The sequence below is a fragment of the Paracoccus marinaquae genome (assembly GCF_018860165.1).
In the GTDB taxonomy this organism is placed as follows: Bacteria; Pseudomonadota; Alphaproteobacteria; order Rhodobacterales; family Rhodobacteraceae; genus Paracoccus; species Paracoccus marinaquae.
On the sequence record NZ_JAHKNG010000031.1, the window covers coordinates 1 to 43,558 of the forward strand.

Annotated in this window: 45 protein-coding genes and 1 tRNA gene; 29 read left to right on the plus strand and 17 right to left on the minus strand. The window is 67.2% G+C overall.

Annotated elements, in window-relative coordinates; translation table 11 throughout:
* Positions 1-173: 173 nt before the first annotated feature.
* From KNW02_RS21170 to KNW02_RS14950, 11 genes are all read left to right on the plus strand, one after another.
* Complete coding sequence (locus KNW02_RS21170) at positions 174-380, plus strand: hypothetical protein (RefSeq protein WP_284438403.1); 207 nt, start codon at positions 174-176, stop codon at positions 378-380.
* A 9-nt stretch (positions 381-389) separates the two neighbouring features.
* Positions 390-1,133 (plus strand): ABC transporter substrate-binding protein, encoded by a 744-nt coding sequence (locus tag KNW02_RS14910; RefSeq protein ID WP_348524737.1) that lies wholly within the window; start codon positions 390-392, stop codon positions 1,131-1,133.
* 54 nt (positions 1,134-1,187) lie between these two features.
* Entirely contained in the window at positions 1,188-2,687 is a 1,500-nt protein-coding gene (locus tag KNW02_RS14915) for a sugar ABC transporter ATP-binding protein (protein WP_216034079.1), read from the plus strand.
* Complete coding sequence (locus KNW02_RS14920) at positions 2,684-3,499, plus strand: ABC transporter permease (protein ID WP_252733927.1); 816 nt, start codon at positions 2,684-2,686, stop codon at positions 3,497-3,499. The genes KNW02_RS14915 and KNW02_RS14920 overlap by 4 nt, the downstream gene beginning before the upstream one ends.
* Positions 3,500-3,507: 8 nt before the next feature.
* Positions 3,508-3,702, plus strand: a complete 195-nt coding sequence (locus KNW02_RS20895) for a hypothetical protein (RefSeq protein WP_252733929.1) — start codon at positions 3,508-3,510, stop codon at positions 3,700-3,702.
* A complete protein-coding gene (gene yjfF / locus KNW02_RS14925; RefSeq protein WP_216034080.1) occupies positions 3,699-4,673 on the plus strand; it encodes a galactofuranose ABC transporter, permease protein YjfF in 975 nt (324 codons plus the stop codon). Before KNW02_RS20895 ends, yjfF begins: the two co-directional genes overlap by 4 nt.
* Complete coding sequence (locus KNW02_RS14930; RefSeq protein ID WP_216034081.1) at positions 4,670-5,512, plus strand: SMP-30/gluconolactonase/LRE family protein; 843 nt, start codon at positions 4,670-4,672, stop codon at positions 5,510-5,512. The genes yjfF and KNW02_RS14930 overlap by 4 nt, the downstream gene beginning before the upstream one ends.
* Entirely contained in the window at positions 5,509-6,489 is a 981-nt protein-coding gene (locus KNW02_RS14935; protein WP_216034082.1) for an aldose epimerase family protein, read from the plus strand. The genes KNW02_RS14930 and KNW02_RS14935 overlap by 4 nt, the downstream gene beginning before the upstream one ends.
* A gap of 262 nt (positions 6,490-6,751) precedes the next feature.
* Positions 6,752-8,281 carry a M28 family peptidase gene (locus KNW02_RS14940; RefSeq protein WP_216034083.1) on the plus strand — a complete coding sequence of 510 codons (1,530 nt, stop codon included), beginning with the start codon at positions 6,752-6,754 and terminating at the stop codon, positions 8,279-8,281.
* A gap of 312 nt (positions 8,282-8,593) precedes the next feature.
* The gene (locus KNW02_RS14945; protein ID WP_216034084.1) at positions 8,594-9,874 is read left to right on the plus strand and encodes an ATP citrate lyase citrate-binding domain-containing protein; all 1,281 of its coding nucleotides are present in this window, start codon (positions 8,594-8,596) and stop codon (positions 9,872-9,874) included.
* Between the two features lie 14 nt (positions 9,875-9,888).
* Positions 9,889-12,603, plus strand: a complete 2,715-nt coding sequence (locus KNW02_RS14950; RefSeq protein WP_216034085.1) for a hypothetical protein — start codon at positions 9,889-9,891, stop codon at positions 12,601-12,603.
* A 98-nt stretch (positions 12,604-12,701) separates the two neighbouring features.
* Here KNW02_RS14950 and KNW02_RS14955 read toward each other — a convergent pair whose 3' ends face one another.
* From KNW02_RS14955 to KNW02_RS14985, 7 genes are read right to left on the minus strand one after another with little or no spacing between them, the layout of a single operon-like run.
* On the minus strand, positions 12,702-13,628 hold the full coding sequence (locus KNW02_RS14955; protein ID WP_216034086.1) for an AEC family transporter: 927 nt from the start codon (positions 13,626-13,628) through the stop codon (positions 12,702-12,704).
* Positions 13,628-14,296 carry a nitroreductase family protein gene (locus tag KNW02_RS14960; RefSeq protein ID WP_216034087.1) on the minus strand — a complete coding sequence of 223 codons (669 nt, stop codon included), beginning with the start codon at positions 14,294-14,296 and terminating at the stop codon, positions 13,628-13,630. The genes KNW02_RS14955 and KNW02_RS14960 overlap by 1 nt, the downstream gene beginning before the upstream one ends.
* A gap of 22 nt (positions 14,297-14,318) precedes the next feature.
* Positions 14,319-15,293, minus strand: coding sequence for an iron exporter MbfA (mbfA, locus tag KNW02_RS14965; protein ID WP_252733931.1), 975 nt, complete (start codon positions 15,291-15,293; stop codon positions 14,319-14,321).
* An 18-nt stretch (positions 15,294-15,311) separates the two neighbouring features.
* Positions 15,312-15,587 (minus strand): sulfurtransferase TusA family protein, encoded by a 276-nt coding sequence (locus KNW02_RS14970; RefSeq protein WP_348524736.1) that lies wholly within the window; start codon positions 15,585-15,587, stop codon positions 15,312-15,314.
* Positions 15,584-16,096, minus strand: a complete 513-nt coding sequence (locus KNW02_RS14975) for a DUF2478 domain-containing protein (RefSeq protein ID WP_216034090.1) — start codon at positions 16,094-16,096, stop codon at positions 15,584-15,586. Before KNW02_RS14975 ends, KNW02_RS14970 begins: the two co-directional genes overlap by 4 nt.
* Positions 16,097-16,112: 16 nt before the next feature.
* Complete coding sequence (locus KNW02_RS14980) at positions 16,113-16,736, minus strand: response regulator transcription factor (protein WP_216034091.1); 624 nt, start codon at positions 16,734-16,736, stop codon at positions 16,113-16,115.
* 11 nt (positions 16,737-16,747) lie between these two features.
* Positions 16,748-18,172, minus strand: coding sequence for a histidine kinase (locus KNW02_RS14985; RefSeq protein ID WP_216034092.1), 1,425 nt, complete (start codon positions 18,170-18,172; stop codon positions 16,748-16,750).
* Positions 18,173-18,234: 62 nt separating this feature from the next.
* Between KNW02_RS14985 and KNW02_RS14990 the strand changes: the two genes are divergently transcribed.
* The 4 genes from KNW02_RS14990 to KNW02_RS15005 are packed head-to-tail and all read left to right on the plus strand — an operon-like array spanning position 18,235 to position 20,262.
* Positions 18,235-18,630, plus strand: coding sequence for a GFA family protein (locus KNW02_RS14990; RefSeq protein WP_216034093.1), 396 nt, complete (start codon positions 18,235-18,237; stop codon positions 18,628-18,630).
* A complete protein-coding gene (locus tag KNW02_RS14995; RefSeq protein WP_216034094.1) occupies positions 18,627-18,995 on the plus strand; it encodes a GFA family protein in 369 nt (122 codons plus the stop codon). The genes KNW02_RS14990 and KNW02_RS14995 overlap by 4 nt, the downstream gene beginning before the upstream one ends.
* Positions 18,992-19,618 (plus strand): LysE family translocator, encoded by a 627-nt coding sequence (locus KNW02_RS15000; RefSeq protein ID WP_216034095.1) that lies wholly within the window; start codon positions 18,992-18,994, stop codon positions 19,616-19,618. The genes KNW02_RS14995 and KNW02_RS15000 overlap by 4 nt, the downstream gene beginning before the upstream one ends.
* Positions 19,615-20,262, plus strand: coding sequence for a pseudouridine synthase (locus tag KNW02_RS15005; RefSeq protein WP_216034096.1), 648 nt, complete (start codon positions 19,615-19,617; stop codon positions 20,260-20,262). Before KNW02_RS15000 ends, KNW02_RS15005 begins: the two co-directional genes overlap by 4 nt.
* 58 nt (positions 20,263-20,320) lie before the next feature.
* Here KNW02_RS15005 and KNW02_RS15010 read toward each other — a convergent pair whose 3' ends face one another.
* On the minus strand, positions 20,321-21,160 hold the full coding sequence (locus KNW02_RS15010) for an arginyltransferase (protein WP_216034097.1): 840 nt from the start codon (positions 21,158-21,160) through the stop codon (positions 20,321-20,323).
* Between the two features lie 201 nt (positions 21,161-21,361).
* Between KNW02_RS15010 and KNW02_RS15015 the strand changes: the two genes are divergently transcribed.
* Entirely contained in the window at positions 21,362-24,172 is a 2,811-nt protein-coding gene (locus KNW02_RS15015; protein ID WP_216034098.1) for a [protein-PII] uridylyltransferase family protein, read from the plus strand.
* 17 nt (positions 24,173-24,189) lie between these two features.
* On the opposite strand, the gene KNW02_RS15020 is transcribed toward KNW02_RS15015, so the two are convergent.
* Positions 24,190-25,452 carry an RsmB/NOP family class I SAM-dependent RNA methyltransferase gene (locus tag KNW02_RS15020; RefSeq protein WP_216034099.1) on the minus strand — a complete coding sequence of 421 codons (1,263 nt, stop codon included), beginning with the start codon at positions 25,450-25,452 and terminating at the stop codon, positions 24,190-24,192.
* Between the two features lie 70 nt (positions 25,453-25,522).
* Between KNW02_RS15020 and KNW02_RS15025 the strand changes: the two genes are divergently transcribed.
* The 6 genes from KNW02_RS15025 (at position 25,523) to KNW02_RS15050 (ending at position 33,327) form a co-directional block, all read left to right on the plus strand.
* Positions 25,523-25,714, plus strand: a complete 192-nt coding sequence (locus KNW02_RS15025) for a DUF1674 domain-containing protein (RefSeq protein WP_216034100.1) — start codon at positions 25,523-25,525, stop codon at positions 25,712-25,714.
* 5 nt (positions 25,715-25,719) lie between these two features.
* The gene (locus tag KNW02_RS15030; protein ID WP_431356762.1) at positions 25,720-27,054 is read left to right on the plus strand and encodes an amidase; all 1,335 of its coding nucleotides are present in this window, start codon (positions 25,720-25,722) and stop codon (positions 27,052-27,054) included.
* Positions 27,055-27,279: 225 nt separating this feature from the next.
* Positions 27,280-28,560 carry a hypothetical protein gene (locus KNW02_RS15035; protein ID WP_216034102.1) on the plus strand — a complete coding sequence of 427 codons (1,281 nt, stop codon included), beginning with the start codon at positions 27,280-27,282 and terminating at the stop codon, positions 28,558-28,560.
* A gap of 156 nt (positions 28,561-28,716) precedes the next feature.
* Positions 28,717-29,910 carry an aminotransferase class I/II-fold pyridoxal phosphate-dependent enzyme gene (locus KNW02_RS15040; protein WP_216034103.1) on the plus strand — a complete coding sequence of 398 codons (1,194 nt, stop codon included), beginning with the start codon at positions 28,717-28,719 and terminating at the stop codon, positions 29,908-29,910.
* A 20-nt stretch (positions 29,911-29,930) separates the two neighbouring features.
* Positions 29,931-32,606 carry a DNA translocase FtsK gene (locus tag KNW02_RS15045; protein ID WP_216034104.1) on the plus strand — a complete coding sequence of 892 codons (2,676 nt, stop codon included), beginning with the start codon at positions 29,931-29,933 and terminating at the stop codon, positions 32,604-32,606.
* A gap of 64 nt (positions 32,607-32,670) precedes the next feature.
* Positions 32,671-33,327 carry a DUF2268 domain-containing putative Zn-dependent protease gene (locus KNW02_RS15050; RefSeq protein WP_216034105.1) on the plus strand — a complete coding sequence of 219 codons (657 nt, stop codon included), beginning with the start codon at positions 32,671-32,673 and terminating at the stop codon, positions 33,325-33,327.
* Here KNW02_RS15050 and KNW02_RS15055 read toward each other — a convergent pair whose 3' ends face one another.
* The 6 genes from KNW02_RS15055 to KNW02_RS15080 all read right to left on the minus strand — a co-directional run bounded on the left by KNW02_RS15055 (position 33,328) and on the right by KNW02_RS15080 (position 36,446).
* The gene (locus tag KNW02_RS15055; protein ID WP_216034106.1) at positions 33,328-33,969 is read right to left on the minus strand and encodes a rhomboid family intramembrane serine protease; all 642 of its coding nucleotides are present in this window, start codon (positions 33,967-33,969) and stop codon (positions 33,328-33,330) included.
* Positions 33,962-34,162 carry a Trm112 family protein gene (locus KNW02_RS15060; RefSeq protein WP_216034107.1) on the minus strand — a complete coding sequence of 67 codons (201 nt, stop codon included), beginning with the start codon at positions 34,160-34,162 and terminating at the stop codon, positions 33,962-33,964. Before KNW02_RS15060 ends, KNW02_RS15055 begins: the two co-directional genes overlap by 8 nt.
* Positions 34,159-34,788 carry an LON peptidase substrate-binding domain-containing protein gene (locus tag KNW02_RS15065; protein ID WP_216034108.1) on the minus strand — a complete coding sequence of 210 codons (630 nt, stop codon included), beginning with the start codon at positions 34,786-34,788 and terminating at the stop codon, positions 34,159-34,161. The genes KNW02_RS15060 and KNW02_RS15065 overlap by 4 nt, the downstream gene beginning before the upstream one ends.
* Entirely contained in the window at positions 34,788-35,696 is a 909-nt protein-coding gene (gene trxA / locus KNW02_RS15070; protein WP_431356763.1) for a thioredoxin, read from the minus strand. The genes KNW02_RS15065 and trxA overlap by 1 nt, the downstream gene beginning before the upstream one ends.
* Before the next feature lie 137 nt (positions 35,697-35,833).
* Positions 35,834-36,040, minus strand: coding sequence for a hypothetical protein (locus KNW02_RS15075; protein ID WP_216034110.1), 207 nt, complete (start codon positions 36,038-36,040; stop codon positions 35,834-35,836).
* 322 nt (positions 36,041-36,362) lie between these two features.
* Positions 36,363-36,446: transfer RNA gene (locus KNW02_RS15080), tRNA-Tyr, on the minus strand.
* A gap of 121 nt (positions 36,447-36,567) precedes the next feature.
* Between KNW02_RS15080 and rlmB the strand changes: the two genes are divergently transcribed.
* From rlmB to KNW02_RS15115, 7 genes are all read left to right on the plus strand, one after another.
* Positions 36,568-37,371: a 23S rRNA (guanosine(2251)-2'-O)-methyltransferase RlmB gene (gene rlmB, locus KNW02_RS15085; RefSeq protein WP_216034111.1), complete on the plus strand. Its 804-nt coding sequence runs from the start codon at positions 36,568-36,570 to the stop codon at positions 37,369-37,371.
* 87 nt (positions 37,372-37,458) lie between these two features.
* Complete coding sequence (locus KNW02_RS15090) at positions 37,459-37,896, plus strand: YHS domain-containing (seleno)protein (protein ID WP_216034112.1); 438 nt, start codon at positions 37,459-37,461, stop codon at positions 37,894-37,896.
* A gap of 197 nt (positions 37,897-38,093) precedes the next feature.
* A complete protein-coding gene (locus tag KNW02_RS15095) occupies positions 38,094-38,534 on the plus strand; it encodes a CoA-binding protein (protein ID WP_216034113.1) in 441 nt (146 codons plus the stop codon).
* A gap of 418 nt (positions 38,535-38,952) precedes the next feature.
* Positions 38,953-39,936: a TRAP transporter substrate-binding protein DctP gene (gene dctP / locus KNW02_RS15100; protein WP_216034114.1), complete on the plus strand. Its 984-nt coding sequence runs from the start codon at positions 38,953-38,955 to the stop codon at positions 39,934-39,936.
* Positions 39,937-39,997: 61 nt separating this feature from the next.
* Positions 39,998-40,507, plus strand: coding sequence for a TRAP transporter small permease (locus tag KNW02_RS15105; protein WP_216034115.1), 510 nt, complete (start codon positions 39,998-40,000; stop codon positions 40,505-40,507).
* Positions 40,504-41,805 carry a TRAP transporter large permease gene (locus KNW02_RS15110; protein WP_216034116.1) on the plus strand — a complete coding sequence of 434 codons (1,302 nt, stop codon included), beginning with the start codon at positions 40,504-40,506 and terminating at the stop codon, positions 41,803-41,805. Before KNW02_RS15105 ends, KNW02_RS15110 begins: the two co-directional genes overlap by 4 nt.
* Before the next feature lie 10 nt (positions 41,806-41,815).
* Positions 41,816-42,259 carry a type II 3-dehydroquinate dehydratase gene (locus KNW02_RS15115; RefSeq protein ID WP_216034117.1) on the plus strand — a complete coding sequence of 148 codons (444 nt, stop codon included), beginning with the start codon at positions 41,816-41,818 and terminating at the stop codon, positions 42,257-42,259.
* 2 nt (positions 42,260-42,261) lie between these two features.
* Here KNW02_RS15115 and KNW02_RS15120 read toward each other — a convergent pair whose 3' ends face one another.
* Together KNW02_RS15120 and KNW02_RS15125 are read right to left on the minus strand one after the other, a co-directional pair.
* Positions 42,262-42,948 carry a GntR family transcriptional regulator gene (locus KNW02_RS15120; protein WP_216034118.1) on the minus strand — a complete coding sequence of 229 codons (687 nt, stop codon included), beginning with the start codon at positions 42,946-42,948 and terminating at the stop codon, positions 42,262-42,264.
* A 287-nt stretch (positions 42,949-43,235) separates the two neighbouring features.
* Positions 43,236-43,558 (minus strand): electron transfer flavoprotein subunit alpha/FixB family protein (locus KNW02_RS15125; protein WP_216034119.1); only part of this gene is annotated, 323 nt, incomplete at its 5' end.

Genomic DNA, 43,558 nt, shown 5'->3' on the forward strand with positions numbered 1-43,558 from the left:
TGGCGGCCCCTACCCCGCCAGCACCAATTTCGGCGCCACATCCGTCGGAACCCTCTCCATCCGACGCTTCCTGCGACCGGTCTGCTTCCAGAACATCCCAAATAACATCATGCCAGACGATCTGGCGGGATGAGCACGCAACGACGATCCAACATAACCAAGGGAGGATAACCATGAAGACCAAGTTCCTGACGACCAGTGCCGCCGCGCTGGCGATCACCGCGACCGCGGCGCTGGCCGAGGGCGAGACCGTGGGCTTTGCCCAGATCGGCTCGGAATCCGGCTGGCGGGCGGCCGAGACCTCGCTGACCAAGAGCCAGGCCGAAGAGCGCGGCATCCAGCTGCAATTCTCGGACGCGCAGCAGAAGCAGGAGAACTAGATCGCCGCGATCCGGTCCTTCGTGGCGCAGGGCGTCGATGCGATCCTGCTGGCCCCGGTCGTCGCCACCGGCTGGGACGCGGTTCTGGAAGAGGCCAAGGAGGCCGAGATCCCGGTGGTGCTGCTGGACCGTCAGGTGGACAGCTCGGACGAGCTCTATCTGACCGCCGTCGGCTCGAACCTCGTGCATGAGGGTGAGGTTGCGGGCCAGTGGCTGGCCGATGCCGTGGGCGGCGAGCCCTGCCGCATCGTCGAGTTGCAGGGCACCACCGGCTCGACCCCGGCCATCGACCGCAAGACCGGCTTCGAGAATGCCATCGCCAGCCATGACAACATGGAGATCGTGCGCAGCCAGACCGGCGATTTCACCCGCGCTCAGGGCAAGGAGGTGATGGAAAGCTTTCTTCAGGCCGAGAATGGCGGCGCCGATATCTGCGCGCTTTACGCCCATAACGACGACATGGCGGTGGGCGCGATCCAGGCGATCAAGGAGGCCGGGCTGAAGCCGGGCGAGGACATCCTCGTCGTCTCGATCGACGCGGTGCCCGACATCTTCCAGGCGATGGCGAATGGCGAGGCCAATGCCACGGTCGAACTGACGCCGAACATGGCCGGCCCGGCCTTCGACGCGCTGGCGGCCTATTGGGCGGACGGCACCATGCCCGCGAAGTTCATCCAGACGGAATCGAAGCTCTTTACGCAGGCCGACGACCCGGCCGGCGAATACGAGCGCCGCAAGGGTCTGGGCTACTGAAGCCCCGGCGCCGGGCCGCGCCCCCCGCGGCCCGGCAGTATCAAGGGAGGCAACATGCTTTTGTCCATCCGGTCCCTGACCAAGACCTTCCCCGGCACCCGCGCGCTGGACGCGGTGGATTTCGATCTGGCCGCGGGCGAGGTCCATGCGCTGCTGGGCGAGAACGGCGCCGGCAAGTCGACGCTGATCAAATGCCTGACCGGCGCCTATGCCCGCGACGGCGGCACGATCACGCTGGACGGGGCCGAGATCGACCCGCGCTCGACCGTCGAGGCGCAGGATCTGGGTATCGGCACCGTCTATCAGGAGGTGAACCTGCTGCCCAACCTGACCGTGGCGCAGAACCTGATGTTCGGCCGTGAGCCGCGCCGCTTCGGCCTGATCGACAGCCGCGCCATGCGGGCCGAGGCGCGCGCGATGCTGGGCCATTACGGGCTGGATCTGGATGTGGACCGCGATCTGGGCACCTATTCGGTGGCCATCCAGCAGATCATCGCCATCGCCCGCGCCGTGGCCCTGTCGGGCAAGGTGCTGATCCTTGACGAACCCACCGCCAGTCTGGATGCGGCCGAGGTGCGGATGGTTTTCGACGTGGTGCGCGGCCTGCGCGAACGCGGCCTTGGCATCGTCTTCGTCTCGCATTTCCTCGATCAGGTGTTCGACCTGACCGACCGGGTGACGGTCTTGCGCAACGGCCAGAAGATCGTGACCGAACGCACCGCCGACCTGAACCGGGTCAGGCTGATCGAGCATATGCTGGGCCGCGCGCTGGAGGACGAGGTCGAACACCAGAGTGCCGAGGCGGCCCAGAGCGACCGCCCGGAACTGCTGCATTTCAACGGGTTCGGGCGCCGGGGCGTGATCGAGCCTTTCGATCTGACCGTGGGCCAGGGCGAGGTTGTGGGCCTGGCCGGGCTGCTGGGCTCGGGTCGCACCGAAAGCGCGGAACTGATGTTCGGCGTCCGCCCGGCCCAGAGCGGTGGGGCGCGGGATGCGAATGGCCCGCTGGACCTCAAGACCCCGCGCGCCGCCATTGCCGCAGGCTTTGGCTTCGCGCCCGAGGACCGCAAGACCGACGGCATCGTCGCCGACCTGTCGATCCGCGAGAATATCGTGCTTGGCCTGCAGGCGCGCCGCGGCTGGGCGCGGCCGATCCCGCGGGCCGAGCAGAACCGGCTGGCCGACGACTATATCAGGCGGCTGGATATCCGCACCTCGGGGCGCGAGAAGGCCATCGGCGAGCTGTCGGGCGGCAACCAGCAGAAGGTGGTGCTGGCCCGCTGGCTGGCGATGAACCCGCGATTCCTGATCCTTGATGAGCCGACACGCGGCATCGACGTGGGCGCCCATGCCGAGATCCTGCGGCTGATCCACGAACTGACCGATGCCGGCATGTCGGTGCTGGTCATCAGTTCCGAGATCGACGAACTGGTCGCCGTGGCCGACCGGGTGATCGTCGTCCGTGACCGCCGCCATGTCGCCGAACTGACCGGCGCCCGCGTCTCGGGCGACGAGATCATGCGCGCCATCGCCAGCGACGGAGCCGCCGCATGAGCCTGTTGAAACGTCTCGCCCCGCAGCTGATCGCGCTGGCCGCCCTGATCGCGCTGGTCATGCTGTTCTTTCCGGGCTTCCTGAATGTCTCTCTGAACGATGGCCGTCTGGTCGGGCCGGTGATCGACGTGCTGAAACGCGGCGCGCCGGTGGCGCTGTTGGCCGTGGGGATGACGCTGGTCATCGCCACGCGCGGGATCGACCTGTCGGTGGGCGCGACCATGGCGATCTGCGGCGCGGTTGCCGCCTCGGCCGTGGCCGGCGGGCTGGGGCTGGTGCCGGCGCTGCTGCTGGCGCTGGCCGCCGGGGCCGTGGCGGGGCTGTGGAACGGGGTCCTGGTCGCCATCGTCGGCATCCAGCCCTTTGTCGCCACGCTGATCCTGATGACCATGGGGCGCGGCATCGCCCAGCTGATTACCGAGGGGCGCATCCTGACCTTTTCCGATCCCGGCTTTGCCTTCTTCGGCTCGGGCTCGGTTCTGGGTCTGCCGGCGCCGGCCTGGCTGTGGCTGCTGACCGGGATCGGCGTGGCCGTCCTGATGCGCCGCACCGCGCTTGGCCTGCTGGTCGAGGCCATCGGCATCAACCGCCGCGCCAGCGCGCTGGCGGGGGTCAATGCCACGGTGCTGCTGATCGCGGTCTATATCGGCGCCGGGATTTGCGCGGCGCTGGCGGGCATCATCGTGACCGCCGATATTCGCGGGGCCGACGCCAACAATGCCGGGCTGTGGCTGGAACTGGACGCGATCCTTGCCGTGGTGATCGGCGGCAATTCCCTGCTGGGGGGCGGTTCTCGATCCTTGCCTCGCTGATCGGGGCGATGATCATCCAGACCATCGACACCGGCATCCTGCTGGCCGGGTTCCCGTCCGAATACAACCTCGTCATCAAGGCGGTTCTGGTCTTGGTGATCCTTGTGCTGCAATCGCCGCGCATCGCCGGCGAATGGCGGCTGTGGCGCGACAGCCAGCGTGCCGGCCGCGAGGCCCGCGCCGCGACCGGAGGCCAGACATGAACACCCGCGCCCTGCCGCTTTACGCGACCATCGCCATCTTCCTGCTGGCCTATCTGCTGTGCTGGCTGCAATTCCCGAACATCCTGTCCACGCGGGTGATCGGCAACCTGCTGACCGACAACGCCTATCTGGGTATCGTCGCGGTCGGCATGACGCTGGTGATCCTGTCGGGGGGGATCGACCTCTCGGTCGGCTCGGTCATCGCCTTTTCGGGCGTGTTCATCGCCGTGGTGCTGCGCGACACCTCGCTGCATCCGCTGGTGGTCTTTGCGATGCTCCTGGCGCTGACCACCGCCTTTGGTGCCGCCATGGGGTTCCTGATCGACCGCCTCGCCATGCCGGCCTTCATCGTCACCCTGGCCGGCATGTTCCTGGCGCGCGGCGCGGCCTATATGCTGTCGATCGATTCCGTGCCGATCCAGCACGAATTCTACACCACGCTGCAAAGGGCCTATTGGCTGATGCCCGGCAAGGGCCGGCTGACGCTGATCGGGGTGCTGATGGTGCTGACCGTGCTGGCGGGCATGGTCATCGCCCACAAGACCCGCTTCGGCGCATCCGTCTATGCGCTTGGCGGTGGCGAGGCGACGGCGCGGCTGATGGGCGTGCGGCAGGGACGCACGACGATGCTGGTCTATGCCTTTTCGGGGCTGATGGCGGGGCTGTCGGGGATCGTCTTCTCGATCTATACCGGCTCGGGCTATTCGCTGGCGACCGTGGGGACCGAGCTGACCGCCATCGCCGCCGTGGTGATCGGCGGCACGCTGCTGACCGGGGGGGCGGGCTATATGTTCGGCACGCTGGTCGGCGTTCTCACCATGGGGCTCATTCAGACCTATATCGTCTTCGACGGCACGCTTTCCAGCTGGTGGACCAAGATCGTCATCGGCATCCTGCTGCTGGTCTTCATCCTGTTGCAGAAGGGTCTGCTGCATCTGTCGCAATCGAGGCTGGCCCGAGGTGCCGCATGAAACCCTTTGACGACCGCCATTGCGACCTGGGCGAGGGGCCGCTGTGGCATCCCGAACGCGGCCAGTTCTTCTGGTTTGACATCCTGAACCGGCGCCTGCTGTCCCGCGACGACACCGGCCCGCTGGAATGGCGCTTCGACCGCATGGCCTCGGCCGCCGGCTGGGTGGATCGCGATCTGCTGCTGATCGCGACCGAGACGGGGCTGGCGCTGCTGGACCTGCGCGATGGCCGGCTGGAGGATCTGGTGCCGGTCGAGGCAGATGACCACGGCACCCGCTCGAATGACGGCCGCGCCGACCGGCAGGGCGGCTTCTGGTTCGGCACCATGGGCAAGGCGGCCGAGTTCGGGCGGGGCGCGATCTATCGCTATTTCCGGGGTGAGCTGCGACGGCTGGTCGAAGCGGTCACCATCCCGAACGCGATCTGCTTTTCCGCCGACGGCCGCTTGGCGCATTACGCCGATACGCAGGCGGGCATGGTCTGGCGACAGCCGCTGGATGCCGAGGGCTGGCCGCTGGGCGATCGGCAGGTGTTTCTGGATTGCCGCCCGATGGGGCTTGAGCCCGACGGGGCGGTGATCGACGCGGGTGGCGCGATCTGCATCGCCTGCTGGGGCGCGGGGCGGGTGATCCGCTTTGCCCCGGAGGGGCAACGCCTTGACGAGATTGCGGTGGGCGGGCTGCACAGTTCCTGCCCGGCCCATGGCGGGGGCGATATGCGCGACCTGCTGGTGACGACCGCGCGGCAGGGTATCGAGAACGCCGATGCGGCACAGGGCCTGCCCTATCTGGCCCGCGCCTCGGTGGCCGGCCTGTCCGAGCCGCGGGTGATCCTGTGAGCCCGACCATCTTCGGTATCCTGGCCGATGGCCGGCAGGTGCGGCGGATCACCTTGCGGAGCGGTGGGTTGCGGGCGCAGATCCTGACCATGGGCGCCATCGTGCAGGATCTGCGGCTGGAGGGCGTGGCCCATCCGCTGGTCCTGGGCTGCGACCGGCTTGAGGGTTATCTGGGTCCGGCCCGCTATTTCGGTGCCGTCGTTGGCCGCTTTGCCAACCGGATCGGCGGGGCGCGTTTCACCCTGGATGGGCGGGAATACCGAACCGACCCGAATTTCCGCACCCGCCATACCCTGCATGGCGGGACCCAGGGCACCGACCTGATGCTGTGGACGGTCGAGTCGCGGGCCGAGGACAGGGTCAGCCTGACCCTGCAACTGGCTGACGGTCATATGGGCTTTCCCGGCAGGATGGACATGACCGCGCAGATCTGGCTGGCCGAGGATGCGCTGAACCTGACGCTGGCAGCCACATGCGACGCGCCGACCCCTTGCAGCCTGACCCATCACGGCTATTTCGATCTGGACGGGGCGGGCGACATCCGCAACTATGCGCTGATGATCGCCGCCGATCACTACCTGCCGGTCGATGACGATCTGATCCCGACCGGGCAGATCGCCCCGGTGGAGGGCAGCGCGTTCGATTTCCGCGCGCCGAGGGTGATCGGGCAGGCGGGATACGATCACAATTTCTGCCTGTCGGACGGGCCGCGCAGCCTGCGCCCGGTCGCCCGGCTGACCGGAGAAAGCGGGCTTGCCCTGCAGGTCGAAACCACTGCCTGCGGCCTGCAATTCTATGATGGCGCCTATATGGACGGGGTGCCGGGGCTGGATGGCCGTCGCTATGGCCCCCATGCCGGCGCGGCGCTGGAAACCCAGCACTGGCCCGATGCGCCGAACCGGCCGGCTTTCCCCGACGCGATCCTGCGCCCCGGCCAGATTTGGTCCGAGACGACCCGCTATCGCTTTCTGCAATGACGGCGCGCCCGGCTGATGGGCGGAGAGGACGAGGTCCCGCCGGCTTCACGCGGCAAATCCCGGGTGGATTTTTTAGGATATTCTTCTGCAGAATCCACGTTTTGTTTCTGGTGAGTGGATATATTCAAAAAAACATTTACGGTTTGTGATTTTATCGCGCCATTATTTATAAACACAATAGATTTCACGGGCCAATTAATTTAATATATGCTGGCAACGTAACCGGGGTTTGGGGGCCAGCATGTGCCGGGTGAAGATTTCGATGTCCATGCGTCTCGCCGTGGCTGCGGGCGTGATGCTGCTTGCGGCGCCCGCCTCGGCGCAGACCGACAGTTCCGCCATTCGCAATGCGGTGACGATCAAGGCGATCCGCGCGCATCAGCAGGCGCTGGCCGATATTGCAACGGATAATGGCGGCAGCCGGGTGTCCGGCAGTGCCGGCTATGATGCCTCGGCCGAATATGTGGCCGAGCAGCTGCGCCAGGCGGGCTATCAGGTGACTGTGCAGCCCTTCCATTTCCTGAATTTCGAGGAAACCGCCGCGCCGCAGCTGGAACTGGTCTCGCCGGACGCAAAGACCTTTGCCGCCGGCGCCGATTTCGTGACCATGCGCAATTCCGGCGCCGGCACGGTCGAGGGGATCGTGATTCCCACGGTGGATCTGGTGATTCCGCCGTCCACGGATCCAAGTTCGACCAGCGGCTGCGAGCCCGAGGACTTTCCGGCGCCGCCCGACAGCCCGGCCATCGCACTGGTGCAACGCGGCACCTGCACCTTCCAGACCAAGGTCGACAACGCGGCTGCTGCAGGTTACGCGGCGGTGCTTGTGTTCAACGAGGGTCAACCCGGCCGCCAGGACGCCACGACGGGGTCGCTGGCGACTCCTGTCAGCATTCCAAGCGTCACCACCAGTTTCGCGGTTGGCGACGAATTGCAGGCGCTGGCCCAGGCGGGCGAGGTTCGCGCGCGGGTCGCCGTGACGGCGACCACCCAGTCCGTGACGACCGCGAACGTGATCGGCGAATCGCCGCAGGGCGACCCGGAACGAGTGGTGGTCGCTGGCGCCCATCTCGATTCGGTTGGCGAGGGGCCGGGGAACAATGACAATGGCAGCGGCACCGCCGTCCTGCTTGAAATCGCTTTGCGCCTGGCCGAACAGGGCGGGCCGCCGGTCAACAAGCTGCGCTTTGGCTTCTGGGGTGCCGAGGAATGGGGCCTGCTGGGATCGCAGCATTACGTCGAGCAGCTTACCCCCGAGGATCTTGCGCGGATCGTGCTCAACCTCAACTTCGACATGCTCGGCTCGCCCAACGCGGTCAATTTCGTCTACGATGGCGACGGTTCGGACAGTCAGCCCGCTGGCCCCGACGGGTCGGCCGAGATCGAGGCGGTCTTTCTTGACTATTTTGCCGGGGCCAGCCTGCCGACCCGCCCAAGCGCCTTCGACGGGCGATCGGATTACGGGCCGTTCATCGCCCGCGGCATCCCGGCGGGCGGGCTGTTTTCAGGGGCAGAGGACCTGAAAAGCGAAAGCGAGGCTGCCGATTTCGGGGGCACGGCCGGGATGGCCTATGATCCCTGCTACCACAAGGCCTGCGACGACATTGCCAATGCCGATGAGGCAACCCTCGAAGCGCTTGCGGGGGCGGCGGCGCATGCCGTCTGGCACTATGCCAATGAGGTGCCGGCACCGGCAATGCTGGCCGCCTCCACACGCAGTGTCGGTCGATCAGCCGGTGCGGTGCCGCTTGAGGCCATGCTTCTGCGTGGCGGAGGCCATTATCAGCGCTGAGAGAACTGCGCGGATACATCCGCGCGGGTATCTCAGACGAAGCGTCTCTGTTTGACTTCAGTTCCTCGTGGCCCCCCTGTTGCGTCCTTGAAGCGGCGCAACTGACCTTTGCCCGTTGCCGGCCTCCTGATGACCGCCGATGCCACTGGTTTCTGCAGGCTGATCGCTTGAACCGTGCCTCCGCGTCTGCCCGCACCAGCGCCTCGGACAATGTTCGACGGAATTCCTCCGCGTCAGCCTGCTGTCAGCTTTGCAGGGCATTGGGCTGCTGCGACCAGGGGCAGCACGACGCCCGCAGGAGGAGAAAGCAACATGCAACTGACCGGAATGCTGCATGGCAGCAAGCTTCTGGACCATGTCGGGTTTCCAACATCCGAGATTCTGGGACCCGATGCCAGCGAGGATGACATTCAGGCCCTGATCGACCGTCACGGTCTGATCTTCATCAAGCCGCTGTTTCGCGGCGGCGTCGGCAAGAAGGGCAAGGCCGGGCTGATCGGCAAGGCCAGGGACCTGAAGACCGCGCTGGCCGAGAAGGAACGGCTCTACTTCGCCGAACATCGTCATGGCAATGCCTATGCCAAGGCCAATGGCGTGACCTTCGAGGCCGGCATCCCGGCCGAGCATGAGGTCTATTTCTCGATCACCGACGACACCCGATACCGCGCCCCGACCATGACCCTGACCCATCGCGGCGGCGTCGATATCGAGGAACTGGATAAATCCGAGATCGCGAACGTTCCGTTCGAGGCACTGACCGGGCTGAAGGCCTTTGTCGTCGCCAATGCGCTGACCGATATCGGCGCCCCGCGCGAGATCATCTCGCCCCTGGTCCAGCACCTGCCGAAGCTGTGGGAGTTGATGCACCATTACGGCATGACCACGCTGGAGCTGAACCCGATCCGGATGCGCGTCGACAAGGGCGGGCGGCTGACCCCGGTTGCCTGCGATTTCAAATGCGGCTTCGACCGTGACGATCCGCGCGTCAGCCGCCTTGGCCTGCCGAATCATCTGTTCGCCTCGGATATCTCGGCCTTCGAGCAGGAGGTGAATCAGCTGCGCACCCATCAGGGCCAGTCGGATGTTTTCGTCATCAACGAGAATGGCACCATCCTTGCCCCCACCTTCGGCGGCGGCGCCAACAGCCTCGTGACCGAGGTTCTGGGCGATGCGGCGATCATCAGTTCCGATTTCGGCGGCAACCCGCCCTATGAGAAGATGAAATCCGTCGCGTCGATCTGCTATCGCCACTTCCTGAAACAGACCAATGTGCTGTTCATCATCGGCGGCAAGTCGAACAACACCGACATTCACGAGACCTTCCGCGGCATGGGCGACGCGCTGCGCGAGCATTTCGCCGCGTATGGGCCGACACCGCTTTACGTCGTGGTGGGCCGGGGCGGCCCCAATCTGGTGCGCGGCATGGGCAACCTGGCCGAGACGCTGGACAGCCTTGGCGTTCCCTATCGCTTCTTCGGCTTCGACAGCGCGATTTCCGAGGTCGTGAACTATGCCCGCAAGGTGGATGGCTGGATGCGCGAAGGCGGACGCCAGCAGATCGCGGAGGCCATGGGCATCCGCAGCGCAGCTTGAGAGGAGAGCAAGACATGTATCGTCAGGGCATCAAGGAATTTCCCTATTACCTGGGCATCCGCTCGCTGGCCGATATCGCCACGCCGGCGGACCGGGTCTGCGTGCTGAACATCATGGGCGGCGAAAGCCGGCAGGTAACGCCGACCAGCCATGCCTTTTCCGGCGGCAACGTGGTCTTCGGCACCTCGCCCGGCCGCGCCGGTCAGGTGCTGAAAACCGCGGGCGGTGACATCCCGGTCTTCAACAACGTCCGCGAGGGGCTGGATGCGGGCCATGCCTTCAATACCGGCGTGATCTACTTGCCGCCCTCGGGCGTGCGCGACGGCGTGGCAGAGCTGATCCGGGTCAACCCGGGCCTCGAAAAGATCGTCATCATCACCGAAAAGATCGCCATCCATGACGCCCGCGAGGTCCGGGCCATGGCGCAGGCCAATGGCATCGACATCATCGGCGGGAACTGCCTTGGCGTCGCCGACAGCTGGAACCGGGTCAGGATCGGCGGTGCGCTTGGCGGCGATCACCCCGAGGAATCGCTGATCAAGGGGTCGGTGGCGATCTTCTCGAACTCGGGTGGGTTCACCACCACCATCGCGCAATATCTGGCGACCGAGGGCTGGGGCACGACCACGCTGATTTCCAGCGGCAAGGATGTCTATATCAACTACGGCGCCCGCGATTTCGCCCATGGTTTCCACAACGACGACCGTTCGGCCGCGGCGGTGCTTTATGCCGAACCGGGCGGCTATTACGAACATGCGATCGACTGGCAGAAGCCGGTGGTGGCCTGCGTCGTCGGGCGCTGGAAATCGCGGCTGACCCGCGCGGTCGGCCATGCCGGCGCCATGGCCGGATCGGGCGACCGGGCCGAGGACAAGGAAGGCTGGTTCGTCGAGGCTTTCGGCTCGGGCGGCATCTTCACCCCCGAAACCCCGCAGCACGTGTCGAAGAAAGGCGCGGTGGTCACCAATATCGCCGATATCCCGGCCGCGCTGACGGCGGTGATGGCCCTGAACGGGCAGGCACCCGACTTTGCCCCGCGCGGCGATCTGACGCTGAAGACCTGGATCGCGAACGATCAGGGCGTGGCTCTGCCGGCCAATCTGGCCCTGGCTCCGGTGTCAGCGCCCGCACCCTATGCCGGACAGATAGCGGCCCTTGGCAGCCAGATCGGCGCGGTCGTTGCACGTCAGACGATGAAGGACAAGTCCGGCGCCTCGGTGATGGACCCGAAGACGCAGGTCACATCCGTGCATGGCCATACCGTGCTGGATCTGGCGCTGCAGCCGCTAGAGGCGAATTTCGCGCTGCCGCTGGTGCATGAGATCGCCGGTCCGAACGACCGGGCGATGCTGGATGTGGCGGTCGCGGCCGAGGTGAATCTGGTCGGTGATCCGATCCTGATCGCGGCCGATGCGGCGCGCGAGGCCGGCAATTCGCCCAACAGCGTGATGGCGGCGGCGGCCTCGATCGTCGGGCCGCGCCGGGTCGAACGCGCGCTGGCCTGCACCGATATCCTGATCGAACTGTTCGCCCATTCCGGCCTGAAGGACGGCCGCGACGAGGGCTTCGACACCAGCGGGATCGTCATGGACGAGGACAGCCGCGCGCTGTTTCTGGCCAGCGCGGACGAGGCCGATGATCCCCGCCCCGAGGCGATGCTGGCGGCGGTGAAGGCGCGGGGCGGCAAGTCGGTCTTTCTGAAATACCTCTCGGGCCTTGGCGGGCGGCTGAACCGGGACGCCATTCTTGCTGCCATCGCGCTGACGATCTCGTGGGGGCCCCTGATGCGCAAGCGGATCACCCGGCTGACGGCCCGCACCCTGCCCTGGCATCTGCGCCTCTATGGGGTGATGGTCGGCGCGACCATCCCCGGCCCGCAGCACCGGCACGGCCAGCTTTACGGCATCGCCCGGGATGAGCGCTTCGGCCAATGGACCATGGCCGATCTGTGCTATCTCGCCATGACCGGCAAGCGCCCGGCGAAGGCCGAGGCGGAACTGCTGCAGCTGCTGGTCGGGCTCCTGATCTCGAACGGGCCGGGCTCGATCTCGGCGCAGGGCGCCAAGGGGGCGGTCGCCGCCGACGGGCCGCAAACGCCCGAGCGGGTGCAGATCAACAAGGCCATGGTCGGCTTTCTGACCCATACCGGCTACAGCCATGGCGGCAACGGCTTCGAAGGCATGGCCTTCCTGCTGGACCAGTTCAGGGACAGCGGCCTCAGCGATCCGACCGACCCGAATCACGGGCTGGACCTGACCGCGATCGCGCGTGACTTCGCGCTGCAATACAGGCGCGACAAGCGATTGGCCAAGGAAACCGGCGCCGGGACCCGCGCCCTGCCGGGGGTTCACCACCCGGTCTTCAAGGGTAAGCCGGTCAACCACGACCCGCGCGAGGTCTTCATCGCCGAATTCATGGCAGAGCGTGGTCATTACAACGTGTTCCACGCCTTCTACCGCGAACTGGTGCAGCAACTGCGCGAGGTCGGCGCCACGCCCTATGTCTTCTGCGTCAATGTCGATGCGGTCATCGCCGCGCTGATGCTGGCGCTGCTGTGGGAGGATTACCAGTCGGGCCGGCTGTCCCGGCGCGATCTGGAAACCGCCGCCTTCACCGTCTTCCTCTTCGGCCGGATGATCGGATCGGCCGCCGAGATCGACGACCACCTGAACCGTGGCCGCAACATGGACACCCGGGCACCGGCATCCGCCTGCGGGTTTGTCGTCTGAGATGGGCGGCGCAACCTCGATATGCGAAGAGGTTGCGCCGCCGCCCGTCATGAAATTCAACGATCCTGAGGGAGGGTTCAAATTTCAAGCGTATCGCTTTACGCCTGCCCGATCAGCAGCATGACCAGCGGGATGGTGACGATGCTGGCCGCGGTCGAGATCAGGATCGCGGCCGAGACCCGTTGCTGCGCCACCCCGAAATACTGGGCGAGGATATAGACGTTGCCCGCGACCGGCAGCGCAGCGGCGGCGATCATGACGCCAGCGGCGAAAGGCTCGACCTGCAGCAGCATCGCCGCCGCGCCCACCGCCGCCGGGTGCAGCACCAGCTTGGCGAAGCTGAGCCAGCCCGAGGCCGCCAGCCGTCGCGCCTGCCGCGCAGCAAGGCTGGCGCCGATGGCGAACAACGCCCCCGGCGTCGCGGCAGAGCCCAGAATCAGAAGGAATTCGTCGAGGGGCTGCGGCATCGGCAGCCGCAAATGCGCCCAGAGCAGCCCCGCCACCATCGACAGGATCATCGGGTTGGCGACGATGCCGCGCAGCACCGGCATCAGGCTGCCCAGCCGGATTCCGCCGCTGCGGGCGGCATGGATGATCAGCGTGATCAGCGTGGAAAAGACCAGAAGGTCGGCTGCCAGCGTCATCAGCACCGGCCCGACCGCGCGTTCGCCCAGCAGCGCGACCAGCAGCGGCACCCCCAGAAAGCCGGTATTGCCGACCATGCAGCATTGTGCCTCCATCGCCGCTTCGGGCAGGTCCAGTCCGCGCGCGCGACCGACCATCAGGCCGATGACCCAGACCAGACCCGAACCGGCCAGATAGGCGATCAGGAAGCGCAGATCGAGCAAAGCACCCAGATCGAGGCCCGCGGCAAAGCGGAACAGCATCGCCGACAGGGCGAAGAAGAACACGAATTTGGTCAGCCAGACGGCGCCTTCCTCGGGGAAGAAGCGGGTCCGCGCCGCCAGCCAGCCGAGGCCGATCAGGCCGAAGAACGGCAGCGTCTTCAGAAAGACCGCCAGCATCAGAAAACCGACATGATATCGACGAGCGGCTTCTTGACCTTGGCCGCCGCCGGCACCGTCGCACCCTCGGCCGGCAGGCCAACCGGCAGGATCATCACCGGCTTTTCGTTCTCCGGCCGGCGGCAGAGGTCGTTGAGGAACTTCATCGGGTTTGGCGTATGTTCCAGCGTGACCAGCCCGGCATGGTGGATCGCCGCGATCAGCATGCCGCAGGCGATGCCGACGCTTTCGGGAACGTAATAATGCTTGTGCCGCCGGTCGTCGCGCAGCCCATAGCGCTGTGCAAAGGCCACGATCAGCCAGGGTGCGATGGTCAGATGCGGCTTGTCGGGGCCGGTGCCCACCGGCTCCAGCGCCGCCAGCCATTCGTCGCCGCCGCCCCCGGCATAGAAGGCGCGTTCCTCCTCCTCGGCCGCCGCGCGGATGCGGGCCTTCATCGCCGGATCGGCAATCGCCACGAAATGCCACGGCTGATGGTTGGCGCCCGATGGCGCGCTGCCGGCCGCCTCGATACAGGCCTCGATCACCGCAGGATCGACCGGCGCATCGCTGAAATCGCGCACCGAATGCCGCCGCCGCATATAGTCGCGAAACGCCCGTGCCGCCTCCAGCGATCGTTCGGGCGACAGCTGCACCCGGTCGGGCAGGGCCAAGGGCCGGTAGCTCACATCATCCCCCTTTTTCGGGGGATCAGCCTGACCCGATCAGCACCCCCGTGGCGAAGACCAAACCACCGCCCACCACCACTTGCAAGGCCGCCCGCCAGAAGGGGGTCTGCATCCAGCGGTTCTGAATCCAGGCGATCGCCCACAACTCGACGAAGACGACGACACAGGCGATGATCGTGGCGGTCCAGAAATGCGGGATCAGATAGGGCAGGGCATGGCCAAGGCCGCCCACCGCCGTCATCACCCCCGAGGCGATGCCGCGCTTGATCGGAGAGCCGCGCCCCGACACCACCCCGTCATCGGACGCGGCCTCGGTAAAGCCCATGCTGATGCCCGCGCCAAGGCTGGCGGCCAGTCCGACCAGAAAGGTCGTCCATGTGTCCTGCGTGGCGAAGGCGGTGGCAAAGATCGGCGCCAGCGTCGAGACGCTGCCATCCATCAGCCCGGCCAGCCCCGGCTGTACCCAGGTCAGCACGAAATCGCGATGCGCAACGGCCCCCTCTTCCGCGCGGGCGGCGGTCGTCAGATGCTCTTCGGACAGTTCCTCGGCGCGCTCGCCATGATTGCGCTCGGCCGCGGCAAGATCGCCCAGCAGCTTGCGGGTCGCGGCGTCGGTGCTGGCCTGGGCGGCACGGGCATAGAACTGCGCCGCATCATGTTCCATCAACGCCGATTCGTTGCGGATCGCCTCCAGCGACAGGGTCTGCATCATCCAGGCCGGGCGGCGGCCATAATAGCCGGCGACATGCTCGCGCCGGATCACCGGGATGGCCGTGCCGAAGCGCGCGCGATAGGTGTCGATCAGGCGCCGCCGATGCCCGTTCTCCTCCTCGGCCATGCCCTCGAACACCGCCGCCGTCGCCGGATAGTCGTCGCGCAGCAACTCGGCCCAGTGGCGATAGATCAGCGCGTCATCCTCTTCCGACGAGATCGCCAGCGCCAGCATCTCGTGTTCGCTCAGATCGGAGAAACGCTTCCGATGGTTCGACATCCGCATGTTCATCTTCTTCTTCGCTCAAATATCCTCGGGGGTGAGGCCGCTTGCGGCCGAGGGGGCAGACAGCCCCCTTTCGACGGTGAATTCGCAGGTTCCGTCGTGCAGGTCGCGCATGGCCAGCATGACATGACCGGCCGCCCCGCAGAAATGCGGCACATCGACCACCGCCATCGGATCACTGGCGATCAGCACGACATGCGCGCCCGGTTCAACCGCCAGCAGCGCCTTGCGCAACCGCAGCACCGGCAGGGGACAGAGCAGGCCCCGCGCGTCGATCACCTCGGCTGCGCTCACAGGGCGCCCGCGGTCTGCTCCAGGCACCATTCGGACAGCCGGTCGGCGGCCAGATGCTCTCCCATGTCGCCGCAGAACGCTGTGAATGCCGCGCGACGCTTTGCCGAGACATGCAGAAGAACCGGGATCCCGATCGAGATGGCCTGGGCAATAAGCGGGCAATAGCCCCGCCCCTGGGCCTCCTGGCGGCCGAATTTCGGCAGGATCAGCAGTTCGGCCCCCGCCAGCCGCGCATCGATCCGCGCCACGGCCATCTCGAACGCGCCCGCATCGAGCCGGCAACCGGTCGAACCGGAACCCAGCGATTGCGAGATGCGGATCGGGCGATCCTCTTCGCCCAGCACGATCAGGTCCATGTCGCAGGCGCAGTTTCCGCCCCGCTCGGTATCGCGCTGCACCGCCCCCGCGACGCGCAGGCCGGCCGCCGACAGATCGGCCGCCAGCCTCGCCAGCAGGCGGTCGGCTTCTCCCGCTGCGGCGTTCTCGGCAATTCCGAACCAGCCCAACATGATGCTTCCTCCCCTTTCAGACGCCGCTGTCGAGGGCGACCTTCATCAGCCCGTTGATGCCGTCCACCCCCAGCTTTCGCTTCAGCGCCGACGAGGTGTTGGCGGCGGTCTTGTAACTTACGCCCAGTTCGTCGGCGATGGCCTGCAGGCTGAGGCCGCGGCCGATCCGCCCCAGTACCTGACGCTCGCGCTCGGAAAGGGCGGCAATGGGATCGGCGCTGGCTCCGGCGCGCAGCGTGGCCAGCGCCACGGCCTGCCTCGCCGACAGGTAGAACTCGCCTGCCTCCAGCCGCTGCACCGCCTCGCGGAAATCGGCCGGGGGTGCGTTCTTCGACAGGAATCCCTGCGCCCCGGCCTGCAGCGCGCGGGCGGCGAATCCGGTCTGGTCGTTCATCGAGAAGACCAGGATCTTCGCGGCAGGCGCGGCATCGCGCAGCGGCCCGACCAGTTCCAGCCCGCCGGTTCCGGGCAGGCTGATGTCCAGCACGATCAGCTCCGGCGCCGGCCCGGTGTCCAGTTGCCGCAGCGCCTCGTCCCCGGACATGGCCTGGCCGACCGAATCATACCCCAGCTCGCGCAGCAGCCGGCTGGCGCCCAGATGGGTGATCGGGTGGTCGTCGATGACCAGTGCGCTTTTCATGCCTTTTGGCCTCATCCCGCCTGCATGCGCGGCAGGCTTGCCTCGATGGTGGTTCCGTTTGCATCCGATGACAGGCGCAGCATGCCGCCCAGCAGAGTGATCCGTTCGCGCATGCCGGTCAGGCCGGTGCCCTCGCGACGGCCGGGGGCGAAGCCGGCACCGTCATCGGACAGGATCATGCGCCAATGCGCGGGATCGGTCCAGAGCCGGATCTCGATTTCGCGGGCATTCGCGTGGCGCAGGGCGTTGGTGGTGCCCTCCTGCAGGATCCGGAACAATGTCAGTGCGGTCGCCTCGTCCGGCTCGGGCAGGGCCGGATCAATGTCCGAGGTGATGGCGGTGTCGGGGAATCGGCGGGAAAGATCGGCCAGGTAATCCGACAGCACCGTCGCCAGCGGCAACTGCCCGATGGCGGCCGGGCGCAGGTCGTCAAGCAGGCTGCGGTTCACCCGCGCGATTTCCTCGGCGATGGTGGCGATCGTGGCGGCATGTTCGGCGATGGCGGGCGAGGGGGCCGCCTTGCGCAGCGCATCGGCCTCGACCCGCAGGCCGAAGAGACAGGGGCCCATCTCGTCATGCAGGTCGCGGGCGATGGCCTTGCGCTCGTCATCGCCGCGGCTGATGACCTGCCGCTGCAGCCGGGCGCGATCGGCCTGGGCCTGCTCCAGCGTGTCGGCCAGCCGGTCCACGCCCGCGGCCAGCGGTGCCAGATCGGGCTGTGGCAGCGACCCCACCCGGGCCGAAAGATCGCCCCGGCTCAGTTCGGACAGGCGCGCGGCGATGCCCTCGACCGGTCGCAGCGCGTGCCGGGTGGCGAACAGGATCAGCAGCGCCTGCAGCAATGCCGCCGCCCCGGTCAGCGCCATGGTCGAGCGCAGGCCGCGCCAGGCGGCGGCGATCTCGGCACCGGGGTCGGCGGCGATATAGACGAAACCGCGGGGCCGCCCGCCAAGAACCACTGGCAGCCGGGTTTCCTGCGGTTCGGGTTTGACCAGCGCCGCGAACCAGGCCGGGGCGGTGCCATGCGCCTCGGGCGGGGCGGCAGCCTGGCGGATAGATGCCTCGCGCGCATCCAGAACGCCGATCCGGGTATGACGCGGCGGCACCAGCCGTTCGGGCAGCATCGCCATCAGCCGGTCATCCGGAACCGCGTCCTGCATCGTGCCGATGGTCGCCAACACCAGCGACCGGGCGGTCTGCGCCGCCAGCCGGGTTTCGGCGGCGATTTCGCGGCGCAGATGGCCGATATTCGCCACCGCCAGCGTCGCCAGCAGCAGCGCCTGCACGACGAGGATCACAAGCAGGACGCGGGTGGTCAGCGACAGCCTTATCATGCCGCGCAGATTGGCCGATCCCGCCCGCGCCGTCCATGGCCGCGCACTGCGAGGTTTCGCGGTGAACGTCGGGTGGGCCTTTGCGACTGCCGCGCTGGACATTCCCGGCGATCTGCCCGACCTTTCCGGCCCTGAGGATGCCCTGCGGCTGGAGGAGAGGTGCGATGACCGAAGCGGATGGCGTCGAGATCGCCGGGCAGTGCCTGTGCGGGGCGGTGCGATTCTCCGGGCGGCGGCCCGACCCCGAGGTCGTGGCCTGCCATTGCGGCCAGTGCCGCCGCTGGTCGGGCCATGTCTGGGCCTCCTTCTATCTGGAAAGCCCGGTGATCGCGGGCGAGGCGCTGCGCTGGTACCGCTCGTCGGCCGAGGCCGAGCGGGGGTTCTGTTCGACCTGCGGGACATCGCTGTTCTGGCGGCCGGTCGGGCGCGAGACACTCTCGGTCTCGCCCGGCGCGGTCGACAATCCGACGGGGCTGGAACTTCGCAGCCACATCTATGTGGCCGACAAGGGCGATTACTACCGGATCGCCGACGACCTGCCGCAGCAGGCACAGGGATGAAGTGGCACGGCGCCTGCCTTTGCGGTGCGGTGGCGTTTTCGGGCGAGGGCCGCGCGGTGGCAGCGCATGAATGCCATTGCGGCCAGTGCCGTCGCTGGTCGGGCCATGTCTGGGCCTATGTCACCATGCGCTGGCCGGCGCTGCACTTCAGCCGTGACGAGGCCTTGTGCTGGTATCGCCACAGCCCGCGCGCCACGCGCGGCTTCTGCGGCACATGCGGCTCAGGCCTGTTCTGGCGGCCCGAGGGCACGAACCGGGTCGATGTCTCGGCCGGCGCCCTGGACCTGCCCACCGGCCTGCGGCTTGGCTCGGTCAGCTATCCGCAGTATCGGGGCGACTATTGTGTGCCGGGATGGCTGAAATGATCTGGGACAGCTTGTCGAATATTCCTCTGGCGGAACTGCTGGCTTTCGTCGCCGGCGGGCTGCTGTTGAACTTCGTTCCCGGCCAGGATGTGTTCTTCGCCAGTGCCTGCGGCATTCAGGGCGGGCCGCGGGCGGGCGCGCTGGCCGGGTTCGGCGTCGGGCTGGGGGTGCTGTTTCACCTGATGCTGGCCACGCTGGGGCTTGGCGCGGTCGTCGCCGCCCATCCCGGGGCATTGATGGCGGTGAAATATGCCGGCGCCGCCTATCTCATGTGGCTGGCCTTCAAAAGCTGGAATACCGGGCCGGTCGAGCCGCAGGCCCGTGCCGCGCGCGCGCCCTGGGCGATCATCCGGCGCGGCGCCCTGTCCAATATCCTCAATCCCAAGCCGGTGCTGTTCCTGCTGGCCTTCCTGCCGCAATTCACCAGCCCGGCTTACGGCCCGATCTGGCAGCAGATCCTTGGGCTGGGGCTGATCTTCGCCGTCACCGGGACGCTGGTGACGATGGGCTACGGCATCGTCGCGGGCCATGCCGGGCAGATGCTGGGCCGTCGCCTGCGTCTCGTGAACCGGGTCGCCGCCGTGATATTTGCCGGCCTCGCGCTGCGCCTTGTGGCGAAATGAGCTTTGCCTACGCCCCGCCACCCGGCATGCCCGAGGTCATACATGCCGATCACGAAATCCTCGTGGTCGACAAGCCCGCGGGCCTCTTGTCGGTGCCGGGCCGGGGGCCGGACAAGGCCGATTGCCTGATCGAGCGGTTGCGTGGCGCCTTTCCGACCGTCCTGCTGGTGCATCGGCTGGATCTGGACACCTCGGGGGTGATCGTCTTCGGGCTGACGCCGCATGCGCAGCGGCATCTGTCAAAGCAGTTCGAGGAGCGGCGCACGAAAAAGGCCTATGTCGCCCGCGTCGCCGGCCTCCTCCAGCCGAAGACCGGCCGGGTCGATCTGCCGCTGATCGTGGACTGGCCGAACCGGCCCCGGCAGAAGGTCGACCACGTTGAAGGCCGGCCGGCGCAGACCGACTGGCGGGTGATCCGCGCGGGCGAGGACGAGACGCGGGTGCGGCTGTTCCCGCTGACCGGGCGCAGCCATCAACTGCGGGTGCATATGGCCGCGACCGGGCATCCGATCCTTGGGGATCCGCTCTATGCGACGGGTGCCGCCGCCGATCATCCGCGGCTGATGCTGCATGCCGAGAGCCTGCGGCTGAAACATCCCGACAGCGGCGTGCAGGTGACCTTCTCCGCGCCTGTGCCGTTCTGACGCCGGCCTCGACGACCACGGCACGGCTGAGGGCGCCGGGCCGCCACGTCGCAGGCTCTCAGCGGTCGAACTGGGGCAGGGCGATGCGGGCGACCTGCTCGACGATGGGATCGACCGACAGGGGATGCGCCTCGTTGGAATGGTCCTCGGGGTTGCCGATATTCTGCCAGACCCCGCCCTTGTAGATCTCGAGGGCGGCAAAGCGGGCCTTGTAATCCATCTTGCGGCTGCCCGGAACCCAGTAGCCAAGATAGACATAGGGCAAGCCGGCAGCACGGGCGATCTCGATGTGATCGAGGATCAGATAGGTGCCAAGGCTGGCCGCGCGCAGCGCCGGGTCGTAGAAGCTGTAGACAAGGCTCAGCCCGTCATCCAGCACATCGGTCAGGCAGACGGCGGCCAGATGATCCTCGCCCTGAACAGCCTTTCCGGCTGCGGTGGCGCGTTGGCGGTATTCGATCACGCGGGTCTTGACCGGGGTTTCCTCGATCATCGCGGCAAATTCGAAGATGTCCATGTCGGCCATGCCGCCATCGGCATGACGACGGTCGAGATAGCGGCGGAACAGGTCGAACTGCTCTTCGGTCGCCCAGGCGCTGGTCGCCAGCCGGCGCAGGTTCACGTTGCGCCGCTGCAGCCGCCGCTGGGTCCGTGAGGCGACAAAATCCGCGACCCGGATACGCGCCGACATGCAGGCCACGCAGCTTTCGCAACTGGGGCGGTAGAGGACGTTCTGCGAGCGGCGAAAGCCTTGCCGGGACAGTGCGTTGTTCAGCTCGGCCGCGTTGTCGCCATGCAGGGCCGTGAACAGCTTGCGTTCGGCCCGGCCGTGCAGATAGGGGCAGGGCTGCGGAGCCGTCACATAGAACTGCGGCGCATGCGGAAGCGTGTGGCGCATCAGGCGTACCTCGCGCCCAGTCTGAAGCTGTCACATCTGATCATGCGCGTGCTTGAGAGTCCCGTTTCACCCGGCAGTGGATCCGATGCGAAGCCTAGCAATGAATTCCTGATGCGCCAAGCCGGGAATGGGTCGGAACCGTCCGTCTCACGCAATGTCACATGCGTTGACGGCGCAGGGGCTTGCTCTACTGTGGCGGGCATGAGCTTCGATGCCGCCATCACCCGCCTGCCGCTGCCGGCCGATCCGGACCGTGCCGGTCATATCCGCGACCTGTTCGGCGGTCAGCCGGCGCAGTTGACCGGGCTTCTGGCGGCCACTGCCGGTTGCAGCCCCTTTCTGGCCGGGCTGATCGAGATCGAGGCCGACTGGCTGCGCTCGGGCTGGCTGGATCATGACGACGTGGTGGGCCGCGAGACGGAGGGTTTCGCGGATCTCGATGCGGCCGATCTGGGCGTCGGGCTGCGCCGGGCCAAACGGCGGGTGGCGCTGCGCTGTGCGCTGGCCGATCTGGGCGGGGTCTGGCCGCTGGAGCGGGTGACCGGCGCGCTGTCCGATCTGGCTGACCGGGCGGTCGATCTGGCCCTCAGGGTGCATGTCGCGCATGAGGCGCGGCGCGGCAAGCTGCCGGAATCGGATGCCGAGGTGGGCGGTGTCTTCGCGCTGGCCATGGGCAAGGGCGGTGCGCGCGAGCTGAACTACAGCTCGGATATCGACCTGATCGTGTTCTATGACGACAGCGCCTATGCCGAGGCCGATCAGCACGAGGCCCGCGCGGCGCTGATCCGCGCTACCCGCAAGATGGCCGCGACGCTGTCGGATCTGACCGAACATGGCTATGTCTTTCGCACCGACCTGCGCCTGCGCCCCGACGCGGCGGTGACGCCGGTCTGCATCTCGGCCGCCGCCGCGCTGGCCTATTACGAGGCCGAGGGCCGGACATGGGAGCGCGCGGCCTTCATCAAGGCGCGCGCGGTCGCGGGCGACATCGCGGCGGGCGAGCGTTTCCTGCACGAGCTGCGACCCTTCGTCTGGCGCAAGCACCTGGATTTCGCTGCCATTCAGGACGCCCATGACATGCGGCTGCGGATCCGCGACCACAAGGGGCTGGGCGGCCGGCTCGAGGTGCCGGGCCACAACATGAAGCTGGGCCGCGGCGGGATCCGCGAGATCGAGTTCTTCACCCAGACACGGCAGTTGATCGCCGGCGGCCGCGATCCGGATCTGCGCAGCCGCGACACCGTGGGCGGGCTGGCCGCGCTGGCCGCGAAGGGCTGGACCTCGGATGAGATCGCGCGCGAACTGACCGATCACTATCGGCAGCACCGCGATATCGAACACCGCATCCAGATGGTGAACGACGCCCAGACCCACAGCCTGCCGAAGGACCGCGAGGGTCTGGCCGTGATCGCCGCGATGATGGGCGAGGCCGATGTCGACGCCTGGTCGGCGCGGCTGAAGGCGCGGCTGGAACGGGTGCATGACCTGACCGAATCCTTCTTCGCGCCGGGCGAGACGGGCGCGCGCCCCGAGATGTCGCCCGAGGCGCGCGAAATCATCGACCGCTGGCAGGGCTATGCCGCGCTGCGCTCGGCCCGCGCGCAGCAGATCTTCAAGCGGGTCGAGCCGGAACTGCTGACCCGGATGGCACGGACCGGTCATCCGGACGAGGCGCTGGCGCGTTTCGACAGCTTCCTTGCCGGTCTGCCGGCCGGGGTGCAGCTGTTCTCGCTGTTCGAGGCCAATCCGCAGCTGATCGAACTGATCGTCGATATCTGCGGAACCGCGCCGGGGCTGGCCGCCTATCTGGCGCGGCATCCGGCGGTGCTGGACGCGGTTCTGGGCGGCAGCTTCTTCGCGCCCTGGCCGGGGATGACGGGGCTGCGCGAGGGGCTGGCGGAGGTCTTGGATTCGGCCCTGATGGCTGCCGGCGGTGGCTATGAGGCGGCGCTGGATGCGGCGCGGCGTTGGGCGCATGAATGGCATTTTCGCATCGGCGTGCATCATCTGCGCGGGCTGATCGATGCCGATGAGGCGGGGCTGCAATATGCCGATCTGGCCGACGCCTGCGTGGCGGCGCTGTTTCCGGTGACGGCGGCGGATTTCGCCCGCCGCCACGGCCCGGCGCCGGGATTCGGGGCGGTGGTCCTTGGCATGGGTTCGCTTGGGGCGCGGATGCTGAATGCGGGCTCGGATCTCGACCTGATCGTGATCTATGACGCGGGCGGGATCGACAGTTCCGACGGCCCGCGCCCGCTGGCCACGCGGCCCTATTATGCCAGGCTGACCCAGGCGATGATCACGGCGGTTTCGGCCCTGACTGCCGCCGGCCGGCTTTACGAGGTCGATATGCGGCTGCGACCATCGGGGCGGCAGGGGCCGGTGGCGACCTCGGTGCAGAGCTTCGAGAACTACCAGATGGCCGAGGCCTGGACATGGGAGCATCTGGCGCTGACGCGGGCGCGGATCGTCGCGGGCGCCGGGGCCGCGGCCGGGGAACTGGCCGACCGGGTCGAGGCGCTGCGGCTGCAGGTGTTGCGCCATCACAGCGGCGACCGGCGGATCATGCCCGACCTGGCCGGGATGCGCGCCCGGATTTTCGCCGCCAAGGCCCCGGATGGCGACTGGGATGGCAAGATCGGCCCCGGCCGGCTGCAGGATATCGAGTTGCTGGCCCAGTCCTGTGCCCTGCGTGCGGGCGATCCGGCGCGGGCGACGCTGGCGCAACTGCGGGCCGGGGCGCGGGCCGGGCTGCTGCCGCGCGAGGCGGCCGAGCGGCTTGCCTCCGTCTGGCGGTTCCTGTGGCGACTGCGTGCCTCGGGGCGGTTGCTGACCGAACAGCCGCTGGACATGGATGAGATCGGTCTCGGCGGTCAGGAGTTTCTGCTGCGCGAGACCGGCTGCGAGGATCTGGCCGCACTCGAGCGCGGGTTGCTGAGCCGGGTCGAGGACGCCGCCGGCCTCATCGGGGCGGAACTGCCGCCGCCCTCCCCCGAGGGCGAGGCGGCGTAGCCGCCGCCGGCGGGCGTTCAGCCGTCGGCGGGCCGGCGCAGCCGGGCCATGAAGAATCCGTCCATCCCGCCGCGGTCCGGCCAGTAATCGGGGCGCAGGCGCAGCCCGCCCTCGGGGGTGATCCATCCGGGTTCGATCCCCGGCAGGCCGGGCGCCTCGACCGTCAGCCTGGGATGGCGGGCCAGTGCCGCAGCGATCTGCGCCTCGCCTTCATCGGGCAGCAGCGAACAGACCGCATAGACCAGCCGCCCGCCCGGGGGGAGCAGCGTCAGCGCATGATCGATCAGCCGCGCCTGTAATCCGGTCAGATCCGCCAGGCCCGAGCCGTCGCGCAGGAACGGCAGGTCGGGATGGCGACGGATCGTGCCGGTGGCCGAACAGGGCGCGTCCAGCAGAATCGCGTCCAGCGGCGTGTCGGGCCGCCAGTCCAGGACATCGGCGGCCACGAGATCGGCGGCAAGCCGGCAGCGGCGCAGGTTCTCGGCCACCCGCTTCAGCCGGGTGGGGCTGACATCCACCGCAGTGACCCGTGCCCCGACGGCAGCGAGTTGCAGGGTCTTGCCGCCCGGCGCGGCGCAGAGATCGGCGATCCGTTCGCCCGGTTGCGGATCCAGCAACCGCACGGGCAGCGCGGCGGCGGCGTCCTGCACCCACCAGTCGCCTTCGGCAAAGCCCGGCAGGGCCGAGACCTGAACCGGCCCGCGCAGACGCAGCGAGCCGGTGGGCAAGGGCTCGGCGCCCTCGACCTGTGCTGCGCCGGGCTTGGGCGTCAGGTCCAGCGGCGCACCGGCCTGATGGGCAGCCTCGATGGCCAGGGCGGCATCCTCGCCCCAGGTGGCCACGACCGGCCCGCGCAGCCAGTCCGGCAGGCGCTGTGGCGGCAGTTCGGCCCAACCCTGATGCTGCGCCACCTTGCGCAGCACGGCGTTCACCATCCCGGTCGCGGCCTGCCCGCGCCGGCCCAGCCCGCGGGTCAGCGAGACCGCCGCATCGACGACGCCGTAGGCGGCCCCGCCCAGTTCCAGCATCTCGACCGTGGCCAGCCGCAGCACGTCGGCGATCTGCGGCGCCGGCTTGCGGTTGACATGGGTCGACAGCACCGCATCGGCGCGATCCCGGTGGCGCAGGACCTCGGCCGCCAGCCGCGCGGCGCGGGCCTGGTCCACGGCCGGCAGCGCTTTCAGCGCTCCCGCCTGATCGGACAGCGACAACCCGTCGCGCACCCCCTGCAGCAGGCGCAGCGCGCCTTTCCGCGCCTGATCGGTTCCCGGCTTTGCCAAAACGCTTTCCTTCGCCTAAGTCTTGTTCGAGACTGCGACAGAGCCATAAGCCCTATCAGGGGATGTTTCCATGAGTGATCCAGCAGAAAACGACCGCCCCGACCTGCCGCCCGCCGCGCGCCGCGCCCTGGCCGAGGCCGCCGAACGCCGCCGGGCCGCCGAGGCCCGCGCGCCGCTGCCCACCGAATATGGCGGCCGTGACGGTCCGGAACCGGTGCGTTTCGGTGACTACGAGAAGAACGGCCTCGCGGTGGATTTCTGAGCATGGTGGACTGGCTGCGCGCGCCGGCGGTTCGGCAGGGCAGGGCGATCATGGCCGGGCTTCTGGACCCGATCGACCAGACCGAGGCCTATCTCGAGGCGGCGCGCAAGCATCCCTATGGCCGCCGCATCTATGCCCGCATCACCGAGGCGCGGGCCCGCTCGGAGTCGGTCGCCGCCCATGATCGCGCCAAGGGTGAGACGCGGCACGGTATCCTCGACGGCGTGGCGATCAGCTGGAAGGACAATATCGACAGCGGTGGCACCCGGACCGAAGCCGGCTCGCGGCTGCTGGAGGGGCGGGTGCCGCGCAAGGATGCCATCGTGCTGTCGCGCGCGGCCCGCGAAGGGCTGGTCTGCCTCGGCAAGACGCATATGACCGAACTGGCCTTTTCCGGCCTTGGCCTGAACCCGAACACGGCCACGCCGCCCAACGCGCTGGACCCGGCGCTGGCGCCGGGGGGGTCGTCCTCGGGGGCGGCGGTGTCGGTGGCACTGGGGCTGGCGGCGGCGGCGATCGGCTCGGATACCGGCGGCTCGCTCCGGGTGCCGGCGGCCTGGAACGGGCTGGTCGGCTTCAAGCCCAGCCATGACTCGGTGCCGGAAAAGGGTGTGGTGCCGCTGTGCCGCAAGTTCGATGTCGTCGGCCCCATCGCGCATTGTGTCGAGGATTGCGCCGAACTGCTGGCGGTGATCGCCGGCGGCAAGGCGGCCGATCTCCACGACGCGACGGCCAGAGGACTGCGGCTGATGGTGCTGGACGGCCTGCCCCTTGATGAGGCCGAGCCGGCCCCGCTGGCGGCCTTTCAGAGCGCGCTCGAGCGGCTGGCCCGTGCCGGCGCCAGCCTGACCCATGTCACCACCGACTGGCTGGATCAGGCGATGGCGTTGTCGCCGCAGCTTTTCGCGCCCGAGGCCTATGGCATCTGGCGCGCGCAGATCGAGGATGCGCCGGAACTGATGTGGCAGCCGATCCTCGACCGGTTCCGCGGCGGCGCCGAGGTCAGCGGCCCCGAATATGTCGCCGCATGGGAGCAGCTGGTCCGCATTCGCCGCAAATGGATCAAGGAGGTGGCTTCGAGTTATGACGCGGTGCTGCTGCCGACGGTGCCGATCCTGCCGCCGGACGCCGCGCGGCTCTTGGCGGAAGAGGATTATTTCGTCCGCGCCAACCTGTTGACCCTGCGCAACACCCGGATCGCCAATCTGCTGGGCCTGCCCGCCGTCACCCTGCCCACCGGCCATCGCGGCTGCGGGATCATGCTGATGGGCCATGCCGGGCGCGACCGGCACCTGCTGCGCGTGGCCGCGGGCGCCGAAGCTGCACTCGGGGTCAACTGACGGCGGTTGTTCTTGTCCGGCTGACGAAGTCGCATTATCCTTCGGGGCAACTGTTGGCGAGGTTCGGAAAGAGCCGGGATGGTCGGTGCGGATATGACGACGGCGCGACGACAGATGATGCCACCTGCCCGCAGATTCGAGGCGCAGGGACATGCAGGCCAGGGCGGGCGGTTAGGTTCTGCCTCGCGGGCTTCGGCCCTGGCGCAATTGAAGGAACTGGCCCGGATGTCGCCGGCCGTGCAGAGCTTGCAGGCTGTCCAGTCCCGTGCGGATCGCGGTGCGGCAGGCGCGCAGGCGGGCAGCCTGCCCGTGGCGGCGGCTGCCATGCCTGCGGTCGCACGGACAGGCGTGGTCCAGAGGCGGATCGGCTTCGAACTGGAAACCGGTATTCCACTGGCCGAGCAGATTGGCGGCGGTGGCGGAGCGCCGGTTTCCTATGGTCCCCTCGACAATGACAATCTCGAAGCCCCGTTTCCGGGGGGCAAGCTGATGGTCGATCACGTGCCGGGCCATGCGCAGACGGCGCTCGAGAACTATACGGAATGGAATATCGTGGAATTCGTCACCGATCCGCTGGATGACCGCCTGCCACAGGCGACCTTCCAGAACCTGGCGACGACATGGGTGAACGATCTGCAGGCGCTCGAGGGCTATGCCCAGGCCAATCATGCGCAGGTCCAGAACGCGCCCAATGTCGGCCCGCCCGGATCGGGTCTGGATGTCCGGATCGGGATTCCGCCCGGAGGCGACGGCGGCGCGCATTGGAACCGCTTCGCACCGCAGGCGACGATGGGCATCAAGCTCAGCGCAATCGGCAACATCTTTGCCAACGAGACCCAGGCGGGCGGATTTGCGGGCCATGTCCGCCATGACCGCATCGCACAGGGCGCACAGCCCGCCGAGGCGACGGCCAACCAGATCATGGCCGATATTCATGCCGCCTATCCCAAGCGCCGGCACCGGTCGCGGTCGGGATACCGGGACATGCAGGGGCTGATGGTGTTGATCTGCAACTACCTGCTGACCGGTGCTGCCAATGCCGGCCGGGGCGGCTATCGCAAGAACTTCACGACGATGATGTACAAGTCGATGCTGTCATCGGTGCGCAATTCCATCATTGGCAAATCCTACCCGGCCAGCATGCTGGGCAATCCCGGGCGGCGCGCGAATATCGCCAATTTCGTGCTGAATCGCTGCGGACGGGCGCCGGGTGACGAGGTTTTCGACGGGATCACCTTCGGGACCGCGCCCGTCTATGCGGGTGCCTGGGTCAATTCGGTTCTGGCCGGCGGCACCGACCTCGTGTTCCTGGCCATGAAGAACCCGTGGAGCAACGAGATCGCGCCCGAGAACATTCACGGCGACCGGGGCGCGGTGATGGAGATGCGCGACACCAGCGACTTCGGGATTGGCGCGCATGGCATTGCCGGGCTGAATGACACGGCGAATATCGTGGCCTATCTCACCCAGCTGTATCAGCTGAACAAGCAGTGGTCCCGCCGCTAGCCGATGAGGGACGTGGAGACGGAGCCGGCCGGCCCGCGGCTGAGTCGCCGCTGCATCACCCGGGCGGGATTTCCCCGGCTTTCGCTGGACGCAAGCCCGTGTTCACGCTAAGTTTGGGGCAATAACGGGGCCGAAGACCCCGAAAGCGAGGCAGTCATGGCAATCCCCGAGCGGTTTTCGAACCTGCCGGATTACGCGTTCCCGCGCCTGCGGGCGCTGCTGAAGGGAATCGAGCCGGGCCTGCGGGCCGGCGAGGCTCCGATGGTGCTGACCATCGGCGAGCCGCGCCACGCCATGCCCGATTTCGTCGCCCCGATCATGGCGCAGCATATCGGCGAATTCGCTAAATATCCCAGCAATGAGGGCACGGCCGATCTGCTGGCGGCCATCGGCGGCTGGCTGCGGGCGCGCCACGGCCTCGATGTCGCGCCCGAGCGGATCATGGCGCTGAACGGCACCCGTGAGGGGCTGTTCAATGCCGCGCTGGCACTGTGTCCCGAACGGAAGAACGGCCAGCGCCCGGCGGTGCTGGTGCCGAACCCGTTCTATCAGGTCTATGCGGTTGCGGCGGCGGCGGTTGCGGCCGATCCGGTCTTCGCGCCGGCCACCCCGGGGACCGGCAACCTGCCCGACTATGCCGCGCTGCCCGCCGAAATTCTGGACCGCACCGCGGTCGCCTATCTCTGCTCACCCGCCAATCCGCAGGGGGCGATTGCGGGCCGGGACTATCTCGAACGGCTGATCGGTCTGGCCGAACGGCATGATTTCCTGATCTTCGCCGATGAATGCTATTCCGAGATCTATCGCGACGCGCCGCCGCCCGGCGCCCTGGCGGTGGCGCAGTCGATGGGTCTGGCCGACCGGGTGATGATGTTCAACTCGCTGTCCAAACGCTCGAACCTGCCGGGGCTGCGCTCGGGCTTCGTGGCCGGCAGCGCCGAAAACATCGTCCAGATCCGGCGGCTGCGCAGCTATGCCGGCGCGCCGCTGTCATTGCCGGCACAGGCGATCAGCGCCGCGGCCTGGCGGGACGAGGCGCATGTGACGGCCAGCCGGGCGCTCTATCAGCAGAAATACGAGATCGCCGACAGGGTTCTGGGCAACGTTCCGGGCTATCGCCCGGTCGAGGGCGGGTTCTTCTTGTGGCTGCCGGTCGAGGACGGCGAGGAAGCGGCAAAAAGGCTGTGGGCGCGGGCGGGCATTCAGGTCCTGCCTGGCACCTATCTGTCGCGCGAGGTCGAGGGTGGGAACCCCGGCCGCGGGTTCATCCGGGTGGCGCTGGTCGCGGATGCGCCGCAGACCGAGGCGGCACTGACCCGGCTGCGCGAGGTATTGTACGATGACGTTTGAGTGCAGGGAAGGATAACGGGATGGCAAGCTGGCAGGCGAAACCGCGCGATCCGCTGTTCGACCAGAATACCCAGGCGGCGCTGGAACGGCGCGGCAAGGAACTGGCCGGGGCCGGGCTGGTGGTGCTGGGCGTGCTGATCGGGATGATGCTGGGCAGCTGGTCGGCCGACGATCCCAGCTTCCTGTCGGCCACCGATGCCCCGGCGGGCAATCTTCTGGGCAGCCTTGGGGCCTATGTCGCCTCGCCGCTGATGATGATCGCGGGCTATGGCGCCTGGATGCTGGTTGTCGCGGCCCTTGTCTGGGGCCTGCGGCTGATGCTGCACAGGGGCGAAGAGCGGATCATGCGCGGCCTGTTCACGCCGCTGGCGATGGCGCTGGTCTCGGTCTATTGCAGCACGCTGACGCCGCCGCTGGAATGGCAGCAGAATTACGGGCTGGGCGGTCATTTCGGCGACATGGTGATGGGCGCCATGCTGAACCTGATCCCGGTCAAGGCGCAGATCGGCATCCGCCTGGCGGGCCTGATCGCGGCGGCCGGCATGGTGGCCTTCGCGGTCTTCGTCCTCGGCTTCGACCGGGCCGAGCTGCGCGCCGTCTGGCGGCGGTTCTTCATCGGGCTGCTGACCGCCTGTGACATGGCGCTGCGCCTTGTCGGACGCAGCATGCATCTGTCCGCCGGTCTGGCACAGCGGGCGCGCGCGCGCCGCGAGGGGCGCCAACGCAAAGCTGCCACCACCACCGCCGCCGCGCCGGCCGCGGCCGCGCCACTGTCGGGCCTCTTGTCGCGGCGCAAGCCGCAATCCGATCCGCTGGTCCTTGAGGAAGAATGGCCCGAGCCGGAACTGATCGAACGTGATGCCGATTACGACGGCGAGGCGCCCTCGGCCGAAGAGGTCAGCGGCCGCATCAGCGACGCGATCCTCAGCCGTGCGGGCAAGTCCTCGGTTCTGGCGGCGGTCGCTGCGCGGCTGGCGCGGGATGGCGAGCGGACGGTGGCGCGAACCGAGCCCCCGCTGTCGGTCGAAGCCGATGCCGCCGGGGACGATATCGAACCGGCCGAGCCCGCACCCTTCGGCGCCGAAACCCGCCGCGTGGTGGTGCCGCCGCTGCGCAAGCCTGCCGCGGCGGCCTCGCGTCAGGCCCGCGACGAAGCCGAGCCGGAGCTGCGGTTCAACGACGATGCCGCAGCCTATGAACGTCCGGCGCTGGCCCTGCTGACCGCCCCGCGCGATGGCGACCATTCGCAGATTTCGCAGGAATCGCTGATGGAGAACGCCCGCATGCTGGAGGCGGTTCTGGACGATTACGGCGTCAAGGGCCAGATCACCGAGGTCCGCCCCGGTCCGGTGGTGACGCTTTATGAACTGGAACCCGCGCCGGGGCTGAAGGCCAGTCGGGTGATCGGTCTGGCCGACGATATCGCGCGGTCGATGTCGGCCCTGTCGGCGCGTGTCTCGACCGTGCCGGGCCGCAGCGTGATCGGGATCGAACTGCCCAATGCGCGGCGTGAAAAGGTGCTTCTGCGCGAGATCCTGTCCTCGCGCGCCTTCGGGGACGGTACCCAGCCGCTGCCGCTGGCGCTCGGCAAGGATATCGGCGGCGATCCGGTCGTCGCGAACCTTGCCAAGATGCCGCATCTGCTGATCGCGGGGACCACCGGCTCGGGCAAGTCCGTCGCCATCAACACCATGATCCTGTCGCTTCTCTACAAGCTGACGCCGGATGAATGCCGGCTGATCATGATCGACCCGAAGATGCTGGAACTGTCGGTCTATGACGGCATCCCGCATCTGCTGTCGCCGGTCGTGACCGATCCCAAGAAGGCCGTCGTGGCGCTGAAATGGGTCGTGGGCGAGATGGAGGAACGTTACCGCCGCATGTCCAAGATGGGCGTGCGCAACATCGAGGGCTATAACGGCCGCGTCCGCGAGGCGCTGTCGAAGAACGAGATGTTCAAGCGCACGGTCCAGACCGGCTTTGACGAGGATACCGGCGAGCCGATCTTCGAGACCGAGGAATTCCAGCCCGAGACCTTCCCCTATATCGTCGTCATCGTCGACGAGATGGCCGACCTGATGATGGTCGCCGGCAAGGAGATCGAGGCCTGCATCCAGCGTCTGGCGCAGATGGCGCGGGCCTCGGGGATCCACCTGATCATGGCGACGCAGCGGCCTTCGGTCGATGTCATCACCGGCACGATCAAGGCGAACTTCCCGACCCGGATCAGCTTTCAGGTCACCTCGAAGATCGACAGCCGCACGATCCTGGGCGAACAGGGGGCCGAACAGCTGCTGGGTCAGGGCGACATGCTCTACATGGGCAATGGCGCCCGCATCACCCGCATCCACGGCCCCTTCGTCAGCGACGAGGAGGTCGAGGAGGTCGTCACCCATCTGAAGAGCTTCGGCCCGCCCAGCTATAAGTCCGGGGTGGTGGAAGGCCCCGACGAGGACAAGGCCGACGATATCGACGCGGTTCTGGGTCTTGGCGGTGATGGCAGCGACGACGCGCTTTACGATCAGGCGGTGATGATCGTGGCGAAAGATCGCAAATGCTCGACCTCCTATATTCAGCGCAAGCTGGCGATCGGCTATAACAAGGCGGCAAGGCTGGTCGAACAGATGGAAGAGCAGGGGGTCGTCTCCTCGGCCAACCATGTCGGCAAGCGCGAGGTGCTGGTGCCGGAGGTCTGAAACTGCCGCGATGACAGTCTGGAACATTCATTTTCTGAACGCGCGTCACGCCCTGACGCGCGTTTTGCCTGAGATCAGGGCCGCCGCGCGCGAGGCCGTTGCCCGTGTCTCGGATCATGCCGATCTGCCGCCTTTCGATCTGGTGGCGAAGGCCGGGCCGGAGGTGATCGCCGAATGGGGCCTTGGCGCGCGCTCGCCGTCGCCGGGGCTGATCGAGGTGACGCTGCGGCCCGATCGGCTCGATCCTGCGTTGCTGGTCCGGATACTGGTCCGCGAGATGCATCACCTGATCCGCTGGGACGGGCCGGGATACGGCCGTTCGCTGGGCGAGGCGCTGGTCAGCGAAGGGCTGGCGGGGCATTTCGTGCTGCAGGTCCTGGGTGGCAGGCCCGATCCCTGGGACGCGATGCGGCCGGCCGCGGGGCTGGCGCGACAGGCGATGAACGAATGGGCGCGGCTGGATTACGACCACGCGCGCTGGTTTCATGGCAAGGGCGACATCCGCAAATGGGCGGGCTACGGTCTGGGTCATCTGCTGGTGGTCGAGCATCTGGCGCAGAATCAGGGCGAGATGGCGACCTCGCTGGCCGGGGCCCGGGCCGAAGCCTTCCGCCCGACCCTGCGGCGTCTGGTCGGGACCGAAGCCGCGGCCGAGGACGAACCGGACGCGGGGCCGCCGGAAGCGGCCGGTGCCGGGCAGGATGCCGGCGGCGCGGCCTGATCAGCCCGGGCGGCGCAGCGCCATCGCCAGCCCCATCAGCAGTCCGGTTGCGGCCCCGCCCAGATGCGCCTGCCAGGCGATCGAGGGAACAAGCAGGGTGATGGCCACGTTCAGCGCCACGATCACGGCCACGCTGCGCCACAACTGCCCCATCGGGCGCCCGCGCCGATAGCCGATCATGGCCGCATATCCGACCAGCGCCGCAGCGATGCCGAAGATCGCGCCCGAGGCGCCGATCATCGGGCCGGCCTGCGGCTGCATCAGGCCGAACAGCAGCGCCGCGCCGATCTGGCTGGCGACATAGATCAGCGCCATCCGCCCCGATCCGATCAGCCGGTTCAACTCGCGCGCGACCACGGCCAGCGAGATCATGTTCATGGCCAGATGCAACAGCCCGGCATGCAGGATGCCGTAGGTCAGGAACATCAGCAGCGACTGGCCCGGATAGAGGCCATAGCCGTCCCACATCAGCGGCGACCAGAACCCGGCCAGCATCATCGCGGCCTGCCGCGCCGCGGGATAGCCCAGCATCGCCGCCAGTTGCAGCAGCAACTCGATCAGGCAGCAGGCCACGATCAGCCCTGACACCCAGCGTGGCAACTGCCGGGCCGTTGCCATCCCGATGTCGGCGCGGTCAGTCATCCGCCTTCAACTGCCGGGCTTCGTCGATCAGCATGATCGGGATCCCGGCACGGATCGGGAAGGCAAGGCCCGCCGCCTTGGACACCAGTTCCCGGCGCTCTGGGTCATAGGACAGCGTCGCCTGGGTCACCGGGCAGACCAGCGCCTCAAGCATGTGGCGGTCGAAATCGGGCTCGCTCGGGCCATCGGTCATTGCAGCCGCTCCTCCTGGTCATCGCCGCCATGCAGCGCGAATTCGATCAACCCCTGCAGCAGTTCGCGCCGGTCCGCCAGCGCCGGTGTCTCGAGCAGCGCCTGCTTGTCGCCGGGTGAGAAGGGCAGCATCATCGCCAGCGAGTTGATCAGCATCTCGTCTTCGGCCTGGGTGGCGGCGTCCCAGTCGGTGGACAGGTCATGCGCCTCCATGTAGCGGCGCAGCAGGCCGAACAGCGCCGCGCGATCCATAGCCGGATCGCGCTCGGCGCCGCCTAGATCGCGGCGGAAAGAGGCCCAGTCGACCTGGCCGCGCAGATAAGGAGCAAACCCTTCCTGCATCTCGACCAGCCGAAAGCGCGATATCGCCCGCAACGAGATCATCATCCGTCCGTCATCGGTTTCCGAGAAGGCCACGACCCGGCCGGCCGTGCCGATCATCGCAAGCCCGTCCCCCTCGGGCTGGATGATCCCGATCAGCCGGTGCTCGGTCTTCAGCGTATCCTCGAGCATCTGCAGGTAGCGCGGCTCGAAGATATGCAGCGGCAGGCGGGCGCGGGGCATCAGGATCGCGCCTTCCAGCGGGAAAAGCGCGATCTGCGCCGGCAGGTCGAAACGCGGCCGCATCAGGCGAAGATCAGTGACGACAACTTGCGGCGGCCCTTCTGGCCGAGGGGGTCATTCGGCTTGAGACTGTCGAAGATGGTCAGAAGCTGGGTCTTGGCGGCGCCGTCGTTCCAGTCGCGGTCGCGGCGGAAACTGTCCAAGAGCGTATCGATGGCTTCTTCGATCCGGCCGGCCGCATGCAGCGCCTGGGCCAGTTCCAGCCGCGCCTGCTGATCGCCCGGATTGGCCTCGACCGCCGCCTGCAATTCAGCCAGCGGGCCGGCCTTTTCGGCCTGCTGCGCCAGCTGCAACTGGGCGCGGGCCGCCTCGACCGGGGCGGATTGCGCGATGCCCGCGGGAACCTGCTGCAGGGCCGCGGCCGCTGCCGCGGCATCGCCGCCCGCCAGATGCGCCCGGATCAGCCCGCCCCAGGCTTCGATATTCTCGGCATCCTCGCCGATGATGGCGGCGAAGGTCTCGGCCGCGTCGGCGGCGGCGCCTTCCTCAAGCATCGCCTCGGCGGCGGTCAGCGCGTCACCCAGGCCGCCGTCGTCGCCGCCAAGCGCCACCAGCTTGTCGACGAACTGTCGGATCTGGCTTTGCGGCAGCGCGCCCTGGAAGGCATCGACCGGCTGGCCCTTGAAGAAGGCATAGACGGTCGGGATCGACTGCACCCGCAGTTGGCCGGCGATCATCTGGTTCTCGTCGACATTGACCTTGGCCATCCGCACCCGGCCCTTGTGGCGGGCGACCTCGGCCTCCAGCTGCGGCCCCAGCGTCTTGCAGGGGCCGCACCACGGCGCCCAGAAATCGACGATCACCGGGGTCTGCATGGATTTCTCGACCACTTCGGCCATGAAATCGGCCTCGGTCACGTCCCGGATGAAATCGCCTGTTTGCGGCGCGTCCTGCGCGCCCTCGAAGAGCATGGTCATGTCGTCACCGGCTGGTTCGGTATGGTTGTGTTCGTCCCGCAATATGGGCGGTGATGGCGCAGAACGAAAGGGGCGGATCGCAGGAACCGTCCGAAGGGCTGCGCCACGACCGCCCGAACTGACCCGCCGGGTCAGATGCTGAGGCCTTCCGAACCACCCATCCGGCAGCGCCATTCGCGCAAATGCTCGGTGGGGTGGGACTCAATCCAGCCGGCCAGCTGCGTCTGCCCGTGGATCAGGCAGGTCATCAGGCCGGTGTCATCGGAAAACAGAAGGCTGCGGTGCCGGCACTGTTCCGGCGCGCCGACCAGGCAGGTGACGAATAGCAGTTCGATCATCGGATCGCCCTTTCAACCTCGCCTCCCCGAACACACCCCTCTCCCATGCCGAGGGATGATAGCGCGATTCGGATTGTCTGCTCAGTTGGCGAAACGGATAGTTCAGTTCTGTTCATGTCATCGGCTGTTGCCGCGTCGGATCGAGTCCTGGCTTGTGGCTCGCCCCCCCTGGGCAGGGGGGCTGATCGCGGCCGCCCTGCCCATGCGGCTGGTGTCGCCCGCCGGGCGGTGTCCGGCTGGAACTTCCGGGCGCCTCAAATGCGCAAGACGGAACACGCCGTTTCCGGGTGAAAAAAACCAGTCTTGTCAGTTTCTTGGAAAATGGTGGGCGACCCTGGAATCGAACCAGGCATGGGTCTCCCCGGCGGAGTTACAGTCCGCTGCCGCACCTTGCAGCACGTCGCCCGCCGGTCGCTTTCGGCGTGGGGCGTGATTATCGCCCCCTATCGGAGGCGTCAAGCGGATTTCCCGGGGCTTGCGCAAGGGCCGTTCCGCGCGCAGAGAGGACGCAACAGAGAGAAGATCAGATGAACGAACGCCCTGCCAAGCAGAAAAAACCCACCTGGGTCATCGACAAGGAGCGCGCCAGACGTGCCGCCGCCGCCGAGACGGTCTGGCTGTTCGGGCTGCACGCCGTGCGCGATGCTCTGGCCAATCCGGTGCGCGAGAGGCTGCGGCTGGTCGTGACCCGCAATGCGCTGGACCGGCTGGGCGTGCTGCATGGCATGACGCCCGAGATCACCGATCCGCGGGTATTCGGCAAGACGGTGCCGCTGGCGCCCGACAGCGTCCATCAGGGCGCCGCGCTGGAGGTGAAGCCGCTGCGGTGGGGAAGCCTCAGCGAGGTCGCCCTGCGCGCGGCGCCGGGCGAGGCGCGGCCGCTGCTGGTGGCGCTGGACCGGGTCACCGATCCGCATAATATCGGGGCGATCCTGCGCTCGGCCGAGGTGTTCGGGGCGCGGGCGGTGATTGCCCCGGCGCGTCATTCCGCACCCGAAACCGGGGCGCTGGCCAAGACCGCCTCGGGTGCGCTTGAGCGTCAGCCCTATCTGCGCGTTCCCAATCTGGCCGAAGCGCTGAACCAGCTGAAGGGAATGGGCTTCACCCTGATCGGGCTTGACGGGACCGGTGACACCAGCCTGCCCGATCTGCTGGCCGATCTGCCGGGGCGGGCGATCTGCCTCGTGATGGGGGCCGAGGGGCCGGGAATGCGCGATCTGACCCTGAAAAGCTGCGATCACATCGCGCGGATTCCCTTTGCCGCCGATTTTGGCTCGCTCAACGTGTCGAACGCCGCGGCCGTCGCCCTCTATGCGGCCGCGCGCGGCTGAGTTCACATCCCTGCGACAGCCGGCTTTGATGCGTTGAGAATCGCCGGGCCGGCTGCCAACTAGGCTGATGCTGCCAATCGCTCTGACATGAAATCGCTTCTGACCGTCCTGCTGCTCTGTCTGACCCCGGCCTTGCCGGCTGTGGCCCAGGAATGGGCATTGGGGGGGTATGACGCGGTGTCCTATACGCGCGTCGGCCGGCCAGTGCCCGGGCGCAGCGATATCGCGACGATGTGGAAGGGCCAGAAATGGCATTTTTCCAGCGAGGAAAACCGGGCCCGTTTCGAGGCCGACCCGCGGGCCTATGCGCCGGCCTTTGGCGGGCTCTGCCCCGTCGCGCTTGCCGAGGGGCGTCGCGTCGAAGGCGATCCGACGCATTTCGTCATCATCGGCAAGCGATTGTACCTGACCCGCTCGGACGCGGCCGAGCAGTCGATCCTGTCGGCACCTCAGCGGATCCTGCCGGCCGCCCGGCAGGGCTGGCTGCGGCTGAAACAGGCACCGGCCGCGGTCGGGATGGAGTGATTCGTGATCACGATTTCGAGACAGATCTGGAACTTCGGGCAGGTGATGCACATTTGTCGATCAGGACATGACCCCGGAACGGTCATGTTCGGATCACTGTCCCTCGTTCCGCGACTTGCGCCCGGCCAGAATCTGGACCGGGCGCCTTTTATGTGGCAGGGTCCCCGCAACCTGCGGGTGAGGAGGGGAGGCTGACCATGGACCTGGATCTCGAGGACGATGAAGACATCGCACGGATCGTACGTGAAACCCGTGTCATTGCCATGGTCGGCCTGTCGCCGAATGAGCAGCGGCCAAGCTGGGGGGTTGCGCGCTATCTGCAGGCCCAGGGATACCGGGTCATTCCGGTCAATCCGGGCCATGCCGGCAGCACCATCCTGGGCGAGGGCGTCTATGGCCATCTGGCGGAGATTCCGTCCGAGGCCGGCGTGCAGATGGTCGATATCTTCCGCCGTCCGGAAGCGGTCGGCACGATCGTGGACGAGGCTCTGGCGCATCTGCCCGATCTGAAGGTGGTCTGGATGCAGCTGGGCGTGCGGGACGAGGCGGCGGCCGGCCGGGCAAGGGCGCGCGGTATGACCGTCATTCAGGACCGCTGTCCGAAGATCGAATTCCCGCGGCATCTTCACGGCAGTTAGCGCGCGACGGCAAGCCCGGGGACGTTCCGGCGGGCCGAGCGGTTTCGCCGCGAAAGGCTTCGGTTCGGCGCCACTTCGCATTGATGCGGGCATATCCCCCCGGCTACGGCGGGGCCTTGGTCTTTTCCGTGGCTGGAAGGTTTCGATTCTTCCCCTGATGCCCGTCATCCTTGGCGTGGGCGGGGAAGTGCCTTGGCATCAGGTAGCCAATCATCCGCCCCCGACATTTCCCGAACATCTTGCCCGATGCCGATGACCCGGATCGGCTGAAAGCCGGGTTCCGCTGGAAACCCTTCGCCCGCGCTGACCGGGATGATTCAGTAACATACGTCGATAGCAGAAATGTCGTATGATTTTGAAAAAGCCTTATGCTATTGTCTCGGTATAAGCATTCATCGTTCGACAGGGAGGAGAACGCATGTTCAATCGACGCAAGGCGATCGGGATCATGGCGGCCAGTGCCGCGGCGGTCTCGGCCGGGCTGCCGGCCTTGGCACAGGACAAGACCAAGCTGCGGTTTTCGGCCGTGTTTTCCGAACAGGACATCCGCGCCGACATGATGAAGCAGCTTGCCGGCGTGGTGGGCGACCAGTTCGAGATGGAGATCTATTACGGGGGCACGCTGTTCAAGCAGACCACCGAGATCATCGCCATCCAGCGCGGCAATCTGGAAATGGGCAATGTTGCGCCGCAGGACATCGCAACGCAGATCCCCGCCTTCTCGATCCTGACCTCGGCCTATCTGTTCCGGGACGCGGCCCATATGCGCGCCTTCTTCGCCAGCGAGGCCGGCGCCGAGATGAAGGCCATGGCCGAGGACCAGCTTGGCATCCATATCCTCGGTCCGACCTATTTCGGCACCCGTCAGGTCGGGCTGAACATCGACAAGCAGATCACCACGCCCGCGGACATGTCCGGCGTGAAGCTGCGCATGCCCGGCGGCGATGCCTGGCAGTTCCTGGGCCAGTCGCTGGGCGCGAACCCGACGCCGATGGCCTATGCCGAGGTCTATACCGGCCTTCAGACGGGGGCCATCGACGGACAGGACAACCCCTTGCCCAATGTCGAGAACATGAAGTTCTACGAGGTGATGAAGCAGATCGTGCTGACCTCGCATCTGGTCGGCTATGACCTTCTGGTGATCTCGAAGAAGGTCTGGGACGCGCTGAGCGAGGACCAGCGCACGGCCTTCCAGGCCGCCGCCGACGCGGCCATCGACTGGAGCCAGGCCGAACATCTGAAGCGCGAGCAGGAACTGGCGGCCTTCTTCGAGGAGAAGGGGCTGAAGCTCTCGACCCCGGATACCGACGCCTTCCGCGTCTTCGCACAGCAGCAATATCTGGACTCGGACATCGCGAAGGACTGGCCCGAGGGCATGCTGGACCGCATCAACGCCATGTAATCCGAAACCCGTCGCGTCCGGTCGCAGATCGGGCGCGATCCTTTGGGCAGGGCAGGGACCGATGGACAAGCTGATCAAGATCGGCGGATGGCTGCATCGCCGGGCCGAGAATGTCGCGGTCGCGATGCTGGTGGTGATGTTCGCCGCCTTCATCGTGCAGATCGCCTCGCGCTATCTGTTCAACCTGCCGGTGGGCGGGGCGAGCGAACTGACCATCACCATGTGGCTGTGGGTGGTGCTGTGGGGCGCGGCTTTCGTTCTGCGCGAGACCGACGAAATCCGCTTTGACGTCGTCTATGGCTCGGTCGGGCCAAGGGCGCGGCGGGTGATGACGCTGCTGGCCTCGGCCGGGCTGCTGATCCTCTATGGATACTCGCTGCCGGCGGTCTGGGACTATGTGACCTTCATGAAGGTCCAGAAATCGTCCTATCTGGATATCCGTTATGACTGGCTCTACTCGATCTACATCATCTTCGCGGTGGCGGTGCTGATCCGGTACCTGTGGATCTTCATCTGCGCGGTGCGCGGGCGCGGCCTGTCCGAACTTCAGCGCGGGGATGGCCAGACATGAGCCTGACCGACCCCTTCACCCTGTCGATCCTGTCCATCGTGCTGCTGTGCATCCTGGGCCTGCCCATCGGTCACGCCATGATCGCCTCGTCGATCCTCTATCTGATGCTGGCCGGGCTCGATATGGGCACCGCCGCCGAGCAGCTGCTGAACGGCATGTTCTCAAGCTATATCCTGCTGGCGGTGCCGCTGTTCATCGTCGCGGCGGAACTGATGAATGCCGGCTCGATGACGCTGCGCCTGCTGGCCTTCTGCAACGCCTTCGTCGGCCGCTTTCCAGGCGGGCTGGCGCTGGTCAATGTGGTGCAGAGCATCGTCTTTGCCGGCATGTCCGGCTCGGCCATCGCGGATGCCGCCGGGGCAGGCAAGCTGATGCAGAAGATGATGACCGAGGGCGGCAAGTATCCGCCCGCCTTCGCCGCCGCGCTGACCGCCTCGACGGCGGTGATCGGGCCGATCATCCCGCCCTCGATCCCGATGGTGATCTATGCGCTGGTCTCGGATGCCTCGATCGGCTTCCTGTTCCTGGCGGGCGTGGTGCCGGGCCTGCTGATGGGGCTGGTGCAGGCGGTGATCGTCGTGTTTTCCGCCCGGCGCCGGAATTTCCCGGTCGAGAAGCCGGTGCCCTTGCGCGAATTGCCAAGGGTCACGCTGGACGCCTTCCCGGCGCTGATGATGCCGGTGGTTCTACTGGGCGGCATCTATGGCGGGGCGACCACGCCGACCGAGGCCGCCGCCATCGCCGCGCTTTACGCGCTGCTGATCTCGGCCTTTCTCTATCGCAGCATCACCCTGTCCTCGGCCTATGCGTCGCTGCTGTCCAGCGCCAGGACCACGACCTCGATCGGCATGCTGATCGCCGGCGCGCTGGTCTTCAACTATGTCGTCACGGTCGAGAACATTCCCTCGACGCTCAGCGCCTGGCTGACCGGGTTCGACCTGTCGCCGCTGGCTTTCCTGCTGCTGGTCAATGCGGTGCTGCTGATCCTTGGCTGCCTGCTGGAGGGGACCACGATCCTTCTGATCATCGTGCCGGTGCTGATCCCGACCGCGAATGCGCTTGGCATCGACATGGTGCATTTCGGCGTGGTCTGCGTGGTCAATATCATGCTGGGGCTGATCACCCCGCCCTATGGGCTGCTGCTGTTCGTGATGACCAATATCTCGGGCTGTTCGCTGCGCCGGATCGTGCGCGAGGTGCTGCCCTTCCTGATGGCGCTGCTGGTCGCGCTGCTTCTGATTACGGTGCTGCCGGGCCTGTCGCTGTGGCTGCCCCGGCAGTTTGGCTATAGCGGATGAGGCAAAGACGATGAAACCGATCCATGTCCTGAACGGCCCCAACCTGAACCGCCTGGGCCTGCGCGAACCGGAAATCTATGGCCGCACGACCCTGGCCGAGGTCGAGGAGATCTGCCGCGAGGCCGCGGGCGAGGCCGGGCTGGTCTTCCGCCAGACCAATGCCGAATACCAGCTGATCGACTGGATCCACGAGGCGATCGACGATTCCTCGGCCCTGCTGATCAACCCCGCCGGGCTGACCTTCGTCTCGGTGCCGGTGATGGACGCGCTGAAGATGTATCCGCATCCGCTGATCGAGTTCCACATCAGCAATGTCCACAAGCGCGAGGCGATCTATCACAAGTCGCTGGTCTCGCCGGTGGCGACGGCGGTGATGGCGGGCACGGGCGCGCGCGGTTACGGCTATGCGGTGCGGCTGCTGCGCGACATGGTGGCCGAACGCGACGCGGCCTGACGTCAGGCCGGGATCCTTCCGGCGCGGATGATATGTTCCATGCCGGCGCGGATATGCGCCTCCAGCAGCACCAGGGTGGCGTCGGTCTGGCGGGCGATGACCAGATCGCGCAGCCGCTCGTGATCCTTCGCCACCGCCGCGCCCCGGAAATCCAGCGCCAGCAGGTGATAGCGCAGGTAGCGCTCGAAGATATTCGCATGCGTCGCCATCAGGGCGGGCATGTCGCAGGCGGCGACGGTGGCGCGATGGAAATTCCAGTCATACCGCACCCATGTCTCGATCGCGCCGCTGTCGCCGCCGATCAGCCCGTGTTCGACCGATTGCAGCATGTGATGGGCCGACACGACCCCGGCCTCCCATTCCAGCGAGCCTTCGGACAGCGACCGGCGCAGGGCGTGGGACTCCAGCATGATGCGCATCTCGGCCAGTTCGCGCAGCTCGGCGATGCAGACCGGGGCGACCTCGAAGCCACGCTGTCCCTCGGCCACGACCAGACCCTCGGCGACCAGCCGGTTGAGGATCTCGCGCAGCGTGGTGACACTGGCGCCATAGGTTTCGCGCAGCCGCTCGAGGCGCAGCCTCTGCCGCGGCTGCAGCCTGCCCCGAACGATGTCGAAGCGGATCTGCTGCAACACGGAATCGCCGATGCTGGCGATGGGCTTTTCCTGAAGTGACAGGCTGCTGGTCATGCGATTCCCGAGGATGAATGCGATCATCCTATACAGGGCGCAATCTCATATGAAGGGCCTGTCACATGACGCGGCGGCGCCGCGTGCTCCGGTTTGACTGCCATGTTCCACGGTCCAGAGGCAGGCCGTCCCGATGCCGCGCTCCGAAGGCCGCCCGATCAGGACGGAACGCGCCGGGTGATCCCTTTCCGGGCTGACGAAAAAAACTCCGCCGGTGGTCCGGCGGAGTCCGTCAGGTGCGGGGCATGTCCCGCACGGTGCCTTTCACAGAAGGCCGTGCAGGCCCGTCACAGCTTTCCGGTGAGTTCCGGGACCACGGTGAACAGGTCGCCGACGAGGCCATAGTCGGCGATCTGGAAGATCGGGGCTTCCTCGTCCTTGTTGATGGCGACGATGACCTTCGAGTCCTTCATCCCGGCCAGGTGCTGGATCGCGCCCGAGATGCCGACGGCCACGTAAAGCTCGGGCGCCACCACCTTGCCCGTCTGCCCGACCTGCCAGTCGTTCGGCGCATAGCCCGAGTCGACGGCGGCACGCGAAGCACCCACCGCCGCGCCCAGCTTGTCGGCCAGCGCCTCGATGATCGCGAACTGTTCCTTGGACCCGACGC

Excerpts from the sequence above, each read along its gene's own strand:
- KNW02_RS21170 (WP_284438403.1), top strand. The coding sequence starts at position 174 with ATGAAGACCAAGTTCCTGACGACCAGTGCCGCCGCGCTGGCGATCACC.
- KNW02_RS14915 (WP_216034079.1), top strand. The coding sequence starts at position 1,188 with ATGCTTTTGTCCATCCGGTCCCTGACCAAGACCTTCCCCGGCACCCGC.
- KNW02_RS14920 (WP_252733927.1), top strand. The coding sequence starts at position 2,684 with ATGAGCCTGTTGAAACGTCTCGCCCCGCAGCTGATCGCGCTGGCCGCC.
- KNW02_RS20895 (WP_252733929.1), top strand. The coding sequence starts at position 3,508 with ATGATCATCCAGACCATCGACACCGGCATCCTGCTGGCCGGGTTCCCG.
- yjfF (WP_216034080.1), top strand. The coding sequence starts at position 3,699 with ATGAACACCCGCGCCCTGCCGCTTTACGCGACCATCGCCATCTTCCTG.
- KNW02_RS14930 (WP_216034081.1), top strand. The coding sequence starts at position 4,670 with ATGAAACCCTTTGACGACCGCCATTGCGACCTGGGCGAGGGGCCGCTG.
- KNW02_RS14940 (WP_216034083.1), top strand. The coding sequence starts at position 6,752 with ATGTCCATGCGTCTCGCCGTGGCTGCGGGCGTGATGCTGCTTGCGGCG.
- KNW02_RS14945 (WP_216034084.1), top strand. The coding sequence starts at position 8,594 with ATGCAACTGACCGGAATGCTGCATGGCAGCAAGCTTCTGGACCATGTC.
- KNW02_RS14950 (WP_216034085.1), top strand. The coding sequence starts at position 9,889 with ATGTATCGTCAGGGCATCAAGGAATTTCCCTATTACCTGGGCATCCGC.
- KNW02_RS14955 (WP_216034086.1), bottom strand. The coding sequence starts at position 13,628 with ATGCTGGCGGTCTTTCTGAAGACGCTGCCGTTCTTCGGCCTGATCGGC.
- mbfA (WP_252733931.1), bottom strand. The coding sequence starts at position 15,293 with ATGCGGATGTCGAACCATCGGAAGCGTTTCTCCGATCTGAGCGAACAC.
- KNW02_RS14975 (WP_216034090.1), bottom strand. The coding sequence starts at position 16,096 with ATGTTGGGCTGGTTCGGAATTGCCGAGAACGCCGCAGCGGGAGAAGCC.
- KNW02_RS14980 (WP_216034091.1), bottom strand. The coding sequence starts at position 16,736 with ATGAAAAGCGCACTGGTCATCGACGACCACCCGATCACCCATCTGGGC.
- KNW02_RS14985 (WP_216034092.1), bottom strand. The coding sequence starts at position 18,172 with ATGTCCAGCGCGGCAGTCGCAAAGGCCCACCCGACGTTCACCGCGAAA.
- KNW02_RS14990 (WP_216034093.1), top strand. The coding sequence starts at position 18,235 with ATGACCGAAGCGGATGGCGTCGAGATCGCCGGGCAGTGCCTGTGCGGG.
- KNW02_RS14995 (WP_216034094.1), top strand. The coding sequence starts at position 18,627 with ATGAAGTGGCACGGCGCCTGCCTTTGCGGTGCGGTGGCGTTTTCGGGC.
- KNW02_RS15000 (WP_216034095.1), top strand. The coding sequence starts at position 18,992 with ATGATCTGGGACAGCTTGTCGAATATTCCTCTGGCGGAACTGCTGGCT.
- KNW02_RS15005 (WP_216034096.1), top strand. The coding sequence starts at position 19,615 with ATGAGCTTTGCCTACGCCCCGCCACCCGGCATGCCCGAGGTCATACAT.
- KNW02_RS15010 (WP_216034097.1), bottom strand. The coding sequence starts at position 21,160 with ATGCGCCACACGCTTCCGCATGCGCCGCAGTTCTATGTGACGGCTCCG.
- KNW02_RS15015 (WP_216034098.1), top strand. The coding sequence starts at position 21,362 with ATGAGCTTCGATGCCGCCATCACCCGCCTGCCGCTGCCGGCCGATCCG.
- KNW02_RS15025 (WP_216034100.1), top strand. The coding sequence starts at position 25,523 with ATGAGTGATCCAGCAGAAAACGACCGCCCCGACCTGCCGCCCGCCGCG.
- KNW02_RS15035 (WP_216034102.1), top strand. The coding sequence starts at position 27,280 with ATGTCGCCGGCCGTGCAGAGCTTGCAGGCTGTCCAGTCCCGTGCGGAT.
- KNW02_RS15040 (WP_216034103.1), top strand. The coding sequence starts at position 28,717 with ATGGCAATCCCCGAGCGGTTTTCGAACCTGCCGGATTACGCGTTCCCG.
- KNW02_RS15045 (WP_216034104.1), top strand. The coding sequence starts at position 29,931 with ATGGCAAGCTGGCAGGCGAAACCGCGCGATCCGCTGTTCGACCAGAAT.
- KNW02_RS15055 (WP_216034106.1), bottom strand. The coding sequence starts at position 33,969 with ATGACTGACCGCGCCGACATCGGGATGGCAACGGCCCGGCAGTTGCCA.
- KNW02_RS15060 (WP_216034107.1), bottom strand. The coding sequence starts at position 34,162 with ATGACCGATGGCCCGAGCGAGCCCGATTTCGACCGCCACATGCTTGAG.
- KNW02_RS15065 (WP_216034108.1), bottom strand. The coding sequence starts at position 34,788 with ATGCGGCCGCGTTTCGACCTGCCGGCGCAGATCGCGCTTTTCCCGCTG.
- trxA (WP_431356763.1), bottom strand. The coding sequence starts at position 35,696 with ATGCTCTTCGAGGGCGCGCAGGACGCGCCGCAAACAGGCGATTTCATC.
- KNW02_RS15075 (WP_216034110.1), bottom strand. The coding sequence starts at position 36,040 with ATGATCGAACTGCTATTCGTCACCTGCCTGGTCGGCGCGCCGGAACAG.
- rlmB (WP_216034111.1), top strand. The coding sequence starts at position 36,568 with ATGAACGAACGCCCTGCCAAGCAGAAAAAACCCACCTGGGTCATCGAC.
- KNW02_RS15090 (WP_216034112.1), top strand. The coding sequence starts at position 37,459 with ATGAAATCGCTTCTGACCGTCCTGCTGCTCTGTCTGACCCCGGCCTTG.
- KNW02_RS15095 (WP_216034113.1), top strand. The coding sequence starts at position 38,094 with ATGGACCTGGATCTCGAGGACGATGAAGACATCGCACGGATCGTACGT.
- dctP (WP_216034114.1), top strand. The coding sequence starts at position 38,953 with ATGTTCAATCGACGCAAGGCGATCGGGATCATGGCGGCCAGTGCCGCG.
- KNW02_RS15105 (WP_216034115.1), top strand. The coding sequence starts at position 39,998 with ATGGACAAGCTGATCAAGATCGGCGGATGGCTGCATCGCCGGGCCGAG.
- KNW02_RS15110 (WP_216034116.1), top strand. The coding sequence starts at position 40,504 with ATGAGCCTGACCGACCCCTTCACCCTGTCGATCCTGTCCATCGTGCTG.
- KNW02_RS15115 (WP_216034117.1), top strand. The coding sequence starts at position 41,816 with ATGAAACCGATCCATGTCCTGAACGGCCCCAACCTGAACCGCCTGGGC.
- KNW02_RS15120 (WP_216034118.1), bottom strand. The coding sequence starts at position 42,948 with ATGACCAGCAGCCTGTCACTTCAGGAAAAGCCCATCGCCAGCATCGGC.